We start from the raw sequence: 57,671 nt of genomic DNA, 5'->3' as shown, positions 1-57,671 counted from the left end.
ATAAAAACCCAGAACATTACCAGCAGCGCACCCAGCTTGCCGGATAAGGGCATTGATTTTAATACATTCATTGGCCTAGCCTCCGGTTCGCAGTTTAGGGTTAGCCACAATGGCCGAGATATCAGCAACGAGTACCAGAATTAAATAGCCGGTACAAAACAACATGGCACAGGCTTGCAGGAGCGGCATATCACGGTTGGTTACGGCATCCACCATTAAGCTGGCTACGCCGGGATAGTTGAAAATAACCTCAACAATGACCACTCCACCGAGTAAATAAGAAAGGCTTAATGCCACGGCGTTAACGATTGGCCCGACCGCGTTGGGTAACGCATGGCGCAGCACCGCTCGTGACAGAGGCGAGCCTTTAAGTAGCGCCATTTCCACGTAGGGCTGAGAAAGCTGCTCCAGCACGGCCGCGCGGGTCATTCTTGCCATCTGCGCACTGAGCACAATACACAGGGTAGCAACCGGCATAGCAAATGCGCGGAAGTAATCATACACCCCGGCATCGGCAGGAATGTACGATAACGACGGCAGCCAGTTTAGTTCCACCGCAAAAATCAGCACAAAAATGGTTGCCAGCAAAAACTCAGGCACCGCTACCATCGATAACGTAAAGATGTTCATGGCTTTGTCGATGCGACTACCACTGTACATGGCGGCAACAATCCCCAGCACCATGGCAAAGGGTACAGCTAACAACGCAGTAAACCCTGCCAGCATGAGCGATTGTGACAGCCGTGAGCTAATCAGTTCGCTTACCGGACGTGCATTGGCCAACGATGTACCCGCATCACCACTTAGCAGTCCACCGAGCCATTTTGCATAACGCAGCATCGGCGGATCGTTTAAGCCATAAGCTTCCCGCAGCTCTGCCACCGCTTCGGGGGTAGCGCTTTGACCAAGCATTTCCTGTGCGGCATCACCGGGTAGCAGGTTGGCAATAAAAAACACCACCGCAGAAACAATCAACAGCGTAATAATTGATAAGCCAATCCGTTTAATAATCAGCTGGAAAATGACCTTCATTGATAACTCCTTAAGAAAATCAGGCGTCCAGCCAGACATATTCGGCAAAGCTATACCCCATCAATCCGCCTGTCGGGATAGGGAAATTACCTTTGATGCGTTTATCATGACCATCGATAAGATTCATAAATACCGGGATACTCGTTCCGCATTGCTCACTGATGAGCTCCTGCATATCCCAGTACATCTGTTTACGTTTTGCCTCATCACCTTCGCCCCGTGCCGCCGCCAGTAACTGATCAAACTGCCGGTTATTCCAGCCAGATTCGTTCCACGGTGCGTCTGATTTGTAGAACAGGCTGAACAGCTCATCCAGACTAACCCGCGGATTAATATTGCCGAACCCCAGTGGATGCTTCATCCAGTGATTTGACCAGTAGCCATCGGCCGGTACACGGTTAATGCCAAAGTGCATGCCGGCTTCAATACCGGATAATTGCAACAAGGCGGCCATATCTACCGAACCTTCCGCGGCAGGAGACGCGAACACCGGCACTCTGGCACCGGTTAAACCGGCTTTTTTAAGATGGTACTTAGCACGGTCTATATCATAGGGGCGTTGCGGTAACTCGTGGTTGAAGTACTTATGACTTGGCGCCACCGGATGGTCATTAGCAATGGTGGCGTACCCTCTGAACAGCGCGCGCTGGATAAGCTCGCGGTTCATCATGTACTTTACTGCCAACACAAAATCCGGGTTATTGGTGGGGTAAGCATCCTGACGCATGATCAGATTGGTATACAAACTGGATTCGGTCTGCATGATGTCAGCCGTGCCCGAACGGCGCACCCGTTTGGTTGAACGCGGGTTTATCGCCAACGCCATTTGAATATCACCAGAGAGTAACGCATTCACCCGCGAGGATTCATCGGCAATCCCCACCAGCTCTATTTCATCCAGATACGGTTTACCCGGCTTCCAGAAATTCGGGTTCTTCTCACCAACGGTACGCACCCCGGCGGAAAATTCCTTTAATCGATAAGGGCCGGTGCCATTGGCGGTTTGCGAGAAATCCGTGGTGCCATCGGCCACAATACAAAAGTTAGACGAAGCGAGCATCACCGGTAAATCTGCGTTTGGGGCATGTAACGTAATACGCAGACTCATTGGCCCGGTAACGACCACTTCTTTAAACTGAGCCGCAATTGGCGCCGCCCGGGATGTCACCGCTGGATCCTTATGACGCAGCAGTGAATACACCACATCTTGGGGAGTCAGGCTTTTACCATCATGAAAAGTTACGCCGCTGCGCAAGGTAACCTGCCAGTTTTGCTGATCCTCTGATTCAAAGGTTTCAGCCAGCGCCGGGTCTGCACCCAACTCACGGTTAAATTGAGTCAGCCCACTGTAAACCATATAAATACGGACGTAGTCGGTACTCAACGAGGCTTTGGCCGGATCCAGAGTATCTTTGGTTGACATCGAATTAGTTGCCACCCGGATCCGTCCGCCATACCGGGGTTTAGCCGGCGGTTGTTCATTACTCATTTGAGCCAGTACATGGGCAGGTAAAGCAAGGCCGCTGGCCGCGGTTACTAACCCGGCAGCGCCGAGTGATTTGAGTAACGCTCTGCGACTACCTGAGTGTTGCTCCGCAACCTTGTGCATGGCGGCAGCTTGGAGACGCTTATTGGTCATGGTCTTCCCCTATAAATTACGGTTCAGGCGATTACGAAACACTAGTGCAGCATATCCTGCACTTTGTAATACATGCCGACGAAAGGTAAAAACCAGGGTTTACCAAAATGAAAAGGCACGGCTGGCCATTGGGTGGTGAGCCAAGGGCAGTCAACCGACTTACCGTCGATGATATCGGCCATCACCTCGCCCATATGAATCGCCATTTGCACGCCGTGACCGCTGTAGCCCATGGCATAAAACATGCCCTGGTGCTCGCCAACTTTGGGCAAGCGATCAGCGCTCATATCCACCGTGCCGCCCCAGCAGTAATCAATTTTACTGCTGGCCAGTTGTGGAAACATGTCATCCAGCGACTGGCGCAGGATCTCACCACTTTTTAGATCAGAGCGCGGATTCGATACCGCAAATCGCGCCCGGCCGCCGAACAGTAAACGCCGGTCAGCGGTTAAGCGGAAGTAATTGCCGATATTTTTACTGGTTACGTAAGAGCGATTGCCCGGAAACAGCGAGGCACACAAATCCTCACTTAATGGTTCCGTGGTCACGGCAAAACTGCCCACCGGCACTATTCGACGTCGAAACCAACTAAATGGCCCCGGTCCGCTGCCGCCAGTAGCGATAAGAATCGCTTTCGCTTTAATGGTTTGCTGTGGAGTGGTGACTACCCAGCTTTGCTCACCGGTTTTATCAATTTTGATAACCGGTTGATGCTGAAAAATGGCCACGCCCTTTTCCAGACAGCGAGTTGCCAACCCATATACCATTTTGCCCACATGCAGTTGCGCGCCTTTAGGCGTTAGTAACCCGCCATAAAACTGATCAGAGCCGATTTCCTGTTGTAAAGCCGTAGCATCGAGCAAACTGGCTTCAGGATCCACGGCTTTAGTCAGCGCTTCATGGGTGCGAACCAATTTGTCGAAATGCTCAGGCTTGGCGGCGAGTTTGATTTTACCCGCCCGGCGAAAATCACAGTCAATATTTTCGCTACTGACAATACGTTCTACCGAGTCTACTGCCTGATTGTAAAACTGATAAAAAGACTGCGCCTTTTGTTCGCCATAAGCGGCAACCAAACCGGCATAATCCTGAGCGGTGCCATTATTGCACTGCCCGCCGTTGCGACCTGACGCTTCACCGCCTACCACACCAGCTTCACAAAGCGCCACAGAAGCGCCTCGCTTGGCTAACGCCAGCGCCGAGGATAATCCGGTAAAGCCACCACCAACCACCAGTACATCGACGGGCTGTTCAGGTAATGCCGATTCAGTTGTGCTTATAGTCGGGGCTGTATCCAGCCAGAAAGACGCGCTTTTCATCGAATGCTTTACTCCAGGCCAACTACGCCGGGCAGTCCGCTGATATCCTGAATTTCAGTGTAGCCATAGAATGGGTTGGCCGGTTCATGACCGCGGTTAACCCAAACCTTGTTCTTAATACCAATGTCATGCGCCGACATCAGATCGTAGCGGAAACTTGAAGACACATGCAGAATGTCCTCAGGGTTACAACCCAGGTTATCCAGCATGTACTCAAACGCTTGCAGACGCGGCTTGTAGGCCTGAGCTTGCTCGGCGGTATAAACATGAGCAAACGGCGCTTCCAGATTAGCCACGTTTGAGTGAATTTGTTCATTCATAGCGTTAGACAGTATGACTAACGGAATTTCCGCTGCCACTTTTTTCAGTGGTTCTACAACGTCCGGATGCGGGCCCCAGGTCGGTACTGCGTTATAGATAGCAATACTGTCTTCGTCACGGTATTCAATGCCCCATTTTTTACATAAACGGGTAACCGCATTGCGGATAACTTCCTGATAAGGCTTCCACGCGCCCAGCACTTCATCGAGCCGATAGGCCGAGAAGTCTTTCACAAAATGTGGCATTTGCGCCTCAGTAATGCGATCGGCAAACAGTTTTTGCGCCATAGGCGCCATCTCAAAATAAATCAGGGTGCCGTAGCAGTCGAAGCTAATATACTTGGGCTTAAATACACTCATTGTTCTTTCCAGCAGTTGTTGTTCGTTTCAGTACTTGTTTTTGCTTTACAGCGACGTACTTGTTTCAAATCTATTACACCATGCGCCGGCACTCATTAAATGCCAAATTAAATCCGCAGTTTGCAATGTGAATTCTGTTTTAAGGTGTCAATCAGCAGACTATGCTGCATCCTGAACTACAACGATAATGATTACAAAGCCGACCATTTCAGCCAGCTTTATAGCCTTTCCCGCCCCATTCACGCTGCAATGCGCGCCTGGAGGGGAATGACAGTACAATCAAACTTTAAAAGCTTATCGCTGCAATTTATCTTCGCCCAAACGGCACAGCAGATTTTGCTGAGAACAGCAGAAAAACAATATTTCACCGCTTTTCTTTACCGGCTATCGACAGTTTTTACACCGCAATGCCCGTTAACATGACTGATATAACCAATACACCTTTTCATGTTTCAGGTGTATTCCTTGTTATCAAGTATAAAAGAGTGACCGACGTTGCCTTGCAGCCTTCTACTCTGCAATACAATAAAAATGGAAATTAATCATGCAAACGCCTGCTTTGACAGATCTGGACAGTAAATATCTCGTCCATCCAGTATCCAATTTTCGCGATCATCAGGAAAAAGGCGTGAAGATACTGACATCCGGTGATGGGGCCTGGTTAACCGCCGCTGATGGCAATACCTATCTGGATGCTTTTGCCGGTTTGTGGTGTGTAAATATCGGCTATGGCCAGCAACGAGTAGTTGATGCGGCTATCACACAGATGACCACCCTGCCCTACGCTACCGGCTATTTCGGTTTTGGCAGTGAGCCTGCCATTGTATTGGCAGAAAAGCTGGTATCAATGACGCCTTCATCGTTGCAGCACGTCTACTTCTCGTTGGGCGGTTCTGATGCGGTGGATGCGGCCATTCGCTACATCACCCATTATTTTAATGCCATCGGCAAACCCACTAAGAAACATATTATATCACTGCAGCGCGGCTACCACGGCTCATCGTCTACCGGCGCCGGTATAACCGGATTGCCAGCGTTTCATGCTAACTTCGACGTCCCTACGCCACAGCAACATAAAATCAGCTGCCCTTATTTATACCGCAGCGAATTCACTACCGGCGAAGAGCTTATTGCCGCCTCGGTTAAGGAACTGGAAGACAAGGTTGCAGAGATTGGCGCCGATAATGTGGCTGCGTTCTTCTGCGAACCGGTGGTGGGTTCTGGTGGCGTTATTGTGCCTCCGAAGGGCTGGCTTAAAGCCATCGCCGATACCTGTAAAAGGTTAGGTATTCTGTTTCTGGTGGATGAAGTAATTACCGGCTTTGGCCGTACCGGCAAAATGTTTGCCTGCGAGCATGAAGGCGTTGAGCCTGATTTAATGACCATTGCCAAAGGTCTGACCTCCGGTTATGCCCCTATGGGCGCCGTGCTAATGTCAGACGAAATATTTAATGGTATTGCAGATGGCCCTAACAAAGCGGCGGTGGTGGGTCATGGACAAACCTATTCTGCCCATCCGGTAAGTGCCGCAGTAGCACTGGAAGTCATTAAAATTTATGAAGAAAGCATGCTGGCTCATGCACAGTCTGTAGCGCCTTATTTTGAAGCTAAATTAAACGCCTGCATGGCTCATCCTTTAGTTGGCGACGCGCGCAGCATTGGCTTATTAGGCGCAGTCGAACTGGTTGCCGATAAGGCCACCAAACGCCAGTTTGACCCGGCTCTGAAGTTAAACGAGACCATTGCTGACATCGCCTGGAAACATAAACTTATTTTCCGTGCGTTTGGCGACAATATCCTCGGCTTTGCGCCGGCACTGTGCTTCACCGAATCAGACTTCGACGCGTTGTTTGAACGCTTACAGCTCACCCTCGATGAAGTACTGGAACTCGACATTGTAAAACAGGAGATGAAAGGCTAATGACCACTTGTAACATCGCCGTGATTGCCGGAGACGGTATTGGTAAAGAAGTCATGCCGGAAGGTCTGAAGGTTGTTCAGGCAGCGGCTGAAAAGTTTGGTTTAAGCCTCAACTTCCATAATTTTGACTGGGGCGGTTGCGACTACTACCTCGAACATAACCGCATGATGCCGGAAAATTGGAAAGACATTGTGGGCGATATGGACGCCATTTACTTTGGTGCCGTTGGCTGGCCGGATACCGTGCCCGACCATATCTCACTGTGGGGGTCTATTCTGACCTTTCGTCGCGAGTTTGATCAGTACATCAACATGCGCCCGGTCCGAACTTTTGAAGGCGTTAAATGCGCTCTTTCAACACCCAAGGCCGACGAAATCGACTTTATCGTGGTACGGGAAAACACCGAAGGTGAATATTCCTCTATCGGTGGCATCATGTATGAAGGCACCGATCGCGAAGTGGTATTACAACAATCGGTCTTCAGCCGTCATGGTACCAACCGCGTATTAAAATACGCCTTCGAAACCGCCATGCGCCGTGCAGCGAAAAACTTAACAGTGGCCACAAAAAGCAACGGCATGGCTATCAGCATGCCCTGGTGGGACTCGCGTGCCGAGGCAGTAGCACAAGATTATCCTGAAATCAGCTGGACCAAGCAGCACATCGATATCCTCTCAGCCCGGTTTGTAATGAACCCTGAGCGCTTTGATGTGGTAGTGGCATCCAACCTGTTTGGCGATATTTTGTCGGACTTAGGGCCTGCGTGTACCGGCACTATCGGTTTGGCGCCTTCTGCCAACCTCAACCCGGAGCGTAAATTTCCTTCTTTATTTGAACCCGTCCATGGCTCTGCGCCGGATATCTATGGCAAAAATATCGCTAACCCTATCGGCATGATTTGGTCCGGCGCCTTAATGCTTAGCTTCCTGACCCAGGATAGTGGCGCCGGTGCCAGTGCGCACGATGCTATCGTTACCGCCATTGAGAAGACCCTGAAAGGCGCTACGCTAACCCCGGACTTAGGCGGTGAGGCAAGCACTCAGACCATGGGCGACGCAATCCTGGCGAATCTGTAATGAGTAAAACGAAACAATTTGATCTGGCCTCGCTACTTAGCGAGCCGCTACTACTGAACACCAAAAACTACATTAATGGCAAGTGGCAGAAAGCTGTTTCGCAGCAAACCTACGAAGTCATTAACCCGGCATCGGGTGCCAGTATTGCAGGTGTAGCTAACAGTGATGCCATAGACGCAGCCAATGCCGCTCGTTCAGCGAAAAAGGCTTTTGCCAGTTGGCAACTCACGACCCATCGTGAACGGGCTAACTTACTGGAAAAATGGCATCAGCTGATTATCGAGCATACCGATGATCTCGCATGCATTATGACTTCTGAACAGGGTAAACCCCTTGCTGAAGCTAAAGCCGAAGTAGGCTACGGTGCGTCCTATGTAAAATGGTTTGCCCAGCTCGCCATGCAACTGCGCGGCGATATCCTGCCCAATAGCGTACCTGGTCGCCTGCAAACGGTAGAAAAACGACCGGTTGGCGTGGTTGCTGTCATCACGCCATGGAATTTCCCATTTGCCATGCTGGCTCGCAAGATTGCACCGGCACTGGCCGCAGGCTGTACCGTAGTGGTAAAGCCCGCCGAAGATACGCCCTTAACCGCGCTGGCTATGGCAAAACTGGCTGAAATGGCCGGTTTTCCTGACGGCGTGATCAACGTGGTTGCCGCTTCACGAGAACAAACCGCTATTGCGGTGGATGCCTGGCTCAAGGATGTACATGTTAAAAAGCTAAGCTTTACCGGCTCAACTCAGGTTGGGCGGTATCTGGCAGAACGCGCTGCCAGCTCGCTGAAAAAGCTGTCGCTGGAGCTTGGCGGTAATGCGCCCTTTATCGTCTTTGAAGACAGCGATATCGACGCAGCCATTACCGGCCTGATGGCTGCAAAACTGCGTAACGGCGGTCAAACCTGTGTTTGTCCTAATCGTATTTACGTAGCTAATGCTATCTACGACGAATTTGCCAGTCGCCTGGTGGATAAGGTGGCGGCGCTGAAAGTGGCAGACCCATTCGATGATGACACCCAGATTGGCCCAATGATTAATCAAAAAGCCATCGATAAAATCAGTGGTCATGTAAAAGATGCCGAAGCCCAGGGCGGGATTATTCTGTGCGGCAACATTGAGCCCCGGGAAGGGTTATTCTTTGAACCCGTAGTGATTGCTGAAGCACATAACAAGATGGCGCTGTTCAGTGAAGAAACCTTCGGGCCCGTATTACCGCTGTTTCGCTTTAGCAGCGAAGAAGAAGCTATTGAAGAAGCCAACAATACCGAGTATGGCCTGGCAGCCTATTTCTATACCCAGGACCATCGCCGTATCCATCGCGTTAAGGCACAGCTTCAGGCTGGCGTCATTGGTGTAAATGAAGGCGCAGTGGCCAGTGAAGTAGCGCCGTTTGGCGGGGTTAAGGCCTCAGGGTATGGCCGTGAGGGCTCACATTACGGACTGGATGACTTTCTGCAAATCACTTACGTGTGCGAAGGCAACCTCTATTAAGTTGCCTTCGCTGCTATTTCACAAAACAGCCATACAAAACACATACACAAAAACGGCCAGTCACTACTGGCCGTTTCTTTATCAGAAAAGGTTAGTGCGCGATGCCAAAATTACTGGTTAATATTGCTGTTATCACAATCACCAGAGTGCCGATAAACGCCTCGCCAACGATAGACTTTTTAACTTTGCAACGGTCCTCGCTGACCGTCAGGTTAGCCACCAGATACCACTTATGATACGCAGCAAAACCTAACATCACTGCGACCAGCACTAATTTACAGCCCATCACGAGCAAATAGTCAGTATTGACCTCTCCACGAACGTTTAGCAGCAGTAACGCAAACAAAGCCGCACCGCTGACTAACAATAACCCGACCCACAGGGCAGCCTGATTACCATAAGCGTGAAGCTGCCTCCGCAGCAACTCAACATCCTCGAGCCGGCACAGGCGAATAAGCGGATATAAACTGCCAAGCCACCATGCAGCCATTAACACATGTAGTGCCACCAGCAATTTGGCAAGCCAGCTTGCTTCAGCTGTGTGCCCGCTGAAGGTAAATGACGCCGCAAACAATGCACTGGTCAAAAGCCAGCTACATACCCACGCTAAAGATGTATTCGAGCCGGTATAAAACTTATTTCCCCACGCCGTACACAGCATTGCCATGAGGATAGCCAGCAGTCGGAATTGTGTTTGAGTGCCGATGCTGGATTGCCAGCTTATTTGCAGCATCAGGCTATCAGTCATACCGCTGAACCCATCGTCCAGTAACATACCAGCTGAGAGCGGCACTACCGCTGAAGCTCCCAAAAGACTGATGAATAAACTCACCCACTGCGCACGCAGAACAGGCTTATGCCAGTCAGTGTGCACGGTAAGATCATTGCTACGGCCATGGCGCAAAAACAGGCGCATGGCATTCATGCCGATAAAACTGACAACGCCAAGGTAGTAAGCTACCTTGGCGATGGAGAGTAACGAGAGCCAGGCCATCAGACTGGCCCGAAGGACAAGTTAATGCCCGGCATGATGATTGTGACCGGCTTCTACCGTAAAGGTAAAGAAGTCTTCCATTTTATGGCCGTCATTACCCATCACGGTCCACTCAACGTCATAATCACCCGCAGGTAATTCAGGTAGCTTCCAGCTCATCGTCTTCGCCGCTTTAACCACCGGCTTAAAACCAAATTTAACCGGTTTTCCGTTATCATCAGACAATTTTAACTTAATGAACTTCACGTCACCTGAAAACGTTAGCGTGAGCATCTCAGGCGAGGCTGAAACCGTGCTCTCCTGAGCGGGTACAGTGCTGGCTAAATGCACGTGCGCACTCACGCTCGCACTCAGCAATGCAGTCGCCATTAATGCTGATTTAACCCAGTTTGAAAATGTTGTCATAAGTTTTGTCCCAGTTAGAAGTATTTAACCAGCGGATTTTTGCTGTTGTGTTTAAATTTAGAAAAGGCTTTCGTTGGCCAATACAGGGCAACGGCCAGAATCACAGCGACCAACCAGATTTGCCATACATAATCAAAGGCAAATAAGTCGCCGTAGTTAGGACCTACCGCCGCCAGAACTATGCGGTAGCTGACCAGCAACACAAATAAATGCACGATGTAATAGAACATCGGCGCCGAACCAAAAGTTTCTATCGCTTTGGTAAAACGGTTATTCACATTTTCCAGGCCAGCCAGTACCAGGAATGCCGCGCCTAGGGTAAAGAGTACATAGTCCAGTGATGGCGGGTACTTAGTATAGTTTATAAAGGACATTACCGTATGAATGGCATCCTGCTGTACTTCCCAGGGAAGCACTTCACCATAAATATTAAAACCACGTAATATCAATAACAAGGCCCAGAAACCAAGGCCCAGCTTGACCAACGTCGACTGACGCTTAGCCCCTTCAACTGCGCGGGAGTAAAGTGGTCCCATGCAGTAACCCAGTAAAATCACACCAATCCAGGGTAGCACCGGATACGACGCTTTAATACGGAAGCTTTCTGATTCAAAAATAATCCCGCGATCATGCAAAATAGCCCAGATAGTGTAACCAGCTTCATCAGGGTTAAAGCTGATTGGGCTTAGTAAGTTATGCGCACAAACAATCAATAACCCCAGTGCCAGAATGGCTTTATAGGGCAGTTTACACAGCGCTGATAAGGCAATCATGCTGATACCAATTGCCCACATCACCTGTAACCATAAGGTGTCGTAGTTACCCATCCACAGCCAGTTAATGATGGCGATCTCTACAAAGACGATAAACAACCCGCGTTTAAATAAAAACGGCGTTGCCGATCGTGGCGCTTTATTGTGCGGATGAGAATATAGCCAGGCAGAAAGACCAGTGAGAAACACAAACACAGGCGCACAAAAATGTGCAGTGGTGCGGGTAAAAAATAATTCCGGACTGGTAGTATCCAGATCCATCGGGTCACTTACATTCTGATGAAAGAAGAATCGTTCCCGAACGTGATCCACCAACATAAACAGCATCACTAATCCACGCAGGATATCGATGGATGCGACCCTTTTCTTAATCACCTCTGTGGGTGTTTGTGCTACTTCACTCATTTTTCCACCTTGCTTCAAGCAGTTGGGCTGGTGTCGTCCAGCCCGATATTATTGTTTTATATTAAGGTTTTATTCTGGCGCGTGAGGCAAAACAAATGACAACGTCGCCAGTAACTCATACTTATCAATAATTTTAGGACGGTCAGTGGGTGCATCAAATGTTGCAACCACAACGTTCAGCCCCTGGTTACGGATAGGTAAAGTGATTTTTCCGTTTTTGTCCGATACCACAGGCTCTGCGTCCGGATCGTTCACGAAATCGTTTTTAACCAGTGCTCCTGCTACTGGCTTGCCTTTATGCAGAACCTGATAAGTTTGCATTTCGCCCAGCATCAGCGGGAAGCTGTCGCCAACCGGCACAATTTGCAGTACCTGATCGTCGAGCGCTGGCACTTTACGCAGCGGTCCACGTAAATGCACGGCATACTTGATGGTTTCTTCACTTAAAATGGCATCAGGCAGTTCATCACGGCCTTTACCAATCCAGTGACCTTCACCGGTGTTAGACCAGATACCGTTATTTAACACCGCTGACACAGCAACCGGGTAGTCGTCGCTGGTGACCAGCAGTAACGGGCCACTTGGGGTTAATTCTACATCCACACTATCCCAGTCTTCATCAAAACCATTTACCGCACCAAACTTTGGTAAACGGGCAACAGTATCAAGATCGTCTGCGCCGACACCATACACAACGGCCAGTTGCTTGGCACGCTCAGCGAAGTAAATACCGTGGGCGGTAGCTTGTGCACTGATCAGTGCAGTAAGCGCGAGTACACCTAATTTCTTCAACATTGTTGTTTCCTCAAGTTAGTTTTTTGTTTTAAGCGAATGATAAAAACCGGCTACGGTTACTGTGACAGTAACCGGTTGTTCCGACATGTTTTGCCAGTACCAGCCGTGCGTGCCCTTAAATGGCGCTTTGAAGATGCCGTTATCACCGGCGATTGCTTTTGCTTTTTTATAACTTTCAAATTCATCGCTATTGAGCTTTTCACCATGCATATCCATATACAGTGGCGCACCATCGGTTTGCCAGGTAAAGCTCACTCCGTTTCCTTCGTCCATTAACGCTTTGACTTCAATACCTTCATATTCCGGGATCTCAATAGTCAGCGTTTTGGTTGCATACTCGCCCTCGCTGTTAGCCAGAATAAAATCGGCACCAGAGCTAATTTGCATTTCTTCACCTGCCACAGCAGTTTTCATACTGGTTAACCCAAGCAGGCTGCCAATGCCGGTAAAGTCTTTATTATATTCAGCAGGCAATACCACAGTTACCGATAAAACCACTGCCAGTAATGAGGCGATGCCCAGCCCTTTAATTACTTGTTGATTCGATACATCGACGTGTTGTTGGGTAGTCATACTGTGCCCCACATATATCCGGAAAGTTGAAAGATAGTCAGCGTTACGCCCGCCGTTACCAATGCCATATTTGAAGCAAAGGCATAACGGGTAAAGTGTTGGCTTTTACGAAGCAGAATAATCAGCATTAACATGCCAAACAGCGCAATCATCTGCCCCATTTCTACACCCACATTAAATGAGATGATGTTGCCCACCAGACCATCTTCGGATAGCGTAAAATCCTGTAATTTCGTTGCCAGACCAAAGCCATGAAACAAGCCAAAGACTAACACCGCCCCTTTGGTGTTGATGTCAAACCCAAAGAAACGCGGAAAAAAGCCGATGTTATCCAGTGCCTTGTACGCCACAGATAAGCCAATGATGGCGTCGATAATGTACGCATTGATATGAATACCGGACAACACACCAAACAACAGGGTAATACTGTGACCTAAGGCAAATAAGGTAACGTAAATCCCCACATCTTTGAGTCGGTACAGGAAGAAGATCACCCCAAACAGGAACAATAAATGGTCATAACCGGTGACCATGTGCTTCGCCCCTAAATAGATGTAAGGGATAATCTGTAACCCTGTGCTCGACTCCAGAAATGCACGGTCGCCATCAGCCACGCCATGCGCGGCGGCAAACGGCACTACCAGCAGGAGTGTAAACGTTAACAGAGCTTGATTAATCCAACGCATAAGTCTGACCTACAGCTTATACTTGGCAACAATTTTAGATATGCCGTCTTCAAGGGTCAGCATTGCCAGTACCTTATCACCAGGATTAAAGGTTAAGTCGCCTACGTACTTATTGCCTTCAGCGGCGGGAACTTCGACCATCTCTTTACGGTTTTCACCTTTAATCTTAACCTTTAACGCTAATGCAGACGCATCCAGAGGCTCTCCATCATAAAATACCCAGATGCTGACCTTGCCTGCTTCTTGTTTCATTTCGAAGGTGTATTCACCGACTACTTTTACTTCGCCGCCATACTGAGGGTGGTCATTTCCATGAGCTAACACCTGCGGTGCCATCAATGGTGTGGTTAGCAATGAAGCTAGCAATAATAAATAATGTGGTTTACGCATAGGACTCTCCTGTTACAAAAATAATACTTAAAGGTGGTGAGCAGAAACGACTCTTTGCGCTTGAATAACTGACACAAAGCACCGAATTTTTTCTCCTAAAAAACATTAAACGCTGCGTTAATATTTACTTTGGGATCGCTCAAAAATCATAAAACCTATCGCCGGTCGGTTTTTAAAGCGCTCCAATCGGCCATGCGCTTTAACACTAATTAACGTTCTAAAATGAGTTCGATATAATGATGCAGGCTGTCCATGGACAGCAGATTAGCAGTAAGCACTGCCAGTGCGACCAGACCAATTGTGGCCGGAATAGTCATATTGAATGTTGCAGGTTCAATCAGAAAGCGAACCCGCTGGGACACAAAGTCCTGACCAAAGGATACTGCCAGGGGCATTTGCCACTGGCGCTCTGATTTACCAAAAGCGACCAGCGCGGAAGCCACATTCAGCGCACCGGTTTCACGTCCTGCCCGACTATCAGCTTGTAATTCAGATGCAAGATCAAAGGCATTGCGCAGTGTCCGGCGTAGCGAGGTCGGATAATAAGCACTGGCCAGACTAAACAGCCATTTTTGTAGTGGGTCACGCTGGCGCTGATGCGCTGCCTCATGAGCAAGAATACATTGCAGCTGAGCATCATCGAAACGCTCCAACAGGCCCTGAGATAAATACACCTGCGGCCTTAACATACCAGCAGTAAAAGCCAGCGGCATGGCAGTTTGTAAACAAACAAACTCATAGCCACTGTGGCGCTTAACGCTGCCGTCGGCCATCATTAAGGCGCTTTGCAAACTCGCCCGGTGCGCCCGCACCAGCCAAACATGACGCGCCAGGATCCATACTGTTGCCACTGACCAAACGCCTAGCAAACCGCCATGCCAGGTCAGCCATTCAAATTCGAACAGGTGATGCCAGTGAATGAACATTTCGAGCGGTGCCCACATCACGTCGGTGAAGGCATTTAAAATAAAAGCAATACTGCAAAACAGGCCAATAATGATCGGCAGCATTACCCAAGCTGTCAGCAGGGTTTTCTGCAGGGCTGCTGGCACATTGGGAATACGGCGAAGTACAGCGCGACTCACCGGCCATTGCAGCAGTAATGTGAACCATGCGCTCACCACTGCCAGGCTAAGCACATTCAGGAAGATTGCTGTAGTAAACATTTCAGCGCTCCTTATTCTGACGCAACCGTTCACGTTGCGCCTGAATCATTGATTCCAGAGCATCAAGCTCCTGCTCTTCAAATTGTCCTGAATATGATTGGAATGCATTAATAAATACATTTTCATCCATTGCGGTAAAGTCACGTGTTGCATTGTCGATAAGCGTCGCAATCAGACTTTCGCGCTCTACCCGCGGTGTATAAAAATACGCGTGTCCCTGTTTATGGCGGTCGAGTAGTTTCTTTTTATATAACCGCTCTAACGTTGTCTGGATGGTATTGAGGTTACCGCCTTTATTGCGGGTGAGTGCCGCAAATACCGTTTTGACATCGGCAGGCGACCGTTGCCATAAATAATTCAGTACTTGTTTCTCTAAGTCACCTAATACCATCAGACGTTTCCTTAGTGTCTAATCTTAGTCTTGCATAACCGCGCAACATTGAATTTCTTTTTTGCTATCTGTTTTAAGCATAAAATGCTGTAGGCAATCGAACCGCACCATTAACTACTGAGCGGCCCGGCCGCGCGTTTCGCTTGACCAATCATTCGCTCTGCGCCTGAGAGCCCGGGTTATCTGGCTTGTCACGGTGTAAAATACGATATAAACCAGGGATAACAAACAGCGTAAGCAGTGTTGAGGAGATTATGCCGCCAATCACAACTGTCGCTAACGGACGCTGAACTTCTGAACCAATACCGGTATTCAATGCCATGGGAATGAACCCCAGTGAAGCGACCAGGGCGGTGGTCAGTACCGGTCGCAAACGCGTCAGTGCACCTTCAAATATCGCTTGTTCCAGCGTATGCCCATTACGGCGCAATTCACGAATAAACGACACCATTACCAAACCATTTAAAATGGCGATCCCTGACAGGGCAATAAAGCCAACGGCTGCCGATATCGAGAAAGGAATATCCCGCAGCATCAGGGCAGCAACCCCACCGGTTAAAGCCAGTGGTACACCGGTAAAAATGATCATGGCATCTTTTACCGAGCTCAAAGCCAGAATAAGTAAGCCGATAATCAACAACAGAGTTACCGGCACCACGACGCTTAAACGAGCAGAGGCCGATTGCAGTTTCTGATACGTACCGCCGTACTCCACCCAGTAACCCGCCGGCACATCAACTTTACTGTTGATAGCTTGCTGAATATCAGCAACAAAACTGCCCAGATCCCGTCCTCTTACGTTTGCGGTTACCACCATACGGCGTTTACCGTTTTCACGGTTAATCTGGTTGGCGCCGGAAACCAGCTCCAAATCCGCCAGTTCTTGTAATGGCATCACATGGCCATCGGGTAAATTCACTGGCAAATAAGCCAGCGCTTCAATATCAGCACGACGAGTCTCATCGAGTCTAACAACGATGTCAGAACGAATATCCCCTTGATAGAATTTTCCGGCGATCGTGCCCCCCATCGCCGTAGCCAGCTGATTTTGCAACTGTGCTTTACTGAGCCCAAACTGCACCAATTTCGCGGTTTTAGGCACAATATTGAGCATCGGCAGACCCGTCGTTTGTTCCACCTGTACATCGGCGATTCCTGCTACGCCAGCGATTGCGCTTTCAATCTCGCTTCCCATTCCGGTCAGCACATCGAAGTCATCACCAAAGACCTTAATGGCAAGTTCGGCACGTACGCCAGCTAACAACTCGTTGAAACGCATTTGGATAGGTTGCAGGAACTCGTAACGGTTGCCCGGAATCGGCGCAACAATGGCTGCCAGTTCATTGACAACCTGTTCTTTGGGCTTGTCAGGATCCGGCCACTGCTCACGAGGCTTTAAAATAATAAAGTTATCAGCAACGCTCGGCGGCACCGCATCAGTGGCAACATCGGCGGTGCCGATTTTGGCAAATACCCGCTCAACTTCCGGCATTTCGCTGATTTTTTCTTCAAGAATTTTTTGCAGGGCCACGGCCTGACTCAGTGACGTACCGGGGATCCTGAGCGCATGCATGGCAATGTCCCCCTCATCAAGATTCGGCGCAAATTCACTGCCCAGTTGGGTGGCCTGATAACCAAATACCATCACCAGCGCAGTAGCCATCGCGACGACCAGCCAGCGCGCTTTCAGCACGAACCGCAACGCAGGACGATAAAGATACTCTGCACCTTTAATAATCGGGCTGTGCTTTTCTTTTACCGGCTTGTTAAACAATAACGCGATTGTGGCCGGCACAAAGGTTACCGACAGCACCATGGCACTCAGCAGAGCAATCACCACGGTCATGGCCATCGGGTGGAACATCTTGCCTTCGACACCTTCCAGCGCAAAAATAGGTAAGTACACAGCCGTTATAATAAATACGCCGAATAACGCCGGGCGAATGACTTCTCGGGTGGCATCAAATACCACTGCCATACGCTCTTTTACCGGTAAGATCTGATTGCCCTGCTGACTCAGGCGACGCAAACAGTTTTCCACGATAATAATGGCGCCATCTACCAACAAACCAAAGTCCAGCGCCCCTAAGCTCATCAGATTAGCACTCACCCGAGTTTGCACCATCCCGGTAATGGTCATCAGCATGGCAAACGGAATAACCAATGCCGTTAAAAACGCTGCGCGGAAATTTCCCAACAACAAAAACAGCACCACAACAACCAGTAACGCGCCTTCGGCCAGGTTGGTTTCAACCGTTTGCAGGGTCTTGTCAACCAGCTTAGTACGGTCATACACCGCTGTTGCGACAATTCCTTCAGGTAAAGAACGGTTTATCTCTTTCAGTTTTTGCGCCACGGCGTGGGCGACAGTGCGGCTGTTTTCACCTATCAGCATAAATACCGTACTCATGACCACTTCACGGCCATTTTGGGTTGTCGCGCCGGTACGCAGACCCTTGCCGTTTTGAATTTCAGCCACATCCTTAATGTACACCGCCGAACCATTCACCTCGGTAAGCGGGATCTTGCCCAGTTCGTCAATACTGTCGGCTTGTCCCGGCACCCGCAGTAACCACTGTGCGCCGTTTTGTTCGATAAACCCGGCGCCACGGTTTTGGTTGTTTGCCGCAATGGCATCCACCACATCCGCCTGTGTTAATTGATAAGCAAGCAGCTTTGCGGGTTTAAACGCAATCAGCACTTCACGTTCGTAGCCGCCGATCGGATTAACCTCGACCACACCCGGCACGCGCATCAGTTGCGGGCGAATCGTCCAGTCATGTACCGTGCGCAGATCCATTGGCGATACCGGCGTGCCATCAGCGTTAGTCGCCCCCGGCTCGGCATCTACCGTAAACATAAAGATCTCGCCCAGCCCGGTCGCAATAGGCCCCAACTCAGGCTCAAGTCCAACAGGCAACTCAGAGCGCGCGGCAGACAAGCGTTCATTAACCAGCTGCCTGGCAAAATACACGTCAGTGTCATCACTAAAAATCGCCACCACTTGCGACAGGCCATAGCGGGAAACCGAACGTGTATAGGTCAGGCCGGGCAATCCGGCCAGTGCAGTTTCCAACGGAAAGGTCACGCGCTGTTCGACTTCCAGCGGGGTATAACCAGCCGCCTCAGTATTGATCATCACCTGCACGTTGGTAATATCCGGCACAGCATCAATGGGTAATTTGGTAAAATTCCATACGCCAAGTCCAGCCACCATCAACACCAGTGCCAACACCAGCAGTTTGCGTTTTATCGAAAAGCGTAATATCGATTCCAGCATGCTTCAGCTCCTAGTGGTCGTGAGAAGCGCCGGACTTTTCAATGTCGGCTTTAAGAATGAAACTGTTTTCTGTGACGTATTCAGTACCCGGCTCAAGTCCGCCAAGCACCTCTATCCACTCACCACCCTCGCGACCAAGTTCGAGCATACGAACTTCGTACTGCTCACCCACTTTGGCATACACGACAGTGAAATCACGAAAGCCCTGTAATCCAACTTTTTTAACCGCCAGCGGCACATCAATATTGGCGACATTGATACGGGCTTTAACAAAACTACCGGTGGTTAAACGGCGATCCGGATCGGCCACTTCAACCCATACAATACGCGCTTGATCATCGCGAACATTGGGTTCAATAAATGACACGATGCTACTAACCGGTTGCTCGGCACCTTCTATCTCAAGGGTGACATCACTACCGATACTGACCTTGTTATAATCCGCGGGATATACCGCCAGACGAGCGTTGTATTTATCGGTAGCAGTAAGTGTTAACAAGGTACGCCCCTGAGTTTGTTCACCAGTATTAGCTTGTTGAGCGGTAACCACACCACTGGTGGGCGCTTTAATTGTGTAGGGTTTTAAACTCTCGTTACTCTCTACTGTAAATAAGGTTTGTCCTTTGCTTACCTTGTCACCGAGTGACACATGGCGGCGTTGTATTTCACCGTCAAAGCGAGCGCTTATGTTTGTTATGGCGCCGGGCGGGAGCGACAGTGAGCCATACGCCGGTATCGACTGATGCAATGTTGCTGCTCCGGCAAATTCCGTTTCGATTTCCATTGCATCCGCCACTGCTTGTTCAATGGTGGTTCGCCCTTCGTAATTGTCATATTCCCAGCGATAAGACTTGCCGTTATGACGTGCAGTAACCGTCACATAAAACGAATGGGGTTCATAAATGACCATGTCACCACGTAAAAAATCCCCCTGGGCACGAAAATGAATATCATCCACTACATCACCCAAACGGGTGAGTTTAACGTTAAGTTCGACCTGCCGGGGATTTACCGGCGTACCATTACTGGTTGCCCAAACCCGAAACTCTGGCGGTACACCAGTTTCAAAAATGGCCAGCTCTATGGCAAACTCCTCTTCGCGCAGCATTCTGCCGCGATGCGGTCCTTTTTCAGGCTCTTCCTGGGCAGCTTCTGCCGGAGCAGATGAGGCAACGGCACTCGATACTGGAAGTCCCCAGCACAGCATGAGTGCGAGGCTTAACGATGATAATAGTTTATTGTTCTTCATAGTTGGTCTCATTGGGAAAGCGAAGTGCCGGTGAGGCGCTGAATTTCGATATGCTGTAGGTGCAGGCTCTGATAAGCATCCAGTAACTGTGACTGCGCACTGAGTAATTCATGGCGTACATCACTCCACTGGTTGTAACTTAACTGACCAAGCTCAAACGCTTTCCTGGCTTCCGAAAGCGCTGATTCGAGAGTGGGGACGATACTGTTATCAACTTTTTCAATAACATGCATTGAGTGCTTCATTTCCTGAAGCAACACAAACAGTTGAGCATCAAGCTGTTGCATTAAGGAAGCCTGCTGACTGTTAAGCACCTCCTGCTGCGCTTGTAAGGCGGCGATAGTACCGGCGTTGTAATCGGCGTTGCCCCAGGGAATGGTAATGCCGGCAACAAAGCCAAAATCGTCAGTGGTTTCATATCGTCTCACACCAGCTGATAATTGCCATTGGGGACGAGCTTCGATACGGGCCCGTTCAATTTGCGATTGCGCGATACGCTGAGCCGTAGCAAAACGTTTTACGCTGGGATTACGTTTTAATGTATCTACATAGGGCTGAGCGGCAGGTATGACTGGCACATCGAGTAAATCACCTGCTAGCTGGAAATTTGTATCTGGTTGGCCCCACAGCGCACTTAGCTGATACTTCGACGCCTGAATCTCATGTATTAAGTCTTCTACCGCCAGTTCACGTCTGACAAGTTCAGCCTCTCCCAGTTTGCGTTCGATCGCCGAGCCTTTACCTGCTGCGATCCGTTCATTAATAGCGCTTAACACGTCTTTGGCTTGTTCTACGGCGAGCTTATTAAGGGTCAGGCGTTCAGTTTTAATCAGTACTTCAATAAATTGACGGGCTGCTAAAGCGGCCAAATCCAGCGCTTTAATTTGTTTGTCGATCTGTAACTGCTCAGCTTCGCTTTCGATGGCTTTCACGCGACTATCAATTTGTGCCTGTTCCAGTAGCCAGGAGAAAGTCAGCGTTGTTTGCATACTTTTCAGCCCGCTGTAATCGCCGCTTCCCATCGCGTCTTCTACCATCAGACCAATTTGCGGTCGTTGTGCGGTAGCAGCTTGTCTGATGCGTCCCTGCAACACATCCTGTTGCTTCACCAGTGCTTTTAAGTCAGCATGATTATTCATCGTGAGAGTTAACACGTCACTCATGGATAATGATGCTGACGGCAGGCCCTCTGCTGCGAATACAGACAGGCTAACCAAGCATCCGATCACCCCGGCAAAAAACCGACCAGCAATCGGTTTTTTACATAGTTTTCGCTGTGGAATTTTTTTCATTACTTACCTTATTCGTTAACAGCTAAATTCGACTGAACCTGAGGTCATGCTTAACAGGTTATTTTTTATGATTACGTAACGAGCGCTGTTGCTCAATGAGCTGCTCGAGCGCATCTAGCTCGTTGTCATCCAAACTCGCCGACACTGATCCAAACGCAGCGATAAGGCTATTTTCACCTTCTTCAATAAAGTCACTGGTAACATTACTGATCAACTTATTTATCAGCCCTTCACGGTCGACTTTGGGTTGGTAAAGGTAAGCATGCCCGTGCTTTCGCCTACTTAAAACACCCTTTTTGAATAACCTCTCTAACGCACTTTGTACTGTATTAAGCGAACTTTGACGTGTCTGACTTACCACGCGATGCACCTGTTTAACATCTGCCTCCGATGTTTGCCAAAGATACTTAAGAACTAGTTTTTCTAAATCACCGAATTGCATTTTATTGCCTCTGAACACTTTTAACACATGCTCGCAAAATGAAAACCGACAGGCAATCGGTTTTTAACATAAACAAATGAACGAATGGGTAATAGTGTAAGGCATTATGCTGGCAGAACTGGTTGTAAGTGGCCTGCCAAACAGAATAAAACTTTAAAAATTTGTCATTAAGCGTATTTACTGTGGTGTAGCAGGCCGAAAAGCGCTGTACTTCCTTATGGTTAGCCAACCTTAATAAGGCATATAAAGGTTGCACGGGTATAATGACCTAAAACCAGTTATTATCGGTGCGGTAGTTAAATCGTGGTGAGATACGTTGCATGTCAAAACTCATAAAAATAACCTGCCTGTTGCTGATAGCCTGCGCGATTGGCTGCACTCCGGCCATCATCGAACAGGAAAGTGTGACCTCTCCCTACGATAATCCGCCTACTGATCCGGACAATACCTTCAGCCAGACTATACAGCCTATCCTCGACAAGCGTTGTGTGGTGTGTCACGCCTGCTACGATGCGCCCTGCCAGTTAAAACTTGGCAGCTACGAAGGCATCACCCGCGGTGCCAATAAAGCACCGGTCTATCATGGCGATCGTCTGCTGGCCGACAGCCCAAGCCGCTTATTTATCGATGCGCAAAGCCCGGGAGAATGGCGTGGCAAAGACTTTTATCCTGTACTCGACGAAATCAGCGAGTTTAATAACCAGCTCAATAATAGCGTGCTGGCCTCCATGCTGGCGCTAAAGCAGTCCCATCCTACTAACACTAACGAACCCCTTGGCGACAATTTTGAGTTTGATATTAACCGTGAGATGCAGTGCCCGACGGTTGATGAATTCCCCGCATATCAGAAGGATCATCCGCAGTGGGGTATGCCTTATGGTTTACCGGCCATTGCTCAGAAGGAACATGAACAAATCATGGCTTGGCTACAGGCAGGCGCACCCGCGTCGGAACCTGCTCCGGTGCCGGCTTCAGATCAGCAAGGAATAGCCAGGTGGGAAGCTTTTCTCAATCAGGACTCTTACAAACATCAGCTGGTCAGTCGCTACTTTTATGAGCATTTGTTTATTGCGCACATCTATTTTGAGGATAAACAGGGCAACACCCGCTTTTACTCCTTACAACGAGCACTGACACCGCCGGGCGAGCCCTTTACACCACTGGCAACAAGGCGTCCTTTCAGCTCACCTTTCTCCGAGCAGGACAGCAATACTAATCAGCGGGTTTACTACCGTTTTATGCCGGTGAAAAACACCATCGTCAGCAAGTTACATATGCCCATTAAGCTCGACGAAGTCCGCATGGAAAAATGGCAGGGCTGGTTTATTGAACCCGAATATGAGGTTTCAGAGTTACCCGGCTACGCGCCGGAAGTTGCTTCCAATCCGTTTGTGGCGTTTGCTCAAATCCCGGTATCGTCGCGTTACCGGTTTATGATTGACGAAGCTCAGTACACCATTATGCAATTTATTAAGGGGCCGGTTTGTCGTGGTCAAATTGCCCTTAACGTAATCAACGATCATTTCTGGGTGATGTTTTTAAATCCGTCCAGTGACATTCTGGAGCATCAGGATGCATTTTTACGCGACGCGCGAAATACCATCAGCATGCCCGCCGAAGAACAATCTAACGCCATGCCCACCAACTGGATAAAGTACGCCAGGCAGGAGCGTCAATATCTGGAAGCCCGCAGTCAGTATATTGCGCAGCACGCCCAGGACGAAGTGCCTCTCGATTTAGACGTCATCTGGCAGGGCGACGGTGAAAATGAAAATGCTGGCCTGACGATTTTGCGCCATTACGATGCCGCCACCGTAGTAAAAGGCTTAGTGGGTGAGCGCCCACAAACAGCATGGATCATTACTTACCCGCTGTTTGAGCGCATTCACTACTTACTGGTGGCGGGCTATGATGTGTACGGCAATGTCGGCCACCAGCTTAACAGCCGTATCTACATGGACTTTTTGCGGATGGAAGGGGAGTTTAATTTTCTTTCGTTGTTGCCGGCGCAAACCCGCCAGACGGTGTGGGATAAATGGTATCGGGGCGTGGTTAGCCCGGTGGAGAAATATGTTGCCGATGGCCACCAGCTAAGTGGCGAAACTGCCATGACATTCAACACCGAAGAGCCTCTCAATGAATTATATCAGCGGGTAAAACACCACCTCGCCGATGTGCTGAGCCCGCGTCATGAGCTGTCTAACGGCTTCACCGACGATACCAGTTTAACCGCGCTGGAGCGTATTACGGCGACCAACGGCATTCCGGCCTCGTTGTTGCCACAGAGCAGTATCGTGCTGGTAGAAGATGAAAGCGGCGAGGTTAAGCATGTCTATACGTTGCTAAGCAATAACGCCTATACCAATATCTCGCATATTATTGCTGAGGATGCCAGACGCCTGCCGGAAGAAGATACACTAACCCTGGCTTATGGTTTTGCCACCTCACACCCCAATGCCATTTTTCACCTGAGCGAACAACAGTTGCCCGCCTTTAGTGAGCACATTGCCGGTTTGCAAAACGAGGCCGACCTGCAGCGACTATATGAAACATTCGGCGTACGACGCACTGCCACCGATTTCTGGCAGGTCAGCGATACCATTCATCAGTGGTACAGCAAAACCTATCCACTGGAGTTTGGTTACCTGGACTATAACCGGCTGACTAACTGGTAGGCCCGCCGGGTTGCCGGTTGCTATCAGCCGGCAAATACCACCAACTCGATCACGGCAAGGGCCGCCACGCCGGCCAGGGCACAATACATATTAGGGTCACGTACTTTTTCTTTTAGCCAGCCGTGCAGCTTTACTGAGGCTGTCTTTTGTATCATGGCAGACATATCTGCACTCCTTAGAACGTAAGCTAAAGCGATGCCTGAGCAACACCGTTAACATTAAATTAACAGCCTTTGGATTTTCTGCGTATTAGCCAAATGATTAATTTCTGCACCGACCCTGTTAAAACATTAACAAATTGAATAATTACAATGAGTTACTTAATTATTAAAAGTTTCGATAAGTCTTATCAACAACGCTGATAACCCGCTCATAACCACCATTACTGCAGATGATTTGCTTACCGATACACCTCCCCACATAATAAAAAACAGGGAGGCCTTATGAATCAACTACCACCAGAACCGGAAAAACCCCTTAACAGTGACTGCTGTGGCGGCGGCGCTTGCTGCCCTTGTGTGTGGGATGTTTACTTTGAAAAACTCGCTGAATGGCGGGAAGCCAAGCGGGCGTTAGAAACCCAGGCCGCAGAGACAGAAGATGGTGCTGCGCAAAAACCTCGTTAACGTTGCAGCAAAGGAATAGCTCAAAACCTGTTCACTTTTCAATCATACAGCGCTACCCTGACGGCAGTCTTTGCAAAGGATGCCGACAATGAGCCAGCTTCAACCTGATTACTTTACCGCAGACAGTGAAGTGCAATCACTGGTCAATCAACTCCAGCAACTGCGCAGTAAACGCGTGTCCGATATCGTTGACGAAGAGGGTCATCAGTATATCGACCTGGTGATGGAAGGTGGCGGGGTTCTCGGTTTGTCACTGGTTGGCTATACCTACGGCCTGGAAGCGGCTGGTATTCGTTTTCGCTCGGTGGCCGGCACCTCGGCAGGTGCCATTAATGCCTTGCTGGTGCAGGCGCTCGGCACGCCATTTGACGCCAAAAGCGAAAAGATGATTGCCGCTGTGGCCAATATGCCCATGGCCAGCTTTCAGGATGGCAACAAACTGAGCCGCCTGGCAACAGAGGCCTGGCTGGCCGGTAAACACTGGTTGTGGAAGTATTCTGTTTCGCTGGCTATCCTGCGCTCTTTACTAAAACACCTTGGTCTTAACCCCGGCACCACTTTTCACCAATGGCTTAAGGATATTCTGGCCGAAAATCACAGTGATTCATGGCAGGCCTTAAAGCAACAAATGAATACTCCTGTACCGGGACTGCGCTTTGACCCGGTGCCATTACCAGAAAACATAGAGGTCCCGAATGCGGCTTCTTTTGACCCGCAAAACTGGCAGGTAGAGTTAAAAGTCGTTACCGCCGAACTCTCCAGTACCACCAAAATTGTGCTGCCCGAGCGGGATGGAAAGCTGTTTTACTCCGATCTGGATCAGGCCAACCCTGCCGACTTTGCCCGGGCTTCCATGTCAGTACCGGTTTTCTTTTATCCGTTTAAGGTACCGGTACCCAAAACGCAATCGGTAACCGATGCCTGGCAGGCGCTGGGTTATAAAAAGAAATCCATGCCCGACACCGCGGTGTTTGTTGACGGCGGATTAATTTCTAACTTTCCCATTAACCTTTTCCATACCACCAATTCGGTGCCTAAAATGCCGACCTTTGGCGCCAAGCTTGGCATTGAAGAGTATGTTGCAGGAAACATTGATGGTATTAAGCCCTACCTGGGTTCATTGATCGGCGCTATGCGCCACGACTCGGATGAAGAGTTTATCCGTAAAAACCCCGACTACAAAAAGCTGGTAAAAAGCATTGATACCGGTGAACATCACTGGCTGGACTTTGAGTTGTCGAATGAAGCGAAACTCGACCTGTTCAAACGTGGCCTGGCCGCTTCGCTGGAGTTTTTAGATAATTTTAACTGGTCGGAATATAAAAAGACCCGCCTGACTCTGGCGGGTCTTAAATAATAACGGTAACCGGCTCATTCGAGCCGGCCTCTCGCTATTAGAGCCGTTTCACATTATCCCCGCTGTCGCGGTCGATAAGTTTTACAAACGGGTCAACACCAACATATAACGGCTTTTCAGCCACGGTAACGGTTATGGTATTTTCGCCGCTGACAATTTTGTGTTTGGCTTTGTAGAGCACCTGGCTATCATCGGTAAGTATCGACGGATCACTGTTAAACACACCAATATCTACCCACTCCTCAAGTGGCTGTTCGGTTTCCATGCCCTGACCGTCGGCGGCATATTTTGCGCCACTAACGGTAATGGTTACCTCATAGCCCTCTTCTAAAGGTGCCGTCTCTACTTCATCCACTTTCAAATCATACAGGGTGATTTGCTCGAAGATATCGGCAATAAACGCCTGTTCTTCCGGTGTGGCTTGTGCATTTAGCGCAGCCTGTAAATCCAGCGTAGTCGGGTAGGGATCTGACTTAAACCGGAAGTCTGTCATTAACTGTTCAAGCGCCGCATTTAGCCTCTCTTCGCCTAACCGGTCAAGAATCGACATCATTACCACAGAGCCTTTACGGTAGTGAATGTACTGCTGGTTTTCACTGCGCATAAACGGCATTTCCTCTAGCAGTTCGCTACTGCGACCACGTAAGTAGCGGTCCAGTTCATAGGTCAGAAACTTACGGATCATGTTTTCGCCATAGCGCTTCTGCAGCACCATAATAGCACTGTACTGAGACAGACTTTCCGACAGGATCGCACTGCCCTGCACATCGGCAGCGCCAAGCTGATGCCCCCACCACTGGTGGGCAACTTCATGGGCGGTAACATAATAAACATAATCAATGTCTTCACTGTTACGCAGATCGGCAGTAAAGCCAATCACCTCTGAATAAGGCACGGTATTGGCAAAACTCTGCGCAAATGAGCGGTAGCCCGGAAATTCAATAATGCGCATTTGTTTATGCTGATAAGGGCCAAACTCGGCTTCAAAGTAATCCAGTGAGTCCTTCACACTCTGGATCATGATATCCACATTCCAGGCATGTTTTGGATCGTAATAGACTTCGATATTCACGCCGTTATGCTCGTCACGCTTGACCTCGTGACGGGCAGACAGGAAGGAATAAAAAGCCACCATCGGCGCATCCATTTTGTAATGGAAGTAACGGCGGTCGTTCTCGGTCCATTCTTTTTGCAGGTAACCCGGCGCAATGGCAATCTGATCGGCAGACGTTGAAATAGTGGTTTCAAAATCAATAAACCCGACGCCCGGACCAAAGAAGCTTTGCGCGTACTTGCTGGTATCTTCCAGTTTATTTGCCCGCGGACGCTCAGGGAGATCCCGCTTACGGCGCTCATGACGATCGCTAATCAAATAGTCACCACGAAAGCCGAATATCGGGAGCAACTCGTAGTTATTAATGAAGGTCCCGTTTTCTGCCACCATCAGATCAAATCCGCGGTCTTTGAAACCCGCATGGTCGCGAACCACGGAAACACTGCCTGCCAGCTCTTCGCCGGGCATCATAGGCTTATCAAACTCCAGCCAGGCAGAGTTAAACTCGTCGATAATTTCCACCACCTGGGCACCGGGGATATCAATATGCCACTCCGGTGTATGGCGAGGAATAGACACCAGCGCCCGGGTAATCGGTGTATCCCGTTTGTTTTCAAACACCACCTCGGCGGTGGCTTCTATGCGCCGCTCTTCAGGATAGATATCCACCAGCGCATTCGCTTTGGTAACAATCGGAATGTTGGCGTCTTCGTATTGCACAAACTGACGCTCATACTCGGCCTGTCGGTCGAGACTTTCATCCCGGCCGGTAAACTCATTAAGCACTTTGGTGTTGTAGTGGATATACCCGCCGGTGGCAATAAACACTATCAGGCTGGCGGCCAGCAGGCCTTTGCCGGTGCTGCCCATCTGATAACCTAGCAGCTTAAAACGGTCTTTAAGCTTGCTCTCCGGACCGCGCTGCCACAGTCCATAACCAATCACAGACAATGCCAGACTCAGCGCTCCCCAGTACAACATGTACCAGTTGAATCCGGTTAAGAACCAGCCGTAACCATTGAGATCGGAATACAATACCTGCGGCGCATTACCAAACGTCCACATATTGTGTTCCACACCCAACTGATTCATCACCAGAGTTGAAATGAGGTAAGCAGAGGTAATCAGCATACCCATGTACTTATTAGGGCTCAGTACCTGAATAAAGAATGCCAGCACGGTCACCCACATCCAGGGTAACAGCTCAACATAAAACAGCTCAGTGATATACAGTCCCAACTCCAGATTGGTATAACCTTTGGTTAGCTGGAAGAAAATGGTGAACAGCATGCCTATGACATACAGAACAGCCAGCACTGCCCACATGGAAAACAGCTTGGAGACCCAGAATACCGCGTTAAATACCGGGGTAGACTCGATAATGTCGCCCATGCCGCTGCCCCGCTCGCGCCAGACAATTTCGCCACTGTAATAAATCACCACTATCATCATGGTAAGGCTGAAGTTATCTACAATGGCCTGGGTCATGTTTTGCGTAAGAGGCCAGTTGTCGGTGCCATACAGGCCGCCATAGGCCACCGCGTAAAGCGAGGTGAGGTTAAAGATGCTGAACAGTACCAACACAATCATCGCCGGGCTTAACAGCACCTGACGCATTTCAAACCCAAGGTTAGTGACAAACTTGCTCCACTGATAACCGCCGCTGGCTTTGAAACTAATGCGATTACCCTCTGGCGCTGGCACTCTGGATGCCTTGGAGGGCTTAACTTTTTTACTGCCCTGTTGCCATTTGAAAGAAAAGATACCACCAAAGGCAAACAGAATTACGGCACCGATGCCCAGCCAGATAAGGCGGTTCTGCAGTAATACACCATCCAGTGTGATAGCTGTGACGTTTTTATCAAATACGGTCCAGTAACGGCTGATTTCACCAAAGGTTCGCAGTGCAAAGGGGTCGAGTAAGGCGGCAATTTCGCGATACTCGGGCTCACTGGTGATGACACCGCCCACCACGTACACAATAAAGATCCCCAATGCCGTGAGGTAGGCTGCCATCATCGAGCGTACGCGCTGCGCCAGAGCGAAGAAAATCATCCCGAGGGATAAAAAGCCCGGCACAATAATGTAGAAAAAGGGCGCTAAATAGAAACTCAGCTGAGTGGCACCAATCCGCTCAGGATCGACCCAGGGCATTAATGAACCAATCAGTACACCAAGCGGCACTGCCGCAAATACTGTCAGAGTCACCAGCGTTGAGCCGAGGAAGCGGCCTAACTGGTATTTGGCCGGATTCACCGGTCGGGTATAAACCAGCTCACTCATTTTGGTAGTGTGATTACGGGTTGCAGTACCCGCAATAAAGTTTACCAGTAAGAAGAGCGCGAAAACGCCCATAACCAACACAGTTTGAGCAATTGCGTAGCTGCCGTTATATAAGACATTACCGCCGCCACCAATGCGCACGCTGTCGGTAGTGGTTGCCATAAAAGGCAGTAAAAAGAACACCAGGGCGGTTACCGTAAATGACGGCTGGCGCAGGAAATAGCGCCACTCAAAAGCCAGGCTTTTCCAAAACATAGTAACGCTCCTTATGCGGCCTGGGCTGATTTTTTGCGTGATTCATAAAGGGTGGAGAAGTACACGTCCTCAAGATTCGCTGGCGCGGCCTCAAAGCCTTCGGGCGCGTCATCGGCCATAATATGCACCACATGTTTACCGGCAATCAGCCGCGAGGAGATCAGGCTGTACTGTTGTTCAATTTCCTTAAGCTCTTCCTGGCTAACCTGCTTACACCAGATCCGGCCTTTGAGCTGATAAGTTAATTCAATAGGGTTTCCTTCAAGGAGGATTTGTCCCTGGCCCAGGACCGCCATGTTAGGGCAAAGCTCAGACACATCTTCAACAATATGGGTAGAAAGGATAATCACCTTTTCTTCCCCCAGGCTCACCAACAGATTGTGAAAGCGATTGCGTTCCTCCGGATCCAAACCGGCGGTGGGCTCATCTACAATAATCAAATCCGGGTCACCCAATAATGCCTGAGCAATCCCAAATCGCTGACGCATCCCCCCCGAATAACCACTCACAGCCTTATCTCGGTGCTGCCAGAGATTAGTGTGTACCAACAAACCTTCTACTGCTTCTTTACGTTCGGCTTTATTGTTTAAGCCCTTGAGGACAGCCAGGTGGTCAAGCAGACGCTCGGCGCTGATCCGCGGATATACGCCAAAATCCTGTGGCAGATAACCTAATCGCTGGCGCAGTTCATTAGGTTGGGCAATGACATCGGTACCGTCGAAGACAATGCTTCCCTGGTCAGGCGCCTGCAGGGTAGCGATGGTACGCATTAAAGAAGATTTACCCGCGCCGTTTGGCCCTAACAGGCCAAACATACCCTTGGGAATATTAAGGTTGATACCGTCCAGCGCACGTACGCCATTAGAGTAGGTTTTGGTAAGTTGAGTGATTGAGAGCATGGCCATTCCGTCTGCTTATAATTGTGTGATTTTCACACTACCCTATTAAGCTGGCCAGGTAAGCTTTAAATTTGTAACGATTTATAACACTCTTGCTTCATCTTTGTCCGGGCCGGGGTTCACAGTCCCTGGGCATATTTTTGGGACTGGTCAGGGCCGCCTCAGTGGAGTGCACCGGCACGTCAACTTTGCCACTGGCAACTACTTCACCAAGCTGCCACAAACGCCATTCGCCGCGCTCGTAAACGTCCCATTGCTCGTCACTGGTAAGTGGTTCGGTGGCAATAACACTGACCACATCCTTTGGTGTGGTTTCGGCGGCAAAATCAATCTCTACTTCCACGTCTTTCAGACAAGCGGGACCAAACGGCGCACGCCGGGTAATACTGGCCAGCTTGGTGCTGCAAAAGGTAAACAACCAGTCGCCGTTACTCAGTAAACAGTTAAACACCCCCTGTCGGGCATATTCCTGGGCCAGGCCAACCAGAGTTTGGGTGAGTTGAGCAGGCATGGCATCCCGGGGCAGGCTGTGACGCACCTGATTCATGATGTCGCAGAACAGCTCTTCACTATCGGTATCTCCAATGGCTTCGTACATGCCCACCCGTCGGGAGAACCCAGGGATCTGGCCATTGTGTGCAAATACCCAGTTGCGCCCCCACAGTTCGCGAACAAAAGGATGAGTATTGGCCAGATTAATGTTGCCAACGTTAGCCTGGCGAATATGGCAGATAGCGGTTTTACTCTTGATCGGCAGTTTGCCAACAAACTCCGCTATGGGCGAGGTGGCACATGGCTCGGGATCGTGAAACAGCCGCACTCCTTTACCCTCGTAGAACGCCACACCCCAGCCATCTTTGTGTGGCCCGGTGCCGCCACCGCGCCGTGTTAGTCCGGTAAAACTAAAACACAAATCAGTGGGCGTATTGGCACTCATGCCGAGCAATTCACACATTGGCTAACCTCAAAATAAACGGATATGCGGGAAGAATAATCACTGACACCGGGGGATTCAACTCTCAGGTACAGTTATTACCATCAGGTTTAAGAAGCAAACCTCCGGAGCATCTTCAAAAGTTGTGGGAATACTCACATTGATCAATATAAATAACTGTTAAATATAGAAATTTAGCAAAAATAACTGCTTAAATGACATTGACACGTTTTTTCACCAATTTATACTATTTTGGGCTGGATGCCTGAGAGCTTATTGCGGTAAGCTATTGGGTAGTATTCAGGTCAACAGAATAACCAGCACGCCTGACCCGGTGTGCATCTCCTTAATAGTAGCGCAGCAGGTATTAATACCTGAAGTTTAGCTGCCCGTATCCGAGCGATAATTAATAATAATGACCTTTCCAGACCTCACCAGAGCTTTTGAACTGTCTTCCAGATTACTGGAAGCCAAAACATTTCACGACCTGAATGTCGTGTTAATGAATACATTGCTTGAAATCGACACCATCGAAAAGGTCTCTTCCTACGAAATTCTGGGCCGGAATTACCGTGACGAACGGACGCCAGAGCCACTCATTCGCAAATTCCCCCTGTCGCTGGCAGAAGACTTCAAGGATGAATTCACCGATATCGTGCGTGACATCAGCCTGCATGGCGAAACCGGTGTGTCCTTCCTGACCTGTGACAGGCAGGAGTACATTTATATTTACGTCAATCGCGGCGAGCCGCCTGAAAAACTGGTGTTAATAAAGGGCGTTGTGGACGAATACAACCTGGAAGTGGTGCGCGGTCTGGCAAAGATTTACGATCATCAGATTCGCCTGTTCGATACCAAGGAGCGGGATATTCTTACCCGTCTGAATAACCGCCAGACGCTCAGCAGCACGTTTGAGCAGGTGCTGGATTTCTACCGCAATAACGCCAACAACGAACTCAATTCCTATATCGCACTGCTCGATATTGACCATTTCAAAACCATAAACGATAAATTTGGTCACCTCTACGGCGACGAGGTATTAATCCACTTCGCGAATATTATGCGCACCACCTTCCGCCATTCCGACTTTTTGTTCCGCTATGGTGGTGAAGAGTTTCTGGTGATCATTAACCAAACCGATGAAAACGGGGCGCTGGCGGTGCTGGAACGATTCCGCCTGGCAGTTGAGAATTATGAGTTTCCCTCAGGTAACGTTACCGTGAGTATTGGTTGTACGCCAATCAATACAGAACAAGCCGTGCCGCTGATGATCGAAGTTGCAGACGAAGCGCTGTACCTGTCAAAATCAAATGGCCGGAACCAGACCAATATTCTCGAGCGCTCAGCAAAACAGTTTGTTGATAACGATATAGAGTTTTTCTAGACCGGCTCTGCACTCAACTTCAGCAGTCAGGCCTGAAGCAAGGCATTTTTAAACGGAAAGTGACTTTTGGCACTGTTTACCAACCCAGGCTAAACAGTACCCTGAGTCCGATTAACACGACAGGGAATATAACTGATGTCACGTAAACTCACTCTTTTGCTGCTAGCCGGCAGCTTACTCACGGCTAATTTAACCTTCGCCGATGCACCAGCAGATCAGGTAGATAAATTACTGGAACAGGCGCAAGCCTTGTTGGGCTCTGACATCGACGATGCCGAAGAAAAAATCGAGGAAGCTCTCGAGCTCGCCCCCAAACGTGCCGATGTGCACTTTTTATGTGGTCAGGTCATGGGGATTCAGGCCAGCCAGTCGATTTTCTCGGCCCTCAGTTACGCCGGCAAATCCCTCGACTGCTTTAAACAGGCGGCCCTACTTGAGCCACAGAACACTGACTATAAGTTTGGCCTGATGATGTTTTATCTGGGCGCGCCAGGCATTGCCGGTGGCGATACGGAGCTGGCCTGGCAACAGGTAAACGATATTGCGGCACTCGATGAACAGGCAGGCATGCGCGCCAAATTAAACTACTACCGTCAGACCGATAACGATAATGCCTATACGGAGACCATGACCAGCGCCCAACAACGCTACCCCGACCATGCCGAGTTCTATTACCAGCATGGTCTGGCACTACAGCAACAGGAGCAATACGAACAAGCGCTGGCGCAATTCACCCAAGCTACCAACGCCCCTATTGACGACGAAGAAGCACACTTCAAGCTAAGTGCCCTGTACCAGATAGGCCGCAACGCGGTGTTTAGTAAGCAGTCAGTTCAGCAAGGTATCGAAGCATTACTGGATTATGTCGAGGCAGTACCAGCTGACACAGGCCTGCCATCTGAGCAATGGGCTCACTTTCGACTGGCCCAGCTCTACCGGCTAACCAGTGCAACTGATGCGGTAAAACAGCACCTCAAGCTCGCGGCAAACACTGACGATAAGCAATTACAGGACAATATCGACGACTTTTAGGTGTCCAGGCTTATGCTGAGTGCCGCGAATGTCGGTTAACGCTAAGCAATGCAAAGTTATGCAAAGCCTGCAATAACCGCAACGTTTTAAGGTCCATTGAGTACTTTAACTCTCTGGACTTTTGCTATGACTACAAACCTTCAGCGCCGCCGAATGCTGGTGAAATCAGCGGCGGGCATCACCATTCTGGCGCCAACTTTTCTCTTTATGGGCTGCAACAGCAGCAGTACCTCGCCTTCTGCCGACTCAACGACAACCGAATCTTCCTCGGGTAGCAATACCGGTGGCTCATCAAGCAGTGGTGGTAGCGTGGAAACCACCACAGACTGGGCATCCGGCGGAACGGTTTCGATAACGGAATCATTCCCTGATGACAGCTTATTCGATGCCGGAAGCAACTGCTCGGTGGAGCTCACAGAGTCACTAACGGAAGGCCCCTGCTATTTCGACAGTGATTATCGCGACGATATTTCGGAGCAACAAACCGGTCTGCCAATGATGCTGTGCCTGCAACTGGTTGATAGCGACTGCAACCCGTTGTCAGGTTATGAAATCGAGGTATGGCACTGTGATGTTGAAGGGAGCTATTCAGGTGATAGCAGCGACAGCGTTGACGGTAATGGCTTTAATTCGTCTTTCTGTACCGGTAACGACAGCACCGCTCTGGCTGCAAAATGGTTTCGTGGTATTGCCGTCACCAACGCCAGCGGCAGAGTGAATTTCTACAGCTGTTTCCCCGGCTGGTACAGCAGCCGGGCTATTCATATTCATTTTAGGGTTAAGAGCAACAATAGCGACCAGCTTATCTCTCAGTTTGGTTTTGATGACGATTTCGTTGATGCCATTTGTTCAACCCACCCCGACTACCTGAGTAGAGGCGAACCCGACACCCACAATAGCCGCGATACGGTTTTCGACGGAGATGAGGATGAGCTTTTCAATATTGCGCAGAATACCGATGGCTCTTTACTGGCCTGGAAACGCATAATCATTTCCTGAACCCGTATTCACAAATTGGCGACCGGGGTATCCTTAGCGGGTACCCGACGGTTGCTGTTAAGCAACATATAAAAGCTGGAGGCAATCAAACACACCGCCAGATACACCAGCCCCCTGACTGACCAGAACAATATTAGGGGCTAACAGCGGGGAAACGTGTTTCCCTTGCAGCATTTTAAAAGTACCCTCATCATAGGCGCTAACAAGTAAAATGCCGTACAACCCTTCAGTAACGGAAGATAAATGATAACCATCAAGGATATTGCCGAAGCGGCAAACGTTTCCCCTGCGACTGTTTCACGAGTGATTAATAATGGCCCGAAGGTTGGCCCGAAAACTCGCGAGCATGTAAAAGCGGTGATGGACAAAATGGGCTATCGGCCCAACATTAACGCGCGGGCGCTGGTCACACAAAAAAGCACCTCCCTGGGACTGGTGCTGGCAGAGCTAATGGACCCGTTTTTTGCTACCTATGCCAATGCCATCGAAAATGTCGCACGCAAAGCCAACACCCAACTGTTAATGAGCTCCGGCTCCGTGCAGGCAGATACCGAGTTAAAGGCCATCGAAACCCTGCTGAATCACAGGGTAAAAGCCATGGTGGTTCACGCCAAATTTCTTGATGACGACACGCTGATTCAGCTGGCCCGTCAGGCCCCCGGCTTTGTGTTAATCAATCGTTATATTGACGCCATCAAACATCGTTGTGTATGGCTGGACAATGTCGCCGGCGGGCGAATGATGGCGGAACATGTGCTCAAGCTCGGTCACCGCAAGATTGCGGTTATCAGCAGTGATTTTGCCATTGAGGACCGCGTCCAACGCGAACAGGGGATCAGGGAGTCCCTCGCTGAGTGGGGAGTTGACTTAAGCGACTCACAAATAGTCCATGCCGCCCCTAACCAGGAAGGCGGTGAAATCGCCATGCGCCAGTTGCTTGCGTCCGGCGCCCGCTTTACGGCGATTCTGGCCTACAACGACGCCATGGCTGCTGGCGCCATTAATACGTTGTATGACCACAACCTTGAGGTGCCCAGGAACGTTTCCGTGATGGGCTTCGATGATGTATTACAGGCACAGTTTTGTCGCCCAAAGTTAACCACCATGAACTATCCTATTGAATTGATGGCATCCCAAGCGGCCAGCCTGGCTTTAGACTACGCTCAGGGTAAGCAGCCTGATACGGACGTTACCTATAAATACCTGCCCACCATTGTGGCCAGAAACTCCGTTGCCAGATGCATCGGATAGCGCGAGCTTTTTATTAGAGGCGAAAACTCTAAGCGCCGCCTCTAATCAAGCTAATGTTTTTCTTGTCAACCGTCTTTGTAGTGATAGCTGTAGCCGTTCAACGCCGGCGCACCGCCAAGGTGAGCGTAAAGCACCTTAGAGCCTTCCGGGAAGAAGCCTTTTTTGGTCAGGTCGATAAGGCCCTGCATAGACTTTCCTTCATACACCGGGTCGGTGATCATCGCTTCAGTCTTCGCCGCCAGCCGAATAGCTTCGTTAGTTTCCTCAGAAGGGACACCGTAAGCCGGATAAGCGTAATCCGGGTTAATGACGATTTCGTCTTCACGTACCTCGCGGCCCAGTCCTACCAACTCTGCCGTTTTATTAACGATACTGGTGACCTGCTCACGGGTTTGCTCAACGGTACCCGACGCATCAATACCAATTACAGTATCGGCACGGTCATGATTGGCGAAACCGACAATCATACCGCCCTGGGTAGAGCCGGTTACAACGCACACCACGATATAGTCAAACTTAAACCCCAGTTCTTTTTCCTGAGCGATCACTTCTTCGGCAAAACCAATGTAACCCAGCGCGCCGTATTTGTGTACCGAAGCGCCAGCCGGGATTGCATAAGGCTTACCGCCAGCGTCTTCTACCGACTGAATGGCTTTCTGCCAGCTGTCTCGTATGCCAATATCAAAGCCGTCATCCACCAGGCGGCTGTCGGCGCCCATTAAGCGGGTCAGCTGGATATTACCAACCCGGTCGTAAACCGCGTCATAGTGTGGCACCCATTTTTCCTGTACCACCACACACTTCATACCAATCTTCGCTGCCGTCGCAGCAACCATGCGGGTATGATTAGACTGTACCCCGCCAATTGACACCAGCGTATCGGCGCCACTGGCCAGTGCGTCCGGCACTATGTACTCGAGCTTTCTGAGCTTGTTGCCGCCCAGCGCCAGGCCGGAGTTACAATCCTCACGCTTGGCATAGATATCAACCTTACCGCCAAGCGCCTCACTCAGACGTGGCAAATACTCGATTGGTGTTACCCCAAAGGTAAGTGGGTAACGCTCAAAGTTACTGATCAATGACTTCATAAACCTGTTTCCCAAAAAATGACTGATGCTCACTGCGCTGCCAGCGCGGGCCTTCCTGCTTTTTGTAACATTTATCAGACCTGATGCCTGTTGTGCGTTATACTGCACAGCGATAACCCACCATACCACTGTGCGTTATAGCGCACAAACAATTATTTCGTTATGGCAGAACAAGAATTCAAACAACATATCGCACAGCACTTAAAAGCATTACGTAAAGCCCAGGGCCTGAGCCTGGACTCGGTAGCCCGCTTAACCGGGGTCTCCAAAGCCATGCTGGGACAGATTGAACGGCAGGAATCCAGCCCGACAATTTCGACTTTGTGGAAAATTGCCAGTGGTTTAAATGCTTCCTTCTCCGCTTTCTTTGCCACCAGCTCAGACGAACGAACCAGTGACGAAAACTTTCCGGAAGATCCGAACATGAAGGTAAAAGCCATTTTTCCGTATCGTGATGACACGCGAATGGAAGTGATGGAAGTCAGCCTGCTTAATTTTCATGAACAACAATCCGATCCTCACGCGACCGGCGTTATTGAACATGTGCATGTGTTAAATGGCGAACTGTCGGTATATTTTGATAATGCCTGGCATGAGCTACAGGCCGGACAAAGCCTGCGTTTCTACGCTGATCAGCCGCATACCTACAAAGCCCGCGCTGATTACACCGTTTTTCACAATATTATTTGCTACTAACCTGAATCAGGCGCGCGTTTCGGCGCTACTTTCTTGCATTGCGGCGCGCCTTGCGTAACTGATACTGCAGTTGTAGTTCGCCCATGATTTTTTGGTGTAATTTATAGTAGCTTTTTTCCAGACCACCGATACAGGTATTAAGGTCCGCCATATCGGTGTAATTGAGCTCGGTCATTACGTCCTGGCAGACGTTATTAATGATGCCTATCTGGCGGGGTGAAAATGCCGCTTTCCATTTGGATAAGCTCGACTTTTCAATAGGCTTTTGGGTATTCATATTGGAACGGTTCTGACCAAACTCCAACGGCTTTTTATAATACTCAAGCATGCCGTGATCGAAGTCTACATCCAGGAATTCGCAGATTCTGGTTAACACTTGCAGGTTGTCTTCTATCAGGTTTTCGTAGGTAAACCATAAGCAGCGGTGCCGATTAGCACAGCAAAATTCCAATTGGGTAGCAACTTCATCCTGCCAGAGCAGAGCTCCGGTATATGGATTAGTCCCAAGTCCCCAGGCATTATCGATATAAGAGGCAACCACAGCTCGCGGGTCACGAATTATCACGATAAATTTACTGCCCGGATAATGCTCAGCTAATTCATCAAGGTGCGGCGTTAACATCGGATCTTTCCAGCCCCACTGAATACCTTTTGACTCCAACAATGTAACATCAATAGCATGACGCTCAAGCAGCCGTCCGGTTATTCTGTCGTGTAGAACTTCGGTAGTGTAGGGTTTATCAAAAACACCGTAGGCCCCCATTTCATTTTGAATAAATAAACCTGGATGTGCCGACAACATTCTGGTTAAAAGCGTGGTACCGGAACGCTGCGTACCAACAATGAAAATGGGTTGCTGCATTGATTAAAAAACTCAAATTAAGAAGTGGATATATCTTGCTTTAAGATACGGGGGGCTGCAAGTAGCATATCTACTTTCATGGCAACCCTGTATAAAATTCAACCTGACAGTGACGAAAAGCTGATTACAGTACCATTAACACAGCGCTAATTATGACACCTGTGATGAGAAGCTGAACAAGACAAAAACCCATTATATCTCTGGCTTTTAAGCCCGCAATTGCCAGTACCGGAAGCGCCCAGAATGGTTGGATTAGGTTTGTCCACGCATCACCCCATGCCACCGCCATGGATACCTTACTAACATCTGCACCAAGTTCGAGTGCTGCCGGCAAAACAACGGGGGCTTGCACAGCCCATTGACCGCCACCAGATGGAATAAGCATATTTACGATACCTGCACTTAGAAAACTGTAAAGCGCCAGCGTATCAGCTGTGGCGGCACTAATTAGCCATTGAGAAAGTTCCCTCGCAAGACCCGACTGAACCATTATCGCCATAATCCCTGCGTAGAAAGGAAACTGTAGCACAATCCCACTGGCTCCCTGAATCGCCTGCTGCATGCTATGCAATAAACGCTCAGGCGTACCGTGTAAAATAATAGCAAGGAACAGAAATACAAAATTAATGATATTAAGGTTTAGCGTGCCGCCTTTGGTGAAATGCAGACAAAGATAAGCAACACCGGCCAGTCCGGCCAATAGGGCAAGAATAGGGTTACGTTCAAGTTTTTCTGCCGGGCTAATATGCCCGGATGGAGTTGGTGGTTCAGGCTCTTTCAAATGCTTCGCTTCAACATAGACCCGTTCAGCTTCCGGCGGCATCATTGCCCTGTTTACGACTGGCATAATCACAAAAAGGATCGCCAGAAGCGTCATATTCAACGGCGAGAACAAGGTATCGCTGGTGTTGACAACACCAATCAAATCTTCCGCAAAATGACCAGGGGTAGCAATAGTTAGGGGAACAGACCCAGCCAGTCCACCGTGCCACACAACAAAACCTGAGTAAGCACTGGCGACGAGTAGGCGATAGTCCACTTCAATTCGCCGCGCTATAGCTTTAGCAAATAATGCTCCTACAACCAATCCGAAGCCCCAGTTAAGCCAACTTGCTAACATAGATACCAGCGTAACAAGGACAATAGCTTTACCGGGCGAAGCCGCTAAACGAGCAATAGTATTCAGTGCGTTCTTCATTATTACAGTACTGGCCAGCATATGACCTGACACCAGAACCAATAACATTTGCATGGAGAATGTGAGCAGGCTCCAAAAGCCTTCTCCCCAATATTCCAGTACCTGGGTCACTGGTTGTTGTTGCATAATTACTGCAGCACCCATAACCACAATAGTTAACGCTAAAACAAAAACAAAGGGATCAGGAAGGTATTTTTCTACCAAATTGACAAAAGGTTTCGCGGCAGCGCCGAGCATTGTTAATTTCCTTATGGCCCTGTTTCTATGTTTACACTTGTGTATTACTGTAGCGTCAGATTAAACAACAGACCACTGCTGTTTGTCTTTGAGACATTTAGCAAAATTAAAATTGGTTCCCAGCCCGTTCAACTGACAAATTTCAACTAGTCGTTTTCGGCCTGCCAGGCCAGAATAGCTTCTTCTGCGGCGCGAAAGGCCTCAATCCCGGCTGGCATGCCGCAATACACGGCAGAGTGCAGCAGGACTTCCTGGATTTCCGCCACGCTACAACCGTTGCGCAAAGCCCCTCTTACGTGGCCTTTAAGCTCGGTAGAGGCTTTCAGCGCAGCCAGGGTGGCAATAGTCACCAGACTGCGGGTTTGCTTATTAATGCCATCGCGAACCCAGGTTTCGCCCCAGGCGTTACGGATAACCATATCCTGCAGTGGCTGGCTGAATTCAGAGGCGTTATTCATGGCCCGGTTAACATAGGCGTCGCCCATTACTTCACGGCGTATTTTCAGCCCCTGTTGATAAGTATCATTGTCTTTACTCATATCGCCTCCTGCTTGATGGGTTGTGGCTCTGGTGGATTTACTGCATACAATAAACCAAAGCGATGGTTACCCTGTATAGCACGTTGGTACAATATGCCTCCGGTTAGCAGCAGGGCAAGAAACTCAGCCGCTGGCCCGGCATACCAGATCCCCCATTCTCCCCACATTAACGGCGATACAAAAATTAAGGGCAGGGCAAACAGATAGGTTTTGGCAATACTTAATATGCCCGCCCGTCTGGCGTCACCGATACTCTGAAAATAAAAGCTGATCAGCATTAGCGGGCCCAGCAGGAATAGCGCAAGGCTTACCACCGGCAGTAATCTGGCTATTTCGCTGGTTACCGCCGGGTCGTCAACAAATAACAAGCCAATATCGGCGCGCAGCCACCACAACAACGCTTCGGTTACCACGCCGTAAAGCAGGGCAACGCCCACGGCAATACACAAGCTGCGATTAGAGCGCTGATATTGCTCCGCGCCAACGTTGTTGCCCACAATACTTTGCATGGCCAGGCCCAGCCCCAGTAATGGCAAATAAATAAAGGTCATTACCCGGGTGATCACGCCATAGGCGCTAACTGTAACTTCGTAGCTGTCGGGCAGCCATTGCTGCAAACTAAACAGAATCGCCCCCGACGTGAGTGCCACGCCTACGTAGGTCAGACTTGATGGCGCGCCCAGTGACAAGAACTCGCGCCATCGGTTGCGCACCAGCGTTAATGCAAAAAGTGGTAACCCGAGACGATTTTTGTGGCTGCGGCGAAAACCCCACACCGCACACAGCGCAATGATTTGGGCGGCAATGGTGCCATAGGAGGAACCCGCCACGCCAAGTTCCAGCAGCACGATAAACACATAATTCATCACGCCGTTACCTACGGTGGTCAACAACGAAACCAGGGCAATAAAACCGATATGGCCCTCGCTACGCAGACTGTCTGAGGCAACTCCCAGCCAGAATATCAGCGGCGCTCCGAACATGATGATACTCATGTAGGTAAAACTCATTGCGGCCTGCGCCTGATTACCATTGTTACTGGCCAGCGCCAGTGCCTGACCGCTCAGGCTGAATACCGTCAGCAGGATAACGCTGATAACCAACGCCAGGGTAAGTGCCTGAGCATAAGCGTTGCGTGCTTCATCATGTTTGCCTGCACCACACAGGCGGGCCATTACACTGGCAAAACCGCTGGCAATCCAGGTCGACAATGCAATCAGTACCATAAATAATGGAAACATCGCGGTCACCGCTGCCAACGCATCGGCTCCCACAAAGACACCGATAAAATAAGCATCCACCAGATTAAGCGAACCACTCACCACCATCATCAGAATAATCGGCAGCGCGGTTTTCAAAAACACCCGCGTTAACGGCGGGCTAACGTAGGGGTTGTGGCTAGTTTGTTCCGTCATGGGAGTCATTTCCTATGCTGAGCAAGCGGTTAAACTTGTCCTGATATATTGCCTGCAGCGCCTCGGGCCAATTGCCTATCGCCTGCGAAAACGCCGCTTCGTCGAGGCGATATAGCGCTCGGGAGGCCGCTTCAAAGCCGGCTTCATCCTCAAATACACGCATCATGCTGTACAGCTGATCCTGCTTAATGCGTCGTTCCTGCGGTGGTGTCATGCTGCTCATTGCCGAGTCAATCAGGCGGCGCAACGTCGTAGAGGCGCCCCCTCGTTGTACCGACAACCACTCCCAGTGCTCAGGGAGTAAGGTGACTTCTTTTGAGATTACGCCAAGCTTAGGACGCCCGCGTTTTTTAGCAGGCGGCACCAGTGCAGCAGGCAGGCGCTTAATCACCTCTTCGGCATCGCCGCGCCAGTCGATGTCCACACGCTTACCATTGTCCAGTTTGTATAAATAAGGTTCGGCGTCGGGGAACTGCTTTAGAGCTTCGCGAATAACCGCTGGCAACTCACCCTGAGCGATCAGCGATTTATTGTGTATCGCGATATAGGTGCTACTCATGATTTTTATTTCCTGATTAATTTTACCGGGGTAAAAATAGCAAGCGCACAAATTCAAATCAATATTACCCGGGTAAAATTAGGGTGAAATCTGGCTGGAAAATACATGAGGCGCAAAAATAAAGGGGTCAGAGTACATTATCGCTCTGGCGATAATGTACTCTGACCCCTTTATTTTTTATTTTTGGGTGGTGTTGTTAGCCTACGGCTCTCGGGCGCAGTACCTTGCCCATGCTGCGGTCGCGCATACGGGCTGAAATTTCACGGCCAGCCCGTTTTACTGAAAGAGCGGTGCGGTCGAAGTCAACCTGTCCCATTTCACTTTTGTCCCAGGCAACCCCCACCGAACCTATGACTTCATCACCGGCGTTAAACACAGGGGCGCTGGCGCCAATCATACTGCGGGTGAACTCCCCGCTGGATTTTGCATAGCCTTCATTGCGGATAGCCGCCATATTAGCGCGAAATTCATCCCAGCTTTCACCCAGCCCGGCATCAATAATTTCGTCCTGGCGACGATTATAGATACTGCGCAACCTGTGTGCCGATAAATGGGCAAGAATGACTTTAGACATGGCTCCACGCAACAATGGGCGGCGTTGCCCGCGACCCATCAGGTCAGCCGGACTGAACGGTACCAGAGACTCACGAACACACAGCACGGAGTTCTGAAACAGGGTACAAAGTAACGCAGAGTGGCCAGTGGAATCACACAGTTCCTCAAGCACACCTTCCGATGCCTGCAGCAGCGGATCGGTATTGCGAATCTGCAGGTCGAGTTCAATAATGCGCGGCCCCAGAATATAATAACCATTGCCTACAGCACTTATCAGGCCGGCACTGGCCATGGAACGAATGTAGCGATAACCAGTGGAGCGGGACACTTCAAGCGCGGTAAGAATTTCATTGGTAGCCCAAAGCGGGTTGTCTTCGGTAAAGAGGTCCAAAATACTGAGCATGCGGGTAAGACTGTTTGCACCGGCGTCACGCTCCTGCTCACCTGCGTCGTTCATTTTGTCTTTACTGATTGGCTGTTCTTTTTTTGTCATGATGCATAATGACCAAGCATTAACCCGGTGACTTTTAAATATTCAACATACCAACGTATTGAGGGCAACTCAACTAATCCGTTAAGAGCATAGATGAATACAAATAAGTTCATTTTGATAGCCAGTGAAACATAAAGCTTCTTTAATAAGGCTCCAAGGCATTTATAGGGATATAAGGTTTTGCTTGTCCATCTCTCGATTAAATTTCGTATTTTATTCATAGTTTTACTTTTTATTACGGGGTGCAACGCCACACCACCCAGCGAACCGATTGGCAATCCGGTCGGCAGTCCAACCGCCGGGTCACAGGAGTTTACACTTGCCGAAGCCCGTTACGGGCATTCCGTTGCCAACGATGGCGACAAAATCTATGTCTTTGGCGGCACAACCAATGATGGCTTTTCCGGCGATATCGAGATTATCGATCCGCAAACCAAAAAATCGCAATTACTCAAAAACAAACTTATTCCAAGACGCTATTTCAGCGCCGTGTGGGACGGTAAAGAGTCGGTTTATATTATTGGCGGCATGAGTCTGGAGGGTAGACGTCCGTACCTACAATCGGCCGTTGAAGTGTTTAACACCCGCACCCACGAAGTCACCCAGGCCCCATCGCATACCCGTGCCACCCGTATGAACACGGCAGTGTATTCAGACGATAAGATTTACGTGTTTGGCGGTACCACTGCAGGCGCCGGCCTGCGCAAGGGACTCAAACATGTCGCGTGGGTAAGTGTGTATGACACCAAAACACAACAATGGACCGAGTCAGACGATATGCCGTTAGCCTTTGCCACCGAGGCTGTTGTTTATAAAAACGCAATTTATTTAGCCGGCGGCTTCAACGGCAGAAAACAGTTCGATACCTTTTATGAATTTACGCCTGCTTCATCACAATGGCGCGAACTCACTCCCCTGCCGGTTGAAACCAGTGCCCACTCCATGACCATTATCAACAATAACCTCTATACGTTTGGCAATTACGACGAAATGGAACAAACCCTGCGCTATAACTTTGATACAGGAGATTGGAGCAACGCAAACCTTCCCCTGGCTCCTCGCCGCCATACTGCAAGTACGACCCTTGGTAATGACATTTATGTTATCGGCGGTACGGAAGGTCGCTCCGGCTTATTCATAGACAGCGTGCAGATCTTTACCTTCTGAGAAGGGGCTTAGCGCCCCTTTTAGGCAAACCAATGACGGGTGCGGTTAGCAAACCACACTAACGACAACATCACCGGCACTTCTACCAACACGCCCACCACGGTAGCCAGTGCCGCACCGGAATGCAGACCAAACAACGAAATGGCTACCGCAACGGCCAGCTCAAAGAAATTAGACGTGCCGATCATACACGCCGGGGCGGCTAGGTTATGGGGCAGTTTCAGCTGTTTGGCAATAAAATAGGCAATGGCAAAAATACCATAGGTCTGGATTAACAGCGGGATTGCAATTAATACAATGGCCTGGGGCTGATCAAGAATGGTTTCTGACTGAAAGCCAAACAGCAACACCACAGTAGCCAGCAAACCAACGATAGACCAGGGCTTCATGGTTGCCAGAAACTGGTTCAGGCGCGAGTGATCATCGCCTTTATCAAGTTTTTTACGGGTTATGGCGCCAGCTACCAGCGGGATTAATACATACAACACCACCGACAAGAACAGGGTATCCCAGGGTACGGTGATATCGGTTACGCCAAGCAGCATACCGGCGATTGGCGCGAAAGCGAAAATCATAATAATGTCGTTAATCGACACCTGTACCAGGGTGTAGTTAGCATCGCCTTTGGTTAGCTGACTCCACACAAACACCATGGCGGTACAGGGCGCTACGCCTAATAGGATCATCCCGGCAATGTACTCAGTTGCCGTTTGCGGGTCGACCCAGTCAGCAAAGAGTCCTTTAAAAAATAACCAGCCCAGCAGCGCCATGGTAAATGGTTTTACCAACCAGTTAATGACCAGGGTCAGCGCCAGACCTTTCGGTTTTTTACCTACGTCTTTTAACGACGAAAAATCAATCTGCACCATCATCGGGTAGATCATCAGCCAGATAAGCACCGCAATGACCAGGTTAACGTGAGCGTACTCAACACTGGCTATGGTTGCGAATATGCCCGGCGCCAGACTACCCAGCACTATGCCTGTAATAATAGCGAGCCCGACCCATACTGATAAATAACGTTCAAATAATCCCATTACCTGACTCCTTAAATAGAACGCTGGTTAACCCGCTCACTGAGCTTCTCGGCTGACTCCACACGCTCTGAATAACGGTCGACAAAATAGTCCTTGTTGGTGCGCAGCAGCAGGGTAAATTTCATGAGTTCTTCCATCACATCGACAATGCGATTGTAGTAAGGCGAAGGCTTCATTCTGTCGTTCTCGTCAAACTCCATAAAGGCTTTGGCCACACTGGACTGATTAGGAATAGTCACCATCCGCATCCAGCGACCGAGCACCCGCAGCTGGTTCACCACGTTAAACGACTGCGAGCCGCCACATACCTGCATTACCGCCAGGGTTTTGCCCTGCGTAGGGCGCACGCTACCTACGCTCAAGGGCACCCAGTCTATCTGACTCTTAAAGATGCTGGTCATGGAGCCATGCCGTTCAGGTGAGCACCACACCTGCCCTTCAGACCACATCATCAGCGAGCGTAATTCCTGCACTTTGGGGTGGTTTTCATCTTCCGTATCGGTTTGCGGCAATCCTTCAGGATTAAAGATTTCAACCTCTGCGCCCATACGGCTTAGTAGCCGCGCACATTCCTCCACCACCAGCCGGCTAAAGGAGCGTTTACGAAGCGATCCGTAGAGTAACAATATACGCGGAGCATGGGCGACAGCCTCGGTCTGGCATTTTTCAAAACTGGGGCTATCCAGCTGCGACTCATCAATATTGGGCAGTGAAGTATCGTTAATGGTCATTATTGCGCTCCCAGTGCAGCCAAAGCGGCTTTAAGTTCGGCGGGCGATGCGCTTAGCTCTGCCACTGGCAACAGCTTGTTCACCCGTTCTGTGATTTCGCTGATGCAGGCGCGGAAGGCCGCTGCTTTTTGCTCATCGCTACCTTCCACTTTCGACGGATCGCTCAGGCCCCAGTGCACTTTGACAGACTTTCCGAACCACACCGGGCAACTCTCTGAGGCTGCTGAGTCACATACAGTCACCACCACATCCGGCTCAAAGCTCTCAAATTCATCCCACGATTGGCTGGTTAGCCCTTCAGTGGGCACGCCGGCTTCAGTGAGATACTGTAAAGAAAGCGGATGCACCACACCGGAGGGCTGACTACCGGCACTGCGGGCAGTGATTTTATCACCGGCCACATAATTGGTAATGGCTTCAGACAAGATGCTACGGCAACGATTATGGGTACAAATATACAGAATTTTCATGACGACCTTTGCTTTATGCGTAGTTACTGACAGCCCGGCCCTTGCTGCCGGTACTGATGAAGTTTATCGATGGCGGTACTGAAGTAAGACCGATTGTTATCAGCGGCCAGGCGGATGACATCCAGCGCCCAGCCAGGTAAATCCTGGTGCAGCCGGTAATACACCCACTTACCGCGCCGTTCATCCTGCAAAATACCACAGCGTCGCAGTTCGGCTAGATGACGGGATACCTTGGGCTGATCGAGCTCAAGTGCGGCAATGAGATCGCATACACAGGCTTCCTCAAAATGACTTATCAGCAACACTGACTGCAGTCGGGTGTTATCCGACAGGCATTTGAAAAGTTGTAATGGCATCATTTAACATATACCTTAAATCACATATGTAAAATATCATATATGTGTTATTGCATATGTCAAACACAAAAAAAGCGGTGATAAGGTTGCTCCTATCACCGCTTCTAAAGTCAAGACTGAAGAGAGAACTTATCCTTGCCCTGGCGCGTAAGGAAATTTGCGCGACTGAAATTCTTTCAGACTCCCCGCCGGTTTTGGCAGACCGGTAGGGATGGGACGTTCAGAAATCGTCTGGAAATACAGCACACTGGCATCCCGCCACCATTGGGCTTCCTGTTGTTGAATGCTCAGGGCCATTTCCACCTGACGAAACTGGTTGGCATCGATGTAGGGTTTTACCTGCTGCCAGCGCTGCTGCATGTCGCTGACGCCATCAACACCCCGGTAATAGTAACTGACCAACTCGTTCCATAGGGTCTCGCCATTCTCCAGTTGATAATCCCACGGCAAATGATGGAACCATAGCAACAATTCCTTCGGTGTCGTTTCAGGATTAGCGAACTTTTGTTGCCAGTAAGGCGCATACTGACTAACAGCATCAGTGCCAGACGCGGTGCGATCGAGGCCAATACCCTGTTTATCTGCACGATGGTAATACACCGGGTTCCAGTCTGCTCGCCCCAGGTTGTCTACCCATGGACCCGGCCCGTAGTGGTGACCAGAGTCCATCAGGTGATGCAGGCCAAGCGGTGTCATGTATTCCACAACATACTCCCGCGATGGCATCATTATGGCCTCCACCTGCCGGACGGCTTCTGGTTGCACGGTGAGCGTTTGCTTGATCCATTCATTGGCGATTTGCTTTGCGCTTAGCGTATGATCCCAGGCTAAACGGCCAAAGGCATACCAGTTAGACTGAGCAAAGATATGACCGGTCCAGTTGCGCTGCATGCCGGTATTCGCTACCCCGGCGATACCGGTAAGTTTGTGGTTGTACAACGAACCGTCCACCACTTTAGCCACGGTCGAGCCCGGGCCTTTAACATGAGTATCGGCATCCATCGCCTCTTCAAACAACGTGCCCAAATAAGCTAAGTGAGTGGAAAAACCGAGGTATTCCTGGGTAATTTGCAGCTCCATAGCCAGCGGCGTTTCTGGCGTAGCGCCAAACAGCGGGCTGAACGGTTCGCGCGGCTGAAAATCGATAGGGCCGTTTTTCACCTGCAAAATCACATTGTCCATAAACTTCCCGTCCAACGGCACAAACTCATCGTACGCCTGCAGGCTGCGCTCTTTGGCCGGATTATTGGCGTACACAAAAGCCCGCCAGAACACGACGCCGCCATGGGGCTTTAATGCGCTTGCCAGCATATTCGCGCCTTCGGCATGCGTGCGACCGTAATCACCCGGGCCAGGCTGCCCTTCGGAGTTGGCTTTCACCAGAAAGCCGCCAAAATCCGGGATTAGCTGATAAATTTCCGCCGCTTTGTGTTTCCACCACTTTTGTACCTGCGGGTCGAGGGGATCTGAGGTGTCCAGCCCGTCCAGCTGTTGCGGTGAACTAAACTTGATCGACAGATACATTTTTATGCCATAAGGACGCACAATGTCGGCCAGCGCTTTAACCTTTTGCAAATACATGGGAGTAAGCATCAGGGCATTGGCGTTAACATTGATTGGCACCATACCATTAATACCAATACTCGCATTGGCTCTGGCGTAATCGTAGTAACGCTGGTCTTTATCAAGTGGCAGGCGATGCCAGTCAAAAATCGACTCACCAGCATAACCACGCTCTGTGTGACGGTCTAGGTCATCCCAGTGATTCAGTAAGCGACGTTGAATTTTTGGGTTTTGCAGTACCGACAACGAATCCAGCGGCTGTTGAATAAACACCAGACGTAACAGGTGATAACTGCCATACAATAAACCAATATCCGTTTTTGCGGTGATCAGGATATCGTTACCGTGGCGCTTAAGAATAAAGCCTTCATCACCGAGTTGCGCAGTCACATCAGCCTGCAGGTTGAAGCGTGCCTGAAGTTCGGGGGTAATCTTTTGTACTAATAAGGTACCTCTCGACTGCCCTACCCGGTTAGCAAACGCCCGGCGAAATTCATCGCGAATAATATTGTGGGTCTCGGTGTGGCCAACCACCTTTAGTGTAGCCGCCGGCAAGGCCGCATCGATGACATCGTAGCGCTGCCAAAGACGGTAACCGTCTTCGCCGCTAAAATCCGGCACCGCCATTACCCGGGCGCTGATCAGTAACAATAAACAGACAACAATTCGCACGCAAAACTCCAATGACTAACACATCATACAGAGCCTATCACTGCCAATTTTGAGCGTCAGCGAATAAGTAAATTTAGTGTTAACAACATAATAAAACGTAATAAGAAATAAACTTTGTTGTAGTCAGGTATTTCCAATTGTCTTCCGGTCCACGAGAAATATTAAGAGCGAACAACTGCAGGGCGCAAAAACCACCGACCTTTATTAATCATTAAATAGTTACCCAACAGAATTAACAGCAGACCCACAGAGCTGCTATGAGTCCAGTGATAGCCCTCGTACAGAGCAGACAAACTCAGCGCCACGACCGGAAAAAGTACCGTGGTGTAGGCAGCGGTACCCGGTCCAACGCGACTGACCAGAGAAAGATAAGCAGTGAAGCCAATCACAGAACCAAACAATGCTAAATAAAACAGGCTAAAAGTGTATTCAGCGCCTGTTCCCCAGGCAAAAGGCACACCACGAACCACACAGATAGCCAGCAACAATACAGTGCCGTACATCATGGCCCACATATTACTCTGTAGCGGTGTGATACCCGCTTTGCCATGGCGAACTGAAATCATATTACCGAACGAGAAGAATAAGGTACCCAGTGCTGCCAGACCACACCCTTTTAGAGTAGTAAGCCAACTGTCATCGAGGCGAATTTGTGGCGCCATTAACAATGCCAGGCCAACTACGCCAAACAAAGAGGCAAGCCAGACATAGCTTTCTACTCTGGTTTTAAAAAATATCCGGCCGTTAATGGCATTGTAGAGCGTAGCAAGGCAAAAGATGACTGATACCAGGCCAGAGGGAATATAACGGGTAGCGTAATAGAAACAGATGAAGTTGAGCGAAAACAGGCAGGCTCCCTGCGCAAAAAAATACAGTTGATCCTGCCGAGTGCCAATCCGCCCCTTTTTCAGCAGTATCACCAGAGGGATCATTATTGCAGTGGCCAGCCCAAACCGATAAAACACCGACACCACAACATCCACATTGCCCAACTGATAATAAATAGCCAGCCAGGTGGTCCCCCAAATGGCGACGGTTGTTACATATAAAAACAGTGTCATAAGCTTTACTCACAGAGAAGGAAAGCCAGGAGCATAGCCTCGGTAGCGCAGAAAAACTGGGACATTCCTGACATTTTGGGACGATCCTGCGGTTATTTTACGTCTTCTCTTTACCAGGCGTTAAATTATCCTTTGCCCGCTCCCGGCGTTGATGAATAATAGAACAATGACGAAACAGGCAATCTTCGACACCTTATCCCATTCTAACGCCACACTCAGAGGGGAGCTGCGCCTGCCTGATGATATCCGTCTGGCCGCCTGGCAAAATGAGCTGGACAGAGTGAGTTATCATACCGACGAAGTACACACGCTGTAGCTTTACACCACGGGCGGTGAGCAAACTTATCGCCTTGATGGGCGCGGCTCACAGCGGAATGGCTTTAAGGATGCAATTTGTATCATCCCGCAACAGCAGGAATCGGTGTGGGAGATCCAGGGACGTTTTGAGTTTACTCACCTCTATTTTACCGACAACCACCTGCGGGAGTTTATTGCCCGGGAGCTGGATCTTGAGCCCCGTTTGTTTGCCCTGCCGGACCACTCATTTCTGCAACATGTTCCACTGGCAGCTGCTCTGCAGCAACTGGGGCAGCCTCAGGACTGGCATGACGACATCCACCAGCTTCACATTCAATCGGTAGTCCAAAACGTGTTTGCCGAATTATGTAAGATGCAGTCACGCAGGGCAGCACAAAAGGTGCGCATTTATGGTGGTTTGAGTTTACGCAGCAAAAAAACCGTGCAGCAATATATTGAGGATAACCTGCAACACTCCATCACCATTGCAGATATTGCCAGCACGGTAGGGCTTAGCGAGTTTCACTTTGCCCGGGCATTTCGTCAGTCATTTTATACCTCTGTGCATCGCTACATCGAATCACGGCGAGTGCAGCGTGTGCGTGAACTACTCACTCAGGGGCAAAAGCTCGTTGATATTGCTGATGCCGCCGGTTTCAGTGATCAAAGTCACTTATCCCGGGTGGTAAAACGGCAAACCGGTGTGACGCCTAAAAGCCTAAAGCGCTACCTTAACTGCCAACCGCGCTAAACCATTCCAAGGCCCAGTTTTCCGGAAAGCTAAACCCACTACACTGGTGGTTTTACTCCGGACAGACAAATGATTATCCGACCTCTGCTGTTATTACTCAGCGTGCTGCTATGCTCCGCCACAGCAGCGCAAAATTCACCACTACAACTGGCCGAGTCCTATAAGGGCGACATCGCCATTGGTGAATACCTGGTGAGCGAAAAGCTTGACGGTATTCGGGCGCGCTGGACAGGCACTCAGCTTATTACCCGTAATGGTAACCCTATTTACCCGCCCCCTTGGTTTACCCGCAACTGGCCAACTGAACCTCTGGACGGTGAACTGTGGAGTAAACGGGGCAGCTTTGAGGAGATTGCATCCACCGTACTGAGTCATCACCCTGATGATCGCTGGCAGGCAATTAAAATGATGGTGTTTGACCTGCCTGATACCGACCTGCCCTTTGAAGAGCGCGTCGAACGCATGCAAACACTAATCGCTCAAGCCAATAACCCTAGTCTGAAAATGATTGAACAGTTCACCTTGGATTCGCTACCTGCGCTGGAAGATGCCCTGGATAACATTACTCAACAAGGTGGCGAAGGACTCATGCTCCATCATCGCCGGGCGCACTATCAGCAGGGGCGCAACCCGGGTTTATTAAAGGCCAAACGCTACCAGGACGATGAAGCCAGAGTGCTTGCCCATCTGCCCGGTAAAGGCAAGTTCAGGGGCATGATGGGCTCATTGTTAGTGGAATCCCGCCAGGGTCAGCAGTTTAAAATTGGCAGCGGTTTTAGCCTGGCCAACCGCCAGTCGCCACCAGCAATTGGAAGCTGGGTAACCTATAAGTATTATGGTCTTACCCAGCGCGGCATTCCGCGTTTCGCGAGCTTTCTGCATGGCCGGCCGGAGGAAGACAACCCCGTTAAACATTCACCGCCGGATTAACTAACGTCAGAACCTAACGATATTCAAGGCTCCAAACCGACAACTACTGCCTATTAGACTGTACAAGCAGTGCAAAACGATCCATCCTAGGCATAACAACAAGAAACACCAGCAACGAATGAGTGCACTCGGCGAAACCTGATCACACTGCACAAATCCTTGCCCGGTGACATCAAGCCTACAAGACACGCAAACTAGTTCAGTAACGGCTACTATCACAATCACAAACTGCTACCCGAATTCTGAGTAGCAAGTTACCAACGCCGATTCTGTTTATACACTCACGCTAAAGCACGGTTTATCGTTGCTTTGCATACGACTTACAAGGAAATAACCTGGGTATGTGGTTAAGCACAGAATGCAATCTTACCTTTGATATAACAACACCTACCCCGTTTATACTGATGTTGCGGCCTCGGAATGATTTTAATCAGTGGGTGGCTGAGCAAACCTATACCATTTCGCCTAATGTCCCGGTAATTGAATACAACGACAGTTTTGGCAATTCGTGCCAGCGGTTAGTGGCGCCGGTTGGCACGTTTTCAGTGCGAACCTCGGCTAAGGTGTTAACGTCGCCGGCGGTGATAGGCGACCGCTGGGCAGGATTTAACGAAATAGACACCCTCCCCAATGAAGTGCTGAGTTACCTGCTGCCTTCACGCTATTGTGAATCGGACCGCTTTGTAGAAATGGCCCACAGTATTGTGGCCAATTGCGTACCTGGCTATGAGCAAGTCGCGGCTATCGAGGACTGGATCCGAACCAATGTGCACTTTAACCCTGACTCACTCTACTTTCAGTTATCCGCTACCGAAGTGAACCAATCCCGCGAAGGTGTTTGCCGTGAGTTAGCCCATTTAGGTATCGCGCTATGCCGTAGCCTGTGTATTCCGGCCAGAATGGTGGTGGGTTACCTGCACGGCTTAACTCCTATGGACATGCACGCCTGGTTTGAAGCCTACGTGGGCGGTCGCTGGTATACCTTTGATGCTACCCAGCCTTCGTCCGACGGTGCGCGTGTAGCGATTGCCTTTGGTCATGACGCCTCAGATGTTGCAACTTTCACGCAGTTCGGCCCAGCCGTACAACCCAAAGTCATGACGGTTAACGTAAGTGAAATCGAACCGCCTGATGAGGCTAACCAAAAAGCCTGAAGCACCTGCCAGCAAACCATTCAACAAAACAGGCCTTAATCGTATGAGGCCTGTTTTTTCACCTATCACAATAGCAATTTTGCGATGAACGCTCAGAGCGTATCCTTACCTCAATAACATCTTCTCTTGCTACTTTCTTCGAAGGCTAAATTTGAAGAAGTGGCACTGTGAAATAACTACTATTGCAATGAAAACCCTATAGTCCGGTGGCAGCACTGAAATTCCGGAAACACTGTAATACACTGATTTAAAAGACGAAAACACAAATTCCAAAAGTGGTCTCTGACTTGCACCCGTCTCTGAAAATGTTGATATCAGGAGACAAATAATGTCAGAGACAGTAAACACGGTAAATCCTACCACCGAGCAACTCGTTGCAGAATACACTCTTATGTCTGAAGCTGAGGCGAATCAAGCAGTCGATTCGGCCAACACGGCTTTTCTGTCATGGAAGAAAACCAGTTTTGCCGAGCGCGCCGAGCTGATGAATAACCTTGCCGACCAAATCGAAAAACAGTCTGATGCCATTATCGGTTTGATGGTTAAAGAAATGGGTAAAGTGGTAGAGCAGGGTAAGCAGGAAGTGGAGCTCTGCGCTGCGATTTGTCGCTATACCGCTGAAAACGGTGCCAGCGTATTGGAAGATGAAAACCGCGTATTTGAAGGCGGTACGGCGATAATCACCTATCAGCCGCTTGGCGTTATCCTTGGGATCCAGCCCTGGAACTTTCCACTCTACCAGGTGATTCGTTACAGCGCGGCGAACATTATGGCAGGCAACACAACCGTTATGAAGCACGCTAAGAATGTCTTTGGCATGGCTGAACTTATTGAAAAACTCTACACCGACGCAGGCTTTCCGGAGCATGTCTATCAGTCGCTGCTTATTGATGGCAAAACGGCCAGTGCACTGATTAAACACGATAAAGTACGCGGTGTGACGTTTACCGGCAGTGATGGCGTAGGTAAGTCAGTGGCAGAAACAGCCGCCAGCTTAGCTAAGAAGACGGTTCTGGAACTGGGCAGTAATGATGCGTTCGTAGTGTTGTCAGACGCCGATGTCGAGACTGCCGTTAAAGCCTGTGTGCAGGGGCGCATAGTGAATAATGGCGAGACCTGTGTGGCAGCAAAACGCTTTATTATTACTAAGTCGGTTTACGACCAGTTTAAAACACAATTTTTAACAGCGTTTAAAGCTCTTAAAGTGGGCGATCCGCGCGATGAAGACACCGACCTTGGCCCGATGGCCCGTGAAGATCTCCGTGATGAATTGCATAAGCAGGTAATGGAATCGGTGGCAAAAGGCGCTTCTATACTGCTGGGCGGCGAAGTGCCCGACGGTAAGGGCTGGTTCTATCCGGTAACTATTCTGGAAAATATAAAGCCGGGCATGCCTGCCTATGACGACGAATTATTTGGTCCTGTCGCTTCGTTTATTAAAGCTGAAAACGATGCTGAAGCCATGCAAATTGCCAACGACTCGCGTTATGGCCTCGGCGGCGGCATCTTTACTACAGACAAGGAAAAGGCAATCAAACTGGCGCGAGAAGAGTTTGATACCGGCATGGTGAATATCAACGGCTACTCTTTGGCTCAACCTAACCTGCCATTTGGTGGCGTTAAGGACAGTGGTTATGGCCGTGAGCACGGTGGCTTTGGAATGCGTGAATTTGTTAACGAAAAGACGATTTTCATTTCTGAATAAGACTAGCGGTCATTAATAGAACGGGATGAGTGGCTTAAAGCCACTCATCTACATCCTGCCCACCCAGTATTGCCATAATTTCAACCTCAACACCATTGAAGCGATAGTAAATACTGTCGGCACCATAAGCACAACGCCTGTATCCCTTTCGAATATGCTCAACTGATTGATATGCAGCGGGGGTCGTCGCTATTTTTTCAAAAGTATGAAAAAAAACCTCAAAGTACTTATCCGCCTGGAGTTCGCCATATTCGGCAAAACCGTAGGCATAAATGCGTTTGAGATCCTGTTTGGCGTTCAGCGATAACTTGTATCGATTCATCTATCGTTTCAAATCAGCTTTAAATTCTTTCAGCATATCTTCGGGGGTTTGATCAACGAAACCACTATTTTCTGCACTTTCCAGCTTTTGATTGATTGCCTCGGCGCGTCGTGCCCGGCGAATCAAATCGTTTACGAGTTCACTTTTGTTTGCATAGTCCCGGTTTTCTTCAACCTGGCTCTTCAGCCATTCATCATTTTTTTCAGTCAGGGTAATACTTTGACGAGGCATAATTATCACTCCACCAGCTAGCTATTGGTGCGATTTTACACCAGACATTCTTAAATGTCTGCTTGTTGTTGATCACAGTTACCCAGAACTATTCATGAGAGGGTCAAACATAATGAGAGCGCAGGATTCTGTTACGGTCAAATGCCGACAAAGAACAATTGCCCTTATCAACATTTAAACAAAATCAAACAAAACAACAATTTACAATCATTTTATTTGTCCACCTCATTTACCTTATTGTTAAATTTTGTTAGCCTCCCCCGCGATTTCCAATAGAGTGGAAATGTTCTTTAAATAAGGATTTAGAAAAAGTGCAAAAAACAATAATAGCTGCCTGCCTGTCTACATTACTTGCCTCTCCGGCGCTCGCAAATACTGAGAACGAATCCCAACAATCCAACGGTAAATTTAGCGCTGGGGTAGGTTCATACGCGCTTGTCGTTGAAGCTGAGTAAGCGATCATTTTAGACCGTCTTTTCCCTGCGGTGCTACTCCGTAAAATAGCCTCCGTAGATTTTACTAACGGAGACTTTACTGATGGCAACAAAAAGACGTACACGCGAGCAATGGCAGGAATTGGTTGATAAGCAAGCAGCAAGCGAACTGTCGGTCAGTGAATTTTGTGCACAGCATGCGCTAACAGTATCAAATTTTTATCTGTGGCGTAAAAAACTGAGCGATGATAGTCAATCGCTTGCGCAGCAGGATAACTGGCTTGCTTTTGATATGCCCACGAGTGGGAACCAGAGTGCAGGCTCTACCTGGGAGATTGAATTAGCCTTGCCCGGTGGTGTGGTGCTGCGGATGAACCGGGCCGCCTGATGTTACCCTTATC

At 49.5% G+C, this 57,671-nt stretch carries 55 protein-coding genes (1 of these 55 running past the window's edge); 18 read left to right on the top strand and 37 right to left on the bottom strand.

All coding sequences use genetic code 11. The features are described 5' to 3' along the window. The 5 genes in view from D9T21_RS12590 to D9T21_RS12570 are tightly spaced (at most 41 nt apart) and all read right to left on the bottom strand, a layout consistent with a single transcriptional unit that may run on beyond the window. Nucleotides 1-71 carry the start of an ABC transporter permease gene (locus D9T21_RS12590; RefSeq protein ID WP_123325344.1) on the bottom strand. The gene continues 754 nt to the left of window position 1, outside the view, so the window shows 71 of its 825 coding nt (coding positions 1-71); the start codon lies at nt 69-71; its stop codon lies beyond the left edge, outside the window. A 4-nt stretch (nt 72-75) separates the two neighbouring features. Further along, nucleotides 76-1,032: an ABC transporter permease gene (locus D9T21_RS12585; protein WP_123325343.1), complete on the bottom strand. Its 957-nt coding sequence runs from the start codon at nt 1,030-1,032 to the stop codon at nt 76-78. Between the two features lie 19 nt (nt 1,033-1,051). Next, nucleotides 1,052-2,671, bottom strand: a complete 1,620-nt coding sequence (locus D9T21_RS12580; protein WP_241155706.1) for an ABC transporter substrate-binding protein — start codon at nt 2,669-2,671, stop codon at nt 1,052-1,054. 41 nt (nt 2,672-2,712) lie between these two features. Further along, complete coding sequence (locus D9T21_RS12575; protein WP_123325342.1) at nt 2,713-3,990, bottom strand: NAD(P)/FAD-dependent oxidoreductase; 1,278 nt, start codon at nt 3,988-3,990, stop codon at nt 2,713-2,715. Between the two features lie 8 nt (nt 3,991-3,998). Continuing rightward, on the bottom strand, nt 3,999-4,670 hold the full coding sequence (locus D9T21_RS12570; RefSeq protein ID WP_123325341.1) for a haloacid dehalogenase type II: 672 nt from the start codon (nt 4,668-4,670) through the stop codon (nt 3,999-4,001). Between the two features lie 544 nt (nt 4,671-5,214). On the opposite strand from D9T21_RS12570, the gene D9T21_RS12565 reads away from it, so the two are divergent. Genes D9T21_RS12565 through D9T21_RS12555 form a run of 3 tightly spaced genes read left to right on the top strand, consistent with a single transcriptional unit; the run spans nt 5,215 to nt 9,157 of the window. Next, entirely contained in the window at nt 5,215-6,591 is a 1,377-nt protein-coding gene (locus D9T21_RS12565; protein ID WP_123325340.1) for an aminotransferase class III-fold pyridoxal phosphate-dependent enzyme, read from the top strand. After that, the gene (locus tag D9T21_RS12560; RefSeq protein WP_123325339.1) at nt 6,591-7,667 is read left to right on the top strand and encodes a tartrate dehydrogenase; all 1,077 of its coding nucleotides are present in this window, start codon (nt 6,591-6,593) and stop codon (nt 7,665-7,667) included. The genes D9T21_RS12565 and D9T21_RS12560 overlap by 1 nt, the downstream gene beginning before the upstream one ends. Beyond that, nucleotides 7,667-9,157: an NAD-dependent succinate-semialdehyde dehydrogenase gene (locus D9T21_RS12555; RefSeq protein ID WP_123325338.1), complete on the top strand. Its 1,491-nt coding sequence runs from the start codon at nt 7,667-7,669 to the stop codon at nt 9,155-9,157. Before D9T21_RS12560 ends, D9T21_RS12555 begins: the two co-directional genes overlap by 1 nt. Before the next feature lie 91 nt (nt 9,158-9,248). On the opposite strand, the gene D9T21_RS12550 is transcribed toward D9T21_RS12555, so the two are convergent. The 13 genes from D9T21_RS12550 to D9T21_RS12490 all read right to left on the bottom strand — a co-directional run bounded on the left by D9T21_RS12550 (nt 9,249) and on the right by D9T21_RS12490 (nt 21,998). After that, nucleotides 9,249-10,151 carry a copper resistance D family protein gene (locus tag D9T21_RS12550; RefSeq protein ID WP_123325337.1) on the bottom strand — a complete coding sequence of 301 codons (903 nt, stop codon included), beginning with the start codon at nt 10,149-10,151 and terminating at the stop codon, nt 9,249-9,251. Nucleotides 10,152-10,172: 21 nt separating this feature from the next. Next, nucleotides 10,173-10,556 (bottom strand): copper resistance CopC family protein, encoded by a 384-nt coding sequence (locus D9T21_RS12545; protein WP_105933668.1) that lies wholly within the window; start codon nt 10,554-10,556, stop codon nt 10,173-10,175. A gap of 14 nt (nt 10,557-10,570) precedes the next feature. Further along, nucleotides 10,571-11,734, bottom strand: coding sequence for an acetyltransferase domain-containing protein (locus D9T21_RS12540; RefSeq protein ID WP_105933669.1), 1,164 nt, complete (start codon nt 11,732-11,734; stop codon nt 10,571-10,573). Between the two features lie 69 nt (nt 11,735-11,803). Beyond that, entirely contained in the window at nt 11,804-12,529 is a 726-nt protein-coding gene (locus D9T21_RS12535) for a DUF4198 domain-containing protein (RefSeq protein WP_105933670.1), read from the bottom strand. Nucleotides 12,530-12,544: 15 nt separating this feature from the next. Further along, a complete protein-coding gene (locus D9T21_RS12530) occupies nt 12,545-13,102 on the bottom strand; it encodes a hypothetical protein (protein WP_105933671.1) in 558 nt (185 codons plus the stop codon). Next, nucleotides 13,099-13,788, bottom strand: coding sequence for a HupE/UreJ family protein (locus D9T21_RS12525; protein WP_123325336.1), 690 nt, complete (start codon nt 13,786-13,788; stop codon nt 13,099-13,101). The genes D9T21_RS12530 and D9T21_RS12525 overlap by 4 nt, the downstream gene beginning before the upstream one ends. 9 nt (nt 13,789-13,797) lie before the next feature. Beyond that, nucleotides 13,798-14,178 carry a hypothetical protein gene (locus tag D9T21_RS12520; protein WP_123325335.1) on the bottom strand — a complete coding sequence of 127 codons (381 nt, stop codon included), beginning with the start codon at nt 14,176-14,178 and terminating at the stop codon, nt 13,798-13,800. Nucleotides 14,179-14,387: 209 nt separating this feature from the next. Beyond that, entirely contained in the window at nt 14,388-15,344 is a 957-nt protein-coding gene (locus D9T21_RS12515) for a M56 family metallopeptidase (RefSeq protein ID WP_123325334.1), read from the bottom strand. A 1-nt stretch (nt 15,345) separates the two neighbouring features. Further along, nucleotides 15,346-15,735 carry a BlaI/MecI/CopY family transcriptional regulator gene (locus D9T21_RS12510; RefSeq protein WP_105933675.1) on the bottom strand — a complete coding sequence of 130 codons (390 nt, stop codon included), beginning with the start codon at nt 15,733-15,735 and terminating at the stop codon, nt 15,346-15,348. 151 nt (nt 15,736-15,886) lie between these two features. Continuing rightward, nucleotides 15,887-19,015 carry an efflux RND transporter permease subunit gene (locus tag D9T21_RS12505; protein ID WP_123325333.1) on the bottom strand — a complete coding sequence of 1,043 codons (3,129 nt, stop codon included), beginning with the start codon at nt 19,013-19,015 and terminating at the stop codon, nt 15,887-15,889. 10 nt (nt 19,016-19,025) lie between these two features. Then, on the bottom strand, nt 19,026-20,264 hold the full coding sequence (locus D9T21_RS12500) for an efflux RND transporter periplasmic adaptor subunit (RefSeq protein WP_123325332.1): 1,239 nt from the start codon (nt 20,262-20,264) through the stop codon (nt 19,026-19,028). Between the two features lie 8 nt (nt 20,265-20,272). After that, nucleotides 20,273-21,556 (bottom strand): TolC family protein, encoded by a 1,284-nt coding sequence (locus D9T21_RS12495; RefSeq protein ID WP_123325331.1) that lies wholly within the window; start codon nt 21,554-21,556, stop codon nt 20,273-20,275. A 58-nt stretch (nt 21,557-21,614) separates the two neighbouring features. Continuing rightward, nucleotides 21,615-21,998, bottom strand: coding sequence for a BlaI/MecI/CopY family transcriptional regulator (locus D9T21_RS12490; protein ID WP_105933679.1), 384 nt, complete (start codon nt 21,996-21,998; stop codon nt 21,615-21,617). Between the two features lie 320 nt (nt 21,999-22,318). Here D9T21_RS12490 and D9T21_RS12485 point away from each other — a divergent pair, with 320 nt between their 5' ends. Further along, on the top strand, nt 22,319-24,673 hold the full coding sequence (locus D9T21_RS12485) for a fatty acid cis/trans isomerase (protein ID WP_123325330.1): 2,355 nt from the start codon (nt 22,319-22,321) through the stop codon (nt 24,671-24,673). 23 nt (nt 24,674-24,696) lie between these two features. Here D9T21_RS12485 and D9T21_RS22740 read toward each other — a convergent pair whose 3' ends face one another. Further along, nucleotides 24,697-24,837, bottom strand: coding sequence for a hypothetical protein (locus D9T21_RS22740; protein WP_164464672.1), 141 nt, complete (start codon nt 24,835-24,837; stop codon nt 24,697-24,699). Nucleotides 24,838-25,116: 279 nt separating this feature from the next. Between D9T21_RS22740 and D9T21_RS12480 the strand changes: the two genes are divergently transcribed. Both D9T21_RS12480 and D9T21_RS12475 read left to right on the top strand, forming a co-directional pair. Continuing rightward, nucleotides 25,117-25,299 carry an oxidoreductase-like domain-containing protein gene (locus tag D9T21_RS12480; RefSeq protein WP_105933682.1) on the top strand — a complete coding sequence of 61 codons (183 nt, stop codon included), beginning with the start codon at nt 25,117-25,119 and terminating at the stop codon, nt 25,297-25,299. Between the two features lie 88 nt (nt 25,300-25,387). Continuing rightward, nucleotides 25,388-26,656 carry a patatin-like phospholipase family protein gene (locus D9T21_RS12475; RefSeq protein ID WP_164464671.1) on the top strand — a complete coding sequence of 423 codons (1,269 nt, stop codon included), beginning with the start codon at nt 25,388-25,390 and terminating at the stop codon, nt 26,654-26,656. Nucleotides 26,657-26,693: 37 nt separating this feature from the next. On the opposite strand, the gene D9T21_RS12470 is transcribed toward D9T21_RS12475, so the two are convergent. The 3 genes from D9T21_RS12470 to D9T21_RS12460 form a co-directional block, all read right to left on the bottom strand. Next, on the bottom strand, nt 26,694-30,248 hold the full coding sequence (locus D9T21_RS12470) for an ABC transporter permease/M1 family aminopeptidase (RefSeq protein ID WP_123325328.1): 3,555 nt from the start codon (nt 30,246-30,248) through the stop codon (nt 26,694-26,696). Between the two features lie 11 nt (nt 30,249-30,259). After that, complete coding sequence (locus D9T21_RS12465) at nt 30,260-31,147, bottom strand: ABC transporter ATP-binding protein (protein ID WP_123325369.1); 888 nt, start codon at nt 31,145-31,147, stop codon at nt 30,260-30,262. A 97-nt stretch (nt 31,148-31,244) separates the two neighbouring features. Then, nucleotides 31,245-32,102 (bottom strand): class II glutamine amidotransferase, encoded by an 858-nt coding sequence (locus D9T21_RS12460; RefSeq protein ID WP_123325327.1) that lies wholly within the window; start codon nt 32,100-32,102, stop codon nt 31,245-31,247. A gap of 394 nt (nt 32,103-32,496) precedes the next feature. Here D9T21_RS12460 and D9T21_RS12455 point away from each other — a divergent pair, with 394 nt between their 5' ends. The 4 genes from D9T21_RS12455 to D9T21_RS12440 all read left to right on the top strand — a co-directional run bounded on the left by D9T21_RS12455 (nt 32,497) and on the right by D9T21_RS12440 (nt 36,747). Next, the gene (locus D9T21_RS12455; RefSeq protein WP_105933373.1) at nt 32,497-33,465 is read left to right on the top strand and encodes a GGDEF domain-containing protein; all 969 of its coding nucleotides are present in this window, start codon (nt 32,497-32,499) and stop codon (nt 33,463-33,465) included. Nucleotides 33,466-33,600: 135 nt separating this feature from the next. After that, a complete protein-coding gene (locus D9T21_RS12450) occupies nt 33,601-34,497 on the top strand; it encodes a tetratricopeptide repeat protein (protein WP_123325326.1) in 897 nt (298 codons plus the stop codon). Between the two features lie 126 nt (nt 34,498-34,623). Beyond that, complete coding sequence (locus D9T21_RS12445; RefSeq protein ID WP_123325325.1) at nt 34,624-35,496, top strand: dioxygenase family protein; 873 nt, start codon at nt 34,624-34,626, stop codon at nt 35,494-35,496. A 243-nt stretch (nt 35,497-35,739) separates the two neighbouring features. Further along, nucleotides 35,740-36,747, top strand: a complete 1,008-nt coding sequence (locus D9T21_RS12440) for a LacI family DNA-binding transcriptional regulator (RefSeq protein ID WP_123325324.1) — start codon at nt 35,740-35,742, stop codon at nt 36,745-36,747. 65 nt (nt 36,748-36,812) lie between these two features. Here the strand turns inward: D9T21_RS12440 and D9T21_RS12435 are convergent, their stop codons facing one another. Continuing rightward, nucleotides 36,813-37,835 (bottom strand): 1-aminocyclopropane-1-carboxylate deaminase, encoded by a 1,023-nt coding sequence (locus D9T21_RS12435; protein ID WP_123325323.1) that lies wholly within the window; start codon nt 37,833-37,835, stop codon nt 36,813-36,815. Nucleotides 37,836-37,997: 162 nt separating this feature from the next. Here D9T21_RS12435 and D9T21_RS12430 point away from each other — a divergent pair, with 162 nt between their 5' ends. Further along, nucleotides 37,998-38,531 carry a helix-turn-helix domain-containing protein gene (locus tag D9T21_RS12430; RefSeq protein WP_123325322.1) on the top strand — a complete coding sequence of 178 codons (534 nt, stop codon included), beginning with the start codon at nt 37,998-38,000 and terminating at the stop codon, nt 38,529-38,531. Between the two features lie 25 nt (nt 38,532-38,556). Here D9T21_RS12430 and D9T21_RS12425 read toward each other — a convergent pair whose 3' ends face one another. The 6 genes from D9T21_RS12425 to D9T21_RS12400 form a co-directional block, all read right to left on the bottom strand. After that, entirely contained in the window at nt 38,557-39,393 is an 837-nt protein-coding gene (locus D9T21_RS12425) for a sulfotransferase family protein (RefSeq protein WP_123325321.1), read from the bottom strand. A 124-nt stretch (nt 39,394-39,517) separates the two neighbouring features. After that, a complete protein-coding gene (locus tag D9T21_RS12420) occupies nt 39,518-40,828 on the bottom strand; it encodes a short-chain fatty acid transporter (protein ID WP_123325320.1) in 1,311 nt (436 codons plus the stop codon). Nucleotides 40,829-40,974: 146 nt separating this feature from the next. Next, nucleotides 40,975-41,367 (bottom strand): carboxymuconolactone decarboxylase family protein, encoded by a 393-nt coding sequence (locus tag D9T21_RS12415; RefSeq protein WP_123325319.1) that lies wholly within the window; start codon nt 41,365-41,367, stop codon nt 40,975-40,977. Next, the gene (locus D9T21_RS12410; RefSeq protein ID WP_123325318.1) at nt 41,364-42,782 is read right to left on the bottom strand and encodes an MATE family efflux transporter; all 1,419 of its coding nucleotides are present in this window, start codon (nt 42,780-42,782) and stop codon (nt 41,364-41,366) included. The genes D9T21_RS12415 and D9T21_RS12410 overlap by 4 nt, the downstream gene beginning before the upstream one ends. Beyond that, nucleotides 42,766-43,341, bottom strand: a complete 576-nt coding sequence (locus D9T21_RS12405) for a DUF2239 family protein (protein ID WP_123325316.1) — start codon at nt 43,339-43,341, stop codon at nt 42,766-42,768. Before D9T21_RS12405 ends, D9T21_RS12410 begins: the two co-directional genes overlap by 17 nt. Before the next feature lie 196 nt (nt 43,342-43,537). Then, nucleotides 43,538-44,389, bottom strand: a complete 852-nt coding sequence (locus tag D9T21_RS12400; protein WP_123325314.1) for an IclR family transcriptional regulator — start codon at nt 44,387-44,389, stop codon at nt 43,538-43,540. Nucleotides 44,390-44,569: 180 nt separating this feature from the next. Between D9T21_RS12400 and D9T21_RS12395 the strand changes: the two genes are divergently transcribed. Further along, entirely contained in the window at nt 44,570-45,556 is a 987-nt protein-coding gene (locus D9T21_RS12395) for a Kelch repeat-containing protein (RefSeq protein WP_123325312.1), read from the top strand. 20 nt (nt 45,557-45,576) lie between these two features. Here D9T21_RS12395 and arsB read toward each other — a convergent pair whose 3' ends face one another. The 6 genes from arsB to D9T21_RS12365 form a co-directional block, all read right to left on the bottom strand. Next, nucleotides 45,577-46,593 (bottom strand): ACR3 family arsenite efflux transporter, encoded by a 1,017-nt coding sequence (gene arsB / locus D9T21_RS12390; RefSeq protein WP_123325311.1) that lies wholly within the window; start codon nt 46,591-46,593, stop codon nt 45,577-45,579. 11 nt (nt 46,594-46,604) lie between these two features. After that, entirely contained in the window at nt 46,605-47,324 is a 720-nt protein-coding gene (arsH, locus tag D9T21_RS12385; protein WP_123325309.1) for an arsenical resistance protein ArsH, read from the bottom strand. After that, complete coding sequence (locus tag D9T21_RS12380; protein ID WP_123325307.1) at nt 47,324-47,794, bottom strand: arsenate reductase ArsC; 471 nt, start codon at nt 47,792-47,794, stop codon at nt 47,324-47,326. Before D9T21_RS12380 ends, arsH begins: the two co-directional genes overlap by 1 nt. 23 nt (nt 47,795-47,817) lie before the next feature. Continuing rightward, nucleotides 47,818-48,153, bottom strand: coding sequence for a metalloregulator ArsR/SmtB family transcription factor (locus D9T21_RS12375; protein WP_105934826.1), 336 nt, complete (start codon nt 48,151-48,153; stop codon nt 47,818-47,820). Nucleotides 48,154-48,279: 126 nt separating this feature from the next. Further along, entirely contained in the window at nt 48,280-50,385 is a 2,106-nt protein-coding gene (locus D9T21_RS12370; protein WP_241155705.1) for an alpha-glucuronidase family glycosyl hydrolase, read from the bottom strand. A gap of 161 nt (nt 50,386-50,546) precedes the next feature. Next, nucleotides 50,547-51,446, bottom strand: coding sequence for a DMT family transporter (locus D9T21_RS12365; protein ID WP_123325305.1), 900 nt, complete (start codon nt 51,444-51,446; stop codon nt 50,547-50,549). A 166-nt stretch (nt 51,447-51,612) separates the two neighbouring features. Here D9T21_RS12365 and D9T21_RS22735 point away from each other — a divergent pair, with 166 nt between their 5' ends. From D9T21_RS22735 to D9T21_RS12345, 5 genes are all read left to right on the top strand, one after another. Further along, nucleotides 51,613-51,762, top strand: a complete 150-nt coding sequence (locus tag D9T21_RS22735) for a hypothetical protein (RefSeq protein ID WP_164464670.1) — start codon at nt 51,613-51,615, stop codon at nt 51,760-51,762. Between the two features lie 105 nt (nt 51,763-51,867). Beyond that, nucleotides 51,868-52,494 (top strand): AraC family transcriptional regulator, encoded by a 627-nt coding sequence (locus D9T21_RS12360; RefSeq protein ID WP_123325303.1) that lies wholly within the window; start codon nt 51,868-51,870, stop codon nt 52,492-52,494. A gap of 69 nt (nt 52,495-52,563) precedes the next feature. Continuing rightward, nucleotides 52,564-53,424, top strand: a complete 861-nt coding sequence (locus tag D9T21_RS12355; protein ID WP_123325301.1) for a DNA ligase — start codon at nt 52,564-52,566, stop codon at nt 53,422-53,424. A 341-nt stretch (nt 53,425-53,765) separates the two neighbouring features. Further along, on the top strand, nt 53,766-54,578 hold the full coding sequence (locus D9T21_RS12350) for a transglutaminase domain-containing protein (protein WP_123325299.1): 813 nt from the start codon (nt 53,766-53,768) through the stop codon (nt 54,576-54,578). Between the two features lie 328 nt (nt 54,579-54,906). Beyond that, on the top strand, nt 54,907-56,283 hold the full coding sequence (locus D9T21_RS12345; protein WP_123325298.1) for an NAD-dependent succinate-semialdehyde dehydrogenase: 1,377 nt from the start codon (nt 54,907-54,909) through the stop codon (nt 56,281-56,283). A gap of 34 nt (nt 56,284-56,317) precedes the next feature. Here the strand turns inward: D9T21_RS12345 and D9T21_RS12340 are convergent, their stop codons facing one another. Both D9T21_RS12340 and D9T21_RS12335 read right to left on the bottom strand, forming a co-directional pair. After that, a complete protein-coding gene (locus D9T21_RS12340; protein WP_123325296.1) occupies nt 56,318-56,605 on the bottom strand; it encodes a type II toxin-antitoxin system RelE/ParE family toxin in 288 nt (95 codons plus the stop codon). Beyond that, nucleotides 56,606-56,836, bottom strand: coding sequence for a ribbon-helix-helix domain-containing protein (locus tag D9T21_RS12335; RefSeq protein WP_123325294.1), 231 nt, complete (start codon nt 56,834-56,836; stop codon nt 56,606-56,608). Nucleotides 56,837-57,373: 537 nt separating this feature from the next. On the opposite strand from D9T21_RS12335, the gene tnpA reads away from it, so the two are divergent. Further along, nucleotides 57,374-57,658, top strand: a complete 285-nt coding sequence (gene tnpA, locus D9T21_RS12330; RefSeq protein WP_123325293.1) for an IS66 family insertion sequence element accessory protein TnpA — start codon at nt 57,374-57,376, stop codon at nt 57,656-57,658. Nucleotides 57,659-57,671: the final 13 nt, after the last annotated feature.

The sequence above is a fragment of the Marisediminitalea oceani genome, from assembly GCF_003731635.1.
GTDB classification, from domain to species: Bacteria; Pseudomonadota; Gammaproteobacteria; order Enterobacterales; family Alteromonadaceae; genus Alteromonas; species Alteromonas oceani.
This window is presented reverse-complemented; position numbering and strand designations above follow the sequence as displayed.

What these genes read in the sequence shown, in the direction of transcription:
- D9T21_RS12585 (WP_123325343.1), bottom strand. Translation starts at nt 1,032, where the DNA reads ATGAAGGTCATTTTCCAGCTGATTATTAAACGGATTGGCTTATCAATT.
- D9T21_RS12580 (WP_241155706.1), bottom strand. Translation starts at nt 2,671, where the DNA reads ATGACCAATAAGCGTCTCCAAGCTGCCGCCATGCACAAGGTTGCGGAG.
- D9T21_RS12575 (WP_123325342.1), bottom strand. Translation starts at nt 3,990, where the DNA reads ATGAAAAGCGCGTCTTTCTGGCTGGATACAGCCCCGACTATAAGCACA.
- D9T21_RS12570 (WP_123325341.1), bottom strand. Translation starts at nt 4,670, where the DNA reads ATGAGTGTATTTAAGCCCAAGTATATTAGCTTCGACTGCTACGGCACC.
- D9T21_RS12565 (WP_123325340.1), top strand. Translation starts at nt 5,215, where the DNA reads ATGCAAACGCCTGCTTTGACAGATCTGGACAGTAAATATCTCGTCCAT.
- D9T21_RS12560 (WP_123325339.1), top strand. Translation starts at nt 6,591, where the DNA reads ATGACCACTTGTAACATCGCCGTGATTGCCGGAGACGGTATTGGTAAA.
- D9T21_RS12555 (WP_123325338.1), top strand. Translation starts at nt 7,667, where the DNA reads ATGAGTAAAACGAAACAATTTGATCTGGCCTCGCTACTTAGCGAGCCG.
- D9T21_RS12550 (WP_123325337.1), bottom strand. Translation starts at nt 10,151, where the DNA reads ATGGCCTGGCTCTCGTTACTCTCCATCGCCAAGGTAGCTTACTACCTT.
- D9T21_RS12545 (WP_105933668.1), bottom strand. Translation starts at nt 10,556, where the DNA reads ATGACAACATTTTCAAACTGGGTTAAATCAGCATTAATGGCGACTGCA.
- D9T21_RS12540 (WP_105933669.1), bottom strand. Translation starts at nt 11,734, where the DNA reads ATGAGTGAAGTAGCACAAACACCCACAGAGGTGATTAAGAAAAGGGTC.
- D9T21_RS12535 (WP_105933670.1), bottom strand. Translation starts at nt 12,529, where the DNA reads ATGTTGAAGAAATTAGGTGTACTCGCGCTTACTGCACTGATCAGTGCA.
- D9T21_RS12530 (WP_105933671.1), bottom strand. Translation starts at nt 13,102, where the DNA reads ATGACTACCCAACAACACGTCGATGTATCGAATCAACAAGTAATTAAA.
- D9T21_RS12525 (WP_123325336.1), bottom strand. Translation starts at nt 13,788, where the DNA reads ATGCGTTGGATTAATCAAGCTCTGTTAACGTTTACACTCCTGCTGGTA.
- D9T21_RS12520 (WP_123325335.1), bottom strand. Translation starts at nt 14,178, where the DNA reads ATGCGTAAACCACATTATTTATTATTGCTAGCTTCATTGCTAACCACA.
- D9T21_RS12515 (WP_123325334.1), bottom strand. Translation starts at nt 15,344, where the DNA reads ATGTTTACTACAGCAATCTTCCTGAATGTGCTTAGCCTGGCAGTGGTG.
- D9T21_RS12510 (WP_105933675.1), bottom strand. Translation starts at nt 15,735, where the DNA reads ATGGTATTAGGTGACTTAGAGAAACAAGTACTGAATTATTTATGGCAA.
- D9T21_RS12505 (WP_123325333.1), bottom strand. Translation starts at nt 19,015, where the DNA reads ATGCTGGAATCGATATTACGCTTTTCGATAAAACGCAAACTGCTGGTG.
- D9T21_RS12500 (WP_123325332.1), bottom strand. Translation starts at nt 20,264, where the DNA reads ATGAAGAACAATAAACTATTATCATCGTTAAGCCTCGCACTCATGCTG.
- D9T21_RS12495 (WP_123325331.1), bottom strand. Translation starts at nt 21,556, where the DNA reads ATGAAAAAAATTCCACAGCGAAAACTATGTAAAAAACCGATTGCTGGT.
- D9T21_RS12490 (WP_105933679.1), bottom strand. Translation starts at nt 21,998, where the DNA reads ATGCAATTCGGTGATTTAGAAAAACTAGTTCTTAAGTATCTTTGGCAA.
- D9T21_RS12485 (WP_123325330.1), top strand. Translation starts at nt 22,319, where the DNA reads ATGTCAAAACTCATAAAAATAACCTGCCTGTTGCTGATAGCCTGCGCG.
- D9T21_RS22740 (WP_164464672.1), bottom strand. Translation starts at nt 24,837, where the DNA reads ATGTCTGCCATGATACAAAAGACAGCCTCAGTAAAGCTGCACGGCTGG.
- D9T21_RS12480 (WP_105933682.1), top strand. Translation starts at nt 25,117, where the DNA reads ATGAATCAACTACCACCAGAACCGGAAAAACCCCTTAACAGTGACTGC.
- D9T21_RS12475 (WP_164464671.1), top strand. Translation starts at nt 25,388, where the DNA reads ATGAGCCAGCTTCAACCTGATTACTTTACCGCAGACAGTGAAGTGCAA.
- D9T21_RS12470 (WP_123325328.1), bottom strand. Translation starts at nt 30,248, where the DNA reads ATGTTTTGGAAAAGCCTGGCTTTTGAGTGGCGCTATTTCCTGCGCCAG.
- D9T21_RS12465 (WP_123325369.1), bottom strand. Translation starts at nt 31,147, where the DNA reads ATGCTCTCAATCACTCAACTTACCAAAACCTACTCTAATGGCGTACGT.
- D9T21_RS12460 (WP_123325327.1), bottom strand. Translation starts at nt 32,102, where the DNA reads ATGTGTGAATTGCTCGGCATGAGTGCCAATACGCCCACTGATTTGTGT.
- D9T21_RS12455 (WP_105933373.1), top strand. Translation starts at nt 32,497, where the DNA reads ATGACCTTTCCAGACCTCACCAGAGCTTTTGAACTGTCTTCCAGATTA.
- D9T21_RS12450 (WP_123325326.1), top strand. Translation starts at nt 33,601, where the DNA reads ATGTCACGTAAACTCACTCTTTTGCTGCTAGCCGGCAGCTTACTCACG.
- D9T21_RS12445 (WP_123325325.1), top strand. Translation starts at nt 34,624, where the DNA reads ATGACTACAAACCTTCAGCGCCGCCGAATGCTGGTGAAATCAGCGGCG.
- D9T21_RS12440 (WP_123325324.1), top strand. Translation starts at nt 35,740, where the DNA reads ATGATAACCATCAAGGATATTGCCGAAGCGGCAAACGTTTCCCCTGCG.
- D9T21_RS12435 (WP_123325323.1), bottom strand. Translation starts at nt 37,835, where the DNA reads ATGAAGTCATTGATCAGTAACTTTGAGCGTTACCCACTTACCTTTGGG.
- D9T21_RS12430 (WP_123325322.1), top strand. Translation starts at nt 37,998, where the DNA reads ATGGCAGAACAAGAATTCAAACAACATATCGCACAGCACTTAAAAGCA.
- D9T21_RS12425 (WP_123325321.1), bottom strand. Translation starts at nt 39,393, where the DNA reads ATGCAGCAACCCATTTTCATTGTTGGTACGCAGCGTTCCGGTACCACG.
- D9T21_RS12420 (WP_123325320.1), bottom strand. Translation starts at nt 40,828, where the DNA reads ATGCTCGGCGCTGCCGCGAAACCTTTTGTCAATTTGGTAGAAAAATAC.
- D9T21_RS12415 (WP_123325319.1), bottom strand. Translation starts at nt 41,367, where the DNA reads ATGAGTAAAGACAATGATACTTATCAACAGGGGCTGAAAATACGCCGT.
- D9T21_RS12410 (WP_123325318.1), bottom strand. Translation starts at nt 42,782, where the DNA reads ATGACGGAACAAACTAGCCACAACCCCTACGTTAGCCCGCCGTTAACG.
- D9T21_RS12405 (WP_123325316.1), bottom strand. Translation starts at nt 43,341, where the DNA reads ATGAGTAGCACCTATATCGCGATACACAATAAATCGCTGATCGCTCAG.
- D9T21_RS12400 (WP_123325314.1), bottom strand. Translation starts at nt 44,389, where the DNA reads ATGACAAAAAAAGAACAGCCAATCAGTAAAGACAAAATGAACGACGCA.
- arsB (WP_123325311.1), bottom strand. Translation starts at nt 46,593, where the DNA reads ATGGGATTATTTGAACGTTATTTATCAGTATGGGTCGGGCTCGCTATT.
- arsH (WP_123325309.1), bottom strand. Translation starts at nt 47,324, where the DNA reads ATGACCATTAACGATACTTCACTGCCCAATATTGATGAGTCGCAGCTG.
- D9T21_RS12380 (WP_123325307.1), bottom strand. Translation starts at nt 47,794, where the DNA reads ATGAAAATTCTGTATATTTGTACCCATAATCGTTGCCGTAGCATCTTG.
- D9T21_RS12375 (WP_105934826.1), bottom strand. Translation starts at nt 48,153, where the DNA reads ATGATGCCATTACAACTTTTCAAATGCCTGTCGGATAACACCCGACTG.
- D9T21_RS12365 (WP_123325305.1), bottom strand. Translation starts at nt 51,446, where the DNA reads ATGACACTGTTTTTATATGTAACAACCGTCGCCATTTGGGGGACCACC.
- D9T21_RS22735 (WP_164464670.1), top strand. Translation starts at nt 51,613, where the DNA reads ATGACGAAACAGGCAATCTTCGACACCTTATCCCATTCTAACGCCACA.
- D9T21_RS12355 (WP_123325301.1), top strand. Translation starts at nt 52,564, where the DNA reads ATGATTATCCGACCTCTGCTGTTATTACTCAGCGTGCTGCTATGCTCC.
- D9T21_RS12350 (WP_123325299.1), top strand. Translation starts at nt 53,766, where the DNA reads ATGTGGTTAAGCACAGAATGCAATCTTACCTTTGATATAACAACACCT.
- D9T21_RS12345 (WP_123325298.1), top strand. Translation starts at nt 54,907, where the DNA reads ATGTCAGAGACAGTAAACACGGTAAATCCTACCACCGAGCAACTCGTT.
- D9T21_RS12340 (WP_123325296.1), bottom strand. Translation starts at nt 56,605, where the DNA reads ATGAATCGATACAAGTTATCGCTGAACGCCAAACAGGATCTCAAACGC.
- D9T21_RS12335 (WP_123325294.1), bottom strand. Translation starts at nt 56,836, where the DNA reads ATGCCTCGTCAAAGTATTACCCTGACTGAAAAAAATGATGAATGGCTG.
- tnpA (WP_123325293.1), top strand. Translation starts at nt 57,374, where the DNA reads ATGGCAACAAAAAGACGTACACGCGAGCAATGGCAGGAATTGGTTGAT.